This is a genomic window from Catenulispora yoronensis, assembly GCF_039531695.1.
Taxonomy (GTDB): Bacteria; Actinomycetota; Actinomycetes; order Streptomycetales; family Catenulisporaceae; genus Catenulispora; species Catenulispora yoronensis.
Genome location: NZ_BAAAQN010000070.1, coordinates 1 through 57,671 on the forward strand (window position 1 = coordinate 1; position 57,671 = coordinate 57,671).

The 57,671-nt window shown below is 70.7% G+C and carries 46 protein-coding genes and 2 pseudogenes (1 of these 48 running past the window's edge); 30 read left to right on the top strand and 18 right to left on the bottom strand.

The window, feature by feature from the left end:
- Nucleotides 1-335: 335 nt before the first annotated feature.
- The 3 genes from ABD481_RS39000 to ABD481_RS39010 all read right to left on the bottom strand — a co-directional run bounded on the left by ABD481_RS39000 (nucleotide 336) and on the right by ABD481_RS39010 (nucleotide 4,669).
- On the bottom strand, nucleotides 336-2,051 hold the full coding sequence (locus tag ABD481_RS39000) for a phospho-sugar mutase (RefSeq protein WP_344670916.1): 1,716 nt from the start codon (nucleotides 2,049-2,051) through the stop codon (nucleotides 336-338).
- A gap of 125 nt (nucleotides 2,052-2,176) precedes the next feature.
- Nucleotides 2,177-2,977 carry a purine-nucleoside phosphorylase gene (locus ABD481_RS39005; RefSeq protein WP_344670917.1) on the bottom strand — a complete coding sequence of 267 codons (801 nt, stop codon included), beginning with the start codon at nucleotides 2,975-2,977 and terminating at the stop codon, nucleotides 2,177-2,179.
- A gap of 219 nt (nucleotides 2,978-3,196) precedes the next feature.
- Nucleotides 3,197-4,669 (bottom strand): MFS transporter, encoded by a 1,473-nt coding sequence (locus ABD481_RS39010; protein ID WP_344670918.1) that lies wholly within the window; start codon nucleotides 4,667-4,669, stop codon nucleotides 3,197-3,199.
- Between the two features lie 79 nt (nucleotides 4,670-4,748).
- Here ABD481_RS39010 and ABD481_RS39015 point away from each other — a divergent pair, with 79 nt between their 5' ends.
- Entirely contained in the window at nucleotides 4,749-6,164 is a 1,416-nt protein-coding gene (locus ABD481_RS39015) for an NAD(P)H-quinone dehydrogenase (RefSeq protein ID WP_344670919.1), read from the top strand.
- 98 nt (nucleotides 6,165-6,262) lie between these two features.
- Nucleotides 6,263-6,835 (top strand): DUF6215 domain-containing protein, encoded by a 573-nt coding sequence (locus ABD481_RS39020; protein ID WP_344670920.1) that lies wholly within the window; start codon nucleotides 6,263-6,265, stop codon nucleotides 6,833-6,835.
- Between the two features lie 94 nt (nucleotides 6,836-6,929).
- Here the strand turns inward: ABD481_RS39020 and ABD481_RS39025 are convergent, their stop codons facing one another.
- Both ABD481_RS39025 and ABD481_RS39030 read right to left on the bottom strand, forming a co-directional pair.
- Entirely contained in the window at nucleotides 6,930-8,378 is a 1,449-nt protein-coding gene (locus tag ABD481_RS39025; RefSeq protein WP_344670921.1) for a hypothetical protein, read from the bottom strand.
- 147 nt (nucleotides 8,379-8,525) lie between these two features.
- Nucleotides 8,526-10,295: an acetyl/propionyl/methylcrotonyl-CoA carboxylase subunit alpha gene (locus tag ABD481_RS39030; protein ID WP_344670922.1), complete on the bottom strand. Its 1,770-nt coding sequence runs from the start codon at nucleotides 10,293-10,295 to the stop codon at nucleotides 8,526-8,528.
- Between the two features lie 234 nt (nucleotides 10,296-10,529).
- Between ABD481_RS39030 and ABD481_RS39035 the strand changes: the two genes are divergently transcribed.
- Together ABD481_RS39035 and ABD481_RS39040 are read left to right on the top strand one after the other, a co-directional pair.
- Complete coding sequence (locus ABD481_RS39035; RefSeq protein WP_344670923.1) at nucleotides 10,530-11,327, top strand: rhomboid family intramembrane serine protease; 798 nt, start codon at nucleotides 10,530-10,532, stop codon at nucleotides 11,325-11,327.
- 27 nt (nucleotides 11,328-11,354) lie between these two features.
- A complete protein-coding gene (locus ABD481_RS39040; RefSeq protein WP_344670924.1) occupies nucleotides 11,355-12,653 on the top strand; it encodes a hypothetical protein in 1,299 nt (432 codons plus the stop codon).
- A 66-nt stretch (nucleotides 12,654-12,719) separates the two neighbouring features.
- Here ABD481_RS39040 and ABD481_RS39045 read toward each other — a convergent pair whose 3' ends face one another.
- Both ABD481_RS39045 and ABD481_RS39050 read right to left on the bottom strand, forming a co-directional pair.
- Nucleotides 12,720-13,274 (bottom strand): isochorismatase family protein, encoded by a 555-nt coding sequence (locus ABD481_RS39045; RefSeq protein WP_344670925.1) that lies wholly within the window; start codon nucleotides 13,272-13,274, stop codon nucleotides 12,720-12,722.
- Nucleotides 13,275-13,315: 41 nt separating this feature from the next.
- The gene (locus tag ABD481_RS39050; RefSeq protein WP_344670926.1) at nucleotides 13,316-14,623 is read right to left on the bottom strand and encodes a cytochrome P450; all 1,308 of its coding nucleotides are present in this window, start codon (nucleotides 14,621-14,623) and stop codon (nucleotides 13,316-13,318) included.
- A 27-nt stretch (nucleotides 14,624-14,650) separates the two neighbouring features.
- Between ABD481_RS39050 and ABD481_RS39055 the strand changes: the two genes are divergently transcribed.
- Nucleotides 14,651-15,838, top strand: coding sequence for a winged helix DNA-binding domain-containing protein (locus ABD481_RS39055; RefSeq protein ID WP_344670927.1), 1,188 nt, complete (start codon nucleotides 14,651-14,653; stop codon nucleotides 15,836-15,838).
- Nucleotides 15,839-15,853: 15 nt separating this feature from the next.
- On the opposite strand, the gene ABD481_RS39060 is transcribed toward ABD481_RS39055, so the two are convergent.
- Both ABD481_RS39060 and ABD481_RS39065 read right to left on the bottom strand, forming a co-directional pair.
- On the bottom strand, nucleotides 15,854-17,038 hold the full coding sequence (locus ABD481_RS39060; RefSeq protein ID WP_425559391.1) for a YncE family protein: 1,185 nt from the start codon (nucleotides 17,036-17,038) through the stop codon (nucleotides 15,854-15,856).
- Between the two features lie 227 nt (nucleotides 17,039-17,265).
- Nucleotides 17,266-18,141, bottom strand: a complete 876-nt coding sequence (locus tag ABD481_RS39065) for a polysaccharide deacetylase family protein (RefSeq protein ID WP_344670929.1) — start codon at nucleotides 18,139-18,141, stop codon at nucleotides 17,266-17,268.
- Between the two features lie 171 nt (nucleotides 18,142-18,312).
- Between ABD481_RS39065 and ABD481_RS39070 the strand changes: the two genes are divergently transcribed.
- Nucleotides 18,313-18,777 carry a hypothetical protein gene (locus tag ABD481_RS39070; RefSeq protein ID WP_344670930.1) on the top strand — a complete coding sequence of 155 codons (465 nt, stop codon included), beginning with the start codon at nucleotides 18,313-18,315 and terminating at the stop codon, nucleotides 18,775-18,777.
- Between the two features lie 34 nt (nucleotides 18,778-18,811).
- Complete coding sequence (locus tag ABD481_RS39075; RefSeq protein ID WP_344670931.1) at nucleotides 18,812-19,459, top strand: Maf family protein; 648 nt, start codon at nucleotides 18,812-18,814, stop codon at nucleotides 19,457-19,459.
- 95 nt (nucleotides 19,460-19,554) lie between these two features.
- Here ABD481_RS39075 and ABD481_RS39080 read toward each other — a convergent pair whose 3' ends face one another.
- The 3 genes from ABD481_RS39080 to ABD481_RS39090 form a co-directional block, all read right to left on the bottom strand.
- On the bottom strand, nucleotides 19,555-20,622 hold the full coding sequence (locus tag ABD481_RS39080) for a hypothetical protein (protein ID WP_344670932.1): 1,068 nt from the start codon (nucleotides 20,620-20,622) through the stop codon (nucleotides 19,555-19,557).
- A 213-nt stretch (nucleotides 20,623-20,835) separates the two neighbouring features.
- On the bottom strand, nucleotides 20,836-21,066 hold the full coding sequence (locus ABD481_RS39085) for an acyl-CoA carboxylase epsilon subunit (protein WP_344670961.1): 231 nt from the start codon (nucleotides 21,064-21,066) through the stop codon (nucleotides 20,836-20,838).
- 47 nt (nucleotides 21,067-21,113) lie between these two features.
- Entirely contained in the window at nucleotides 21,114-22,724 is a 1,611-nt protein-coding gene (locus ABD481_RS39090) for an acyl-CoA carboxylase subunit beta (RefSeq protein ID WP_344670933.1), read from the bottom strand.
- Between the two features lie 40 nt (nucleotides 22,725-22,764).
- Between ABD481_RS39090 and ABD481_RS39095 the strand changes: the two genes are divergently transcribed.
- From ABD481_RS39095 to ABD481_RS39110, 4 genes are all read left to right on the top strand, one after another.
- Nucleotides 22,765-23,655: a biotin--[acetyl-CoA-carboxylase] ligase gene (locus ABD481_RS39095; RefSeq protein WP_344670934.1), complete on the top strand. Its 891-nt coding sequence runs from the start codon at nucleotides 22,765-22,767 to the stop codon at nucleotides 23,653-23,655.
- Nucleotides 23,656-23,764: 109 nt separating this feature from the next.
- A complete protein-coding gene (locus ABD481_RS39100) occupies nucleotides 23,765-24,307 on the top strand; it encodes a PH domain-containing protein (protein ID WP_344670935.1) in 543 nt (180 codons plus the stop codon).
- 45 nt (nucleotides 24,308-24,352) lie between these two features.
- On the top strand, nucleotides 24,353-25,552 hold the full coding sequence (locus ABD481_RS39105) for an adenylate/guanylate cyclase domain-containing protein (RefSeq protein ID WP_344670936.1): 1,200 nt from the start codon (nucleotides 24,353-24,355) through the stop codon (nucleotides 25,550-25,552).
- Between the two features lie 141 nt (nucleotides 25,553-25,693).
- Entirely contained in the window at nucleotides 25,694-26,608 is a 915-nt protein-coding gene (locus ABD481_RS39110) for a hydroxymethylglutaryl-CoA lyase (RefSeq protein WP_344670937.1), read from the top strand.
- 11 nt (nucleotides 26,609-26,619) lie between these two features.
- Here ABD481_RS39110 and ABD481_RS39115 read toward each other — a convergent pair whose 3' ends face one another.
- The gene (locus ABD481_RS39115) at nucleotides 26,620-26,892 is read right to left on the bottom strand and encodes a hypothetical protein (RefSeq protein ID WP_344670938.1); all 273 of its coding nucleotides are present in this window, start codon (nucleotides 26,890-26,892) and stop codon (nucleotides 26,620-26,622) included.
- A 121-nt stretch (nucleotides 26,893-27,013) separates the two neighbouring features.
- Here ABD481_RS39115 and ABD481_RS39120 point away from each other — a divergent pair, with 121 nt between their 5' ends.
- A complete protein-coding gene (locus ABD481_RS39120; protein WP_344670939.1) occupies nucleotides 27,014-28,123 on the top strand; it encodes a GGDEF domain-containing protein in 1,110 nt (369 codons plus the stop codon).
- 70 nt (nucleotides 28,124-28,193) lie between these two features.
- Here ABD481_RS39120 and fdhD read toward each other — a convergent pair whose 3' ends face one another.
- A complete protein-coding gene (gene fdhD / locus ABD481_RS39125; RefSeq protein ID WP_344670940.1) occupies nucleotides 28,194-29,078 on the bottom strand; it encodes a formate dehydrogenase accessory sulfurtransferase FdhD in 885 nt (294 codons plus the stop codon).
- Between the two features lie 196 nt (nucleotides 29,079-29,274).
- On the opposite strand from fdhD, the gene ABD481_RS39130 reads away from it, so the two are divergent.
- The 3 genes from ABD481_RS39130 (at nucleotide 29,275) to ABD481_RS39140 (ending at nucleotide 34,150) form a co-directional block, all read left to right on the top strand.
- Complete coding sequence (locus ABD481_RS39130; RefSeq protein WP_344670941.1) at nucleotides 29,275-31,140, top strand: ABC transporter ATP-binding protein; 1,866 nt, start codon at nucleotides 29,275-29,277, stop codon at nucleotides 31,138-31,140.
- Entirely contained in the window at nucleotides 31,137-33,008 is a 1,872-nt protein-coding gene (locus ABD481_RS39135; protein WP_344670942.1) for an ABC transporter ATP-binding protein, read from the top strand. The genes ABD481_RS39130 and ABD481_RS39135 overlap by 4 nt, the downstream gene beginning before the upstream one ends.
- Nucleotides 33,009-33,337: 329 nt before the next feature.
- The gene (locus ABD481_RS39140) at nucleotides 33,338-34,150 is read left to right on the top strand and encodes an aggregation-promoting factor C-terminal-like domain-containing protein (RefSeq protein WP_344670943.1); all 813 of its coding nucleotides are present in this window, start codon (nucleotides 33,338-33,340) and stop codon (nucleotides 34,148-34,150) included.
- Nucleotides 34,151-34,841: 691 nt separating this feature from the next.
- On the opposite strand, the gene ABD481_RS39145 is transcribed toward ABD481_RS39140, so the two are convergent.
- The gene (locus tag ABD481_RS39145) at nucleotides 34,842-35,756 is read right to left on the bottom strand and encodes a 2-dehydropantoate 2-reductase (protein WP_344670944.1); all 915 of its coding nucleotides are present in this window, start codon (nucleotides 35,754-35,756) and stop codon (nucleotides 34,842-34,844) included.
- A 301-nt stretch (nucleotides 35,757-36,057) separates the two neighbouring features.
- Nucleotides 36,058-37,572 (bottom strand): peptide MFS transporter, encoded by a 1,515-nt coding sequence (locus tag ABD481_RS39150; RefSeq protein ID WP_344670945.1) that lies wholly within the window; start codon nucleotides 37,570-37,572, stop codon nucleotides 36,058-36,060.
- 93 nt (nucleotides 37,573-37,665) lie between these two features.
- Between ABD481_RS39150 and ABD481_RS39155 the strand changes: the two genes are divergently transcribed.
- Together ABD481_RS39155 and ABD481_RS39160 are read left to right on the top strand one after the other, a co-directional pair.
- Nucleotides 37,666-38,334: a response regulator transcription factor gene (locus tag ABD481_RS39155; RefSeq protein WP_012785064.1), complete on the top strand. Its 669-nt coding sequence runs from the start codon at nucleotides 37,666-37,668 to the stop codon at nucleotides 38,332-38,334.
- A 15-nt stretch (nucleotides 38,335-38,349) separates the two neighbouring features.
- Entirely contained in the window at nucleotides 38,350-39,654 is a 1,305-nt protein-coding gene (locus ABD481_RS39160; protein ID WP_344670946.1) for a sensor histidine kinase, read from the top strand.
- 194 nt (nucleotides 39,655-39,848) lie between these two features.
- Here the strand turns inward: ABD481_RS39160 and ABD481_RS39165 are convergent, their stop codons facing one another.
- Nucleotides 39,849-40,382, bottom strand: a complete 534-nt coding sequence (locus ABD481_RS39165) for a GtrA family protein (protein WP_344670947.1) — start codon at nucleotides 40,380-40,382, stop codon at nucleotides 39,849-39,851.
- 57 nt (nucleotides 40,383-40,439) lie between these two features.
- Nucleotides 40,440-41,018, bottom strand: coding sequence for a GtrA family protein (locus ABD481_RS39170; RefSeq protein ID WP_344670948.1), 579 nt, complete (start codon nucleotides 41,016-41,018; stop codon nucleotides 40,440-40,442).
- 175 nt (nucleotides 41,019-41,193) lie between these two features.
- Between ABD481_RS39170 and ABD481_RS39175 the strand changes: the two genes are divergently transcribed.
- The 13 genes and pseudogenes from ABD481_RS39175 to ABD481_RS39235 form a co-directional block, all read left to right on the top strand.
- Nucleotides 41,194-42,342: a 5-(carboxyamino)imidazole ribonucleotide synthase gene (locus tag ABD481_RS39175; protein WP_344670949.1), complete on the top strand. Its 1,149-nt coding sequence runs from the start codon at nucleotides 41,194-41,196 to the stop codon at nucleotides 42,340-42,342.
- Nucleotides 42,335-42,847: a 5-(carboxyamino)imidazole ribonucleotide mutase gene (purE, locus tag ABD481_RS39180; protein ID WP_344670950.1), complete on the top strand. Its 513-nt coding sequence runs from the start codon at nucleotides 42,335-42,337 to the stop codon at nucleotides 42,845-42,847. The genes ABD481_RS39175 and purE overlap by 8 nt, the downstream gene beginning before the upstream one ends.
- 93 nt (nucleotides 42,848-42,940) lie before the next feature.
- Nucleotides 42,941-47,008 carry a protein kinase domain-containing protein gene (locus tag ABD481_RS39185; protein WP_344670951.1) on the top strand — a complete coding sequence of 1,356 codons (4,068 nt, stop codon included), beginning with the start codon at nucleotides 42,941-42,943 and terminating at the stop codon, nucleotides 47,006-47,008.
- A gap of 110 nt (nucleotides 47,009-47,118) precedes the next feature.
- Nucleotides 47,119-47,547, top strand: coding sequence for an NADH-quinone oxidoreductase subunit A (locus tag ABD481_RS39190; protein ID WP_344670952.1), 429 nt, complete (start codon nucleotides 47,119-47,121; stop codon nucleotides 47,545-47,547).
- Nucleotides 47,538-48,080: pseudogene (locus ABD481_RS39195) on the top strand (NADH-quinone oxidoreductase subunit B); the annotation flags it as partial. The gene ABD481_RS39190 and the pseudogene ABD481_RS39195, both read left to right, overlap by 10 nt.
- 292 nt (nucleotides 48,081-48,372) lie before the next feature.
- Nucleotides 48,373-49,170 (top strand): NADH-quinone oxidoreductase subunit C, encoded by a 798-nt coding sequence (locus ABD481_RS39200; protein WP_344670953.1) that lies wholly within the window; start codon nucleotides 48,373-48,375, stop codon nucleotides 49,168-49,170.
- On the top strand, nucleotides 49,167-50,135 hold the full coding sequence (locus ABD481_RS39205; RefSeq protein WP_344670954.1) for a complex I subunit 1/NuoH family protein: 969 nt from the start codon (nucleotides 49,167-49,169) through the stop codon (nucleotides 50,133-50,135). Before ABD481_RS39200 ends, ABD481_RS39205 begins: the two co-directional genes overlap by 4 nt.
- Nucleotides 50,135-50,785: pseudogene (locus ABD481_RS39210) on the top strand (NuoI/complex I 23 kDa subunit family protein); the annotation flags it as partial. The gene ABD481_RS39205 and the pseudogene ABD481_RS39210, both read left to right, overlap by 1 nt.
- A 914-nt stretch (nucleotides 50,786-51,699) precedes the next feature.
- The gene (locus tag ABD481_RS39215; protein WP_344670955.1) at nucleotides 51,700-52,317 is read left to right on the top strand and encodes an NADH-quinone oxidoreductase subunit J family protein; all 618 of its coding nucleotides are present in this window, start codon (nucleotides 51,700-51,702) and stop codon (nucleotides 52,315-52,317) included.
- Nucleotide 52,318: 1 nt separating this feature from the next.
- Entirely contained in the window at nucleotides 52,319-52,702 is a 384-nt protein-coding gene (nuoK, locus tag ABD481_RS39220; RefSeq protein WP_344670956.1) for an NADH-quinone oxidoreductase subunit NuoK, read from the top strand.
- Nucleotides 52,699-54,894 (top strand): NADH-quinone oxidoreductase subunit 5 family protein, encoded by a 2,196-nt coding sequence (locus ABD481_RS39225; protein ID WP_344670957.1) that lies wholly within the window; start codon nucleotides 52,699-52,701, stop codon nucleotides 54,892-54,894. The genes nuoK and ABD481_RS39225 overlap by 4 nt, the downstream gene beginning before the upstream one ends.
- 7 nt (nucleotides 54,895-54,901) lie before the next feature.
- Nucleotides 54,902-56,512 carry a complex I subunit 4 family protein gene (locus ABD481_RS39230; RefSeq protein WP_344670958.1) on the top strand — a complete coding sequence of 537 codons (1,611 nt, stop codon included), beginning with the start codon at nucleotides 54,902-54,904 and terminating at the stop codon, nucleotides 56,510-56,512.
- A gap of 1 nt (nucleotide 56,513) precedes the next feature.
- A protein-coding gene (locus tag ABD481_RS39235; protein WP_344670959.1) for an NADH-quinone oxidoreductase subunit N crosses the window boundary here: on the top strand, nucleotides 56,514-57,671 show its 5' portion. It continues 423 nt past the right edge of the window; only the first 1,158 of its 1,581 coding nucleotides appear in the window; its start codon is at nucleotides 56,514-56,516; the stop codon falls past the right edge of the window.

Below are 57,671 nucleotides of genomic sequence, written 5' to 3' on the forward strand. Positions count from 1 at the left end.
CTCCCTGGGTTTTTGGTTTGTTCTCCTCGGTCACGTCGGCAGGGCTTTGCCTACAGTACCGTCGACCAGGTGTCAAGTTCATGCACACCCAACCGCAGCCCAACAACCATCACCGCAGCGGCATGGACTTGATACCTGGGCGGCGGTGCTGTACCCGTAGGGCTGCCGACGTGAGCGAGGAGAACAAACCCCCACCCCACCAACCGCCAGCGCAGAGACTAACCAGACCCCCCTATGGAGCAGCGCCAGTTCTCCGAGGGATCAGAGGCCCTCGCCGGAGGCGCCTGCCTTACCCAGCTCTTGACTTTGACTTTCGACCTTCACCCGGCAGCCCCCTAAGCGAACTGCCCAAACCACTCCTCCAACCCACCCCGCACCGCACCAATCCGATCCACCACCACCGACCGATCCACCGCCCCCCGATCCCCCAGCTCGATATAGCACTTCAACTTCGGCTCAGTCCCCGACGGCCGAACCGCAACCCACCCATCATGCTGTCCCAACTCCCGCTCCCGCCCCAACCCCAACCACAACCCCTGCTCAACCGGCAGCGTCCGCCCACCCGCCGTCAAATCCCCAACCGCGTTGACCACCACCCCACCCAACCTCTCAGGCGGCTCCCGACGCAGCACCCGCATCATCGTCTGGATCTGCTCAGGATCATCACTGCGGACCGACACCTGCGCGGTCACCAGGTTCCCGGTCACCCGGTCCACATCCGCCAGTGCGTCGAGCAGCGTCCTGCCCTCGGCCTTCAGCTTTGCCGCGAACTCGGCGGTGATCAGTGCGGCGGTGATCCCGTCCTTGTCGTTGACGTGACGCGGATCGACGCAGTAGCCGATCGCCTCCTCGTACCCGTACGCCAGGTCCGGCACCTTGCTGATCCACTTGAACCCGGTCAGCGTCCGCGCGTAGCCGACCTTCGCCTCCGCCGCGATCGCGGCCAGGCCCTCCGATGACACGATCGAGGTGCCGAAGGTCCCGCGCCGTCCCGCGTTGGCCAAGTAGTGTCCAAGCAGCATCCCCACGTCGTCCCCTGACAGCCGCCGCCAGCCGCCCGGCGTGGACGGGTCCGGGACGGCCAGCGCCATCCGATCCGCGTCGGGGTCGTTGGCGATGATGACGTCCGCACCCTGCTCCCGCGCCAGCGCGAACGCCAGGTCCAGCGCACCGGGCTCCTCCGGGTTCGGGAACGCGACCGTCGGGAAGTCCGGATCCGGCTGCTGCTGCTCCGCCACGCTGATCGGCTCCGCGAACCCGGCGCTGGTCACCACCCGGCGGAACAGCTCGAACCCGACCCCGTGCATCGCGGTGTAGACGAACCGCAGGTCCCGGTGCTCGGACTCGGCGACCAGCTCCCGCGCCCGCGCGGCGTAGGCCTCGATCACGTCCTCCGGCACCGCCTCGACGTCGTCGATGGCACCGCGCGGTACGTCCGCCAGCGCCCCCACGGCGTCGATGCACGCCGCGATCAGCGCGTCGTTCGGCGTGTTGATCTGCGAACCGTCGCCGAGGTAGACCTTGTAGCCGTTGTCCCGCGCCGGATTGTGGCTCGCCGTCACCATCACACCCGCCGCCGCGCCCAGCCGCAGGACACTGAACGCCAGCATCGGCGTCGGCAGCTCACGCGGCATCAGGAACGGCCGGTGCCCCGCGCCGAGCATCACCTCGGCGGTGTCCTCGGCGAACCGCCGCGAGTTGTGCCGGGCGTCATAGCCGACAGCCACGACCTGGCCCGGACCGTGCTGCGCGGTGAGGAACGCGGCCAGGCCGGCAGCCGCGCGCAGCACGGTCACCCGGTTCATCCGGTTCGGCCCGGCGCCGAGCTCACCGCGCAGACCCGCCGTCCCGAACTGGAGACGGCCGTCGAAGCGATCCTCCAGATAGCCATAGGCCACCGCGTCGCCCGACTCCGCAGCCTCCAGCAGCTCACTCAGCTCGGCACGGGTGACCGGATCCGGATCCTCGGCCAGCCAAGCGCGCGCCGCACCGAACAGCGCACCACTGATGGCAGCACTCGCAGTACCCCGCCGCTCAATGCTCTGTGTCATCGCGTTCCCTTCCGGGTCTTCGGGCCTCGGGCCTCGGGCCTCGGGCTTCGAACCTCGGACTCCAGCCCTCTGACCCCGGCCCTCGGACCACTCTCACCGCTGCTTCAGATCATCCCGCCAACCGGTCAGAGCTTCTCGACGATCCCCCGGAGCAACGTCCCCAGAGACCCCGCCGACGCCGCCCCCGTCTCCATCACCTCAGTGTGGGACAGCGGCTCACCGGTCATCCCGGCGGCGAGGTTCGTCACCAGAGAGATACCCATCACCTCGGCCCCAGCCTCCCGGGCCGCGATCGCCTCCAGCGCGGTGGACATGCCGACCAGGTCCGCGCCCCAGGCCCGGAACATCCGGATCTCGGCCGGCGTCTCGTAGTGCGGACCGCGCAGCGCCAGGTAGACGCCCTCGGCCAGATCCGGGTCGACAGTCCGGGCCACCGCCCGCAGCCGCTCGGAGTACAGGTCGGTGAGGTCCACGAACCGCGCACCGACGATCGGCGACTCCACCTGCAGATTCAGATGGTCGGCAATCAGCACCGGCTGCCCGGCCCGCAGGTCCGCGCGCAACCCGCCGCAGCCGTTGGTGAGCACGACGGTCCGCACCCCGTTGGCAACCGCCGTGCGCACCCCGTGCACCACCGACGCCACGCCGCGGCCCTCGTAGTAATGAGTGCGCCCCAGGAAAGCCAGCACCTTGTTCCCGCCGACAGTGATCGAGCGCACCTTGCCCGCATGCCCGGCCACCGCCGCGGCGCTGAACCCGGGCAGGGCGTCGACCGGCGACTCCCAATCAGGGGCGCCGAGGGCGTCGGCGGCCTCGGCCCAGCCGGAGCCCATGACGACGGCGACGTCGTGCGATCCGGCCAGGTCGGTGAGCCGGGCGGCGGCGGTCTCGGCGAGCTGGTAAGGGTCCTCAGCGGTGTTCGTCACCCGGTGAGCGTACAGCGGGGCACCGCCGGGAGGACGGGAACGGGTGCGGCGGCGGCCGCATGTTCGCAGGTGCGCCCCGGTTCCAGCGCCAGCCCGCTGCACGGCCTGGCACAGCCTCGCTGCACGGCCTGGCACAGCCTCCATACAGCACCGCTCAGCAGCACCGCTCAGCAGCACCGCTTAGCAGCACCGCTTAGCAGCACCGCTTAGCAGCGCCGCTCAGCAGGCCGCAACGCCCGAGATCTGCTCCCCGACGACCGCCCCCGGCGCACCATGAGCCGCCGCCCCGATCCCAGCCCCAGCCCCGCCACCGACCCCAGCGCCGACCCCAGCCCCGCCACCGCTCCCGACCCCACCCCCCACAACACCACTAGGCACATCATCCGCCCGCAGCGTCCGCACCTGCCGTGACATGAACGTCAACCCCGTAGCCCCGATCATCAGCACCCCGGCCCCGACCTGCACCGCCCGCGTCCCCACCGCGTTCGCGGTCGGCCCGGCCACAAGCGACCCGAGCGGCGACGCGCTCAGCGACCCGAGCGCGTCGTACGAGTACACCCGCGCCAGCTTGTCCTGCGGGATGTGCCGGTTCAGCGCCACCATCCACAGGATCATGAAGTACTCGCCGGAGAACCCGGCCAGCGCCGTCGACACCGCGATCGCCCACACCGGGCCGCCCAGGCCCATCACGATCGGCGGGAGGGCGAAGGTGAAGGTCAGGATCGTGCCGACGAACATCGGCCGCTTCACCTGGTACACCAGCCCCGCGACCCCGCCGAGCAGCACGCCCAGCCCGTCGCAGGAGATGATCGCCGCCCACGCCGCGGCCCCGCCGAGGTGGGCCTTGGCCACCTCCGGGCCGATCACCATGAAGCCGCCGAACCAGCCGGCCAGTACCACGGCGTAGCAGAGGATGACCGCCCACAGCCAGGTGCGCCCGCGCACCTCGACCCAGCCCTCGCGCAGCTCGTGCAGCATCCCCGGCGCCTTCTCGGCCGCCCGCTCCAGCGCCGCGACGGTGATCCGCAGCATCGGCAGCGTGCCGAGCAGCAGCAGCACCGCGTCCAGCCCCATCGCCCAGCCCGGCCCGAAGACCGTGACCAGGACGCCGCCGACCGCCGAGCCCAGCATCAGCATCGAGGACTGCGCCAGCCGCGACAGCGACGAGGCGGCCTGCATCCGGTCGGCCGGCACCAGGCGCGGCGTCAGCGACTGCGAGGCCGGATAGAACAGCGCGCCGCCGGTGCCCATCAGGATCGCGGCGAGCAGCAGGTTCCAGGTGTGCGCGGAGTGCGTGAGCACGAGCAGCGCGGCCAAACCCTCGCCGGCGGCCGCGCTGAAGTTGGCGGCCATCATCACCCGCTGCGCCCGGAAGCGGTCCGCGAGGACGCCGCCGACCAGGGTGAAGACCAGCATCGGGGCCAGCTGCGCGGCCAGCACGAACGCGACCGCGGCGGCGTCGCCGTCCGGGTGCGCGGCGGACCTGGTCACGGCCAGCACCGCGAAGGACAGCGCCACCGACGAGATACCGGTCGCGGAAGTGGACAGCAGGCGTTCGAGCAGGATCAGCCGGAACTGGCCGATCCGCAGAACGGTGAGCGATTCGCGGAATGTCGCTTTCAGTGACGACGAATTCGCGGTGTGCTCCAACGAGGGCGCGGCCGCCACGGTGTCATTGGCGGTGTTGCTCACGGTTATCTACCTGATTTCCATCTAGTCGCGGCGCCCTCAAGGCTATCCGGTGCGACCAACACCTTTTCCGTGAGCGACAATGGAACATGTGACTCGGATCGTGATCATCGGCGGTGGACCTGGCGGCTACGAGGCGGCCCTGGTGGCCTCCCGGCTCGGCGCGGAAGTCGTGCTGGTCGAGGCCGAAGGCGTGGGTGGAGCGTCGGTGCTGACCGACTGCGTACCGTCCAAGACCCTGATCGCGACCGCGGACGTCATGTCGTCCTTCGAGTCGGCCGACGAGATGGGCATCCGCATCGGCGGCGTGTCGGCCGGCGGCAGCTGCGTGACCGGCGTGAACCTGGACAAGGTCAACCGCCGGGTGAAGGACCTGGCCTCGGCGCAGTCGGTGGACATCGGCGAGGCGCTGACCAAGGCCGGGGTGCAGGTCGTCCGGGGCCGCGGCCGGCTGACGCCGGAGCGCAAGGTCGAGGTCGACCTGCCGGACGGCACCGTCGCCCTCTACCACGCCGACGTGATCCTGCTGGCCACCGGCGTGCGCCCGCGCGAAGTGCCGGAGGCCATGCCGGACGGCGAGCGCATCCTCACCTGGAAGCAGGTCTACAACCTCAAGGAGCTCCCGCCGGAGCTGATCGTGGTCGGCTCCGGCGTCACCGGCGCCGAGTTCGCCGGCGCCTACCAGGCCCTGGGCTCGACGGTGACCCTGGTGTCCTCCCGCGACCGGGTGCTGCCCGGCGAGGACGCCGACGCCGCCGAGGTCCTGGAGAGCGTCTTCCGCCGCCGGGGCATGCGGGTGCTGTCCCGCTCCCGCGCCGCCTCCGCCGTCCGCAAGGGCGACCGCGTGGTGGTGACCCTGGAGGACGGCCGCACCGTCGAGGGCTCGCACGTGCTGATGGCCGTCGGCTCCCTGCCCAACACCGAGGGCATGGGCCTGGAGGAGGCCGGCGTGGAGCTGACCCGGAGCGGCCACATCGAGGTGGACCGGGTCTCCCGCACCTCGGCGCCCGGCGTGTACGCGGCCGGCGACGTCACCGGCGTGCTGCTGCTGGCCTCGGTGGCCGCGATGCAGGGCCGGATCGCGATGTACCACGCGCTGGGCGAGGCGGTGTGGCCGATCAACCTCAAGCGGGTGTCGTCCAACATCTTCACCAGCCCCGAGGTGGCCACCGTCGGCCAGACCAACGTCAACTCGCACCACGACTCCCCGGGCTTCAACGAGTACAAGCTGGCCCTGGACTCCAACCCGCGGGCGAAGATGCTGGGCTTCAAGGACGGCTTCGTGAAGCTGTTCTCCCGCAAGGGCTCGGACACCGTGGTCGGCGGCGTCGTGGTGGCGCCGCGCGCCAGCGAGCTGATCCACCCCATCACCATGGCGGTGGACCTGCACCTGACCGTGGACCAGGTGGCCTCGGTGTTCACCGTCTACCCGTCGCTGTCCGGCTCCATCGCCGAGGCGGCGCGCCGCCTGCACGCCGACGTCAAGGACGAGGACTGACCCGACCCGCCCGCGCCGGGGGCTTGTTCCGGCGCTGAGAACACGCCAGGATGGCCGTTCCAGAGCTTGTTACTGGTCGGTATCTTGGGGGGCGGCACGTGAATTTCTCGCATAGCAGCGCGCGGATCCAGATCCTCGCCGCACTGGTGATCGGCGGCATCGGGGTCGGCGCGGTGGTCTACTGGAGCAACTCCAGCACCACCGGCACCGAGGTGAAGCCCTGCAAACCGGCGTCGCAGTCCGCCGTCGACGTCAGCGCCTCCACGCTGTGCACCGCCCTGCAGAAGGCGGACCTGCCCACCCTGCTCGGCATCCCCAAGGCCCCGTCCGAGTTCGGCGGCGCGATGTCCCAGCCGGTCGAGGGCGGCGACCCCAGCGTCCGCGTCCTGTACGCGGTGGGCCCCTACTCGGTGATCCTCTCCACCCACAAGCCGGGCAAGGTGAAGGAGACCGAGAAAGTCGCCGGCCACCCCGCCGCCCTCGTGACCGGCACCGCGGGCGGCCGCCAGCTCTACAACCTGGCCGTCGACTACGACTCCGCCGGCACCGGCTACTACGCGCTGGACGTGATGATGACCGACGGCACCCCGATCACCCAGGACACCGCCGGCAAGCTGGAGCGCGCCGTGGCGGAGAAGGTGCTGCCGACGCTGCCGGAGTGGCGCAGCTAGGACCGGTTGCGCGACGGGTCACCAGTCCCCGCCAGCAACCCCAGCCTCCGCCACGACCAAGGTGGCGGAGCTGTAGCTGTCAGCGCGCGACGGGTCACCAGTCCCCGCCGCCGCCCCAATCCCCACCACCGCCAGAGTCGCCGCCGCCCCAGTCGGAGCCGCCGCCGAAGTCGCCCCAGCCCCCACCGTCGCCGCCGGAAGCCCCGCCGTCTCCACCGGAGCCGCCGTCGCCCCAGCCGCCGCCGTCCGGACCGTTGCCGCCGCCGTCGCCGTAATAGTTGTTCTCGACATAGGTGTCGTGGCCGCCGAAGCCGCCGAACACCGAGCCCATCAGCGTCCCGACCATGACCGCCGACAGCACGTCGCCGCCGAAGTACCCGCCGGCCCAGGGCCCGTACGCCGGCCCGGCGTTGTAGTACGGCTGCGGGCCGTACGCGGTGTCGACCTGCCGCACCTGCGGCTGGAGCCCCTCGCCCACCCGCGTCATGTCCATCGCGCAGGCCGGCACCGAGCGCGACGCCCCGCCGGGCGGCGCCCACGTCACCTCGCCCACCGACGGCCCGTGGCGCGGGTCGAAGAAGCACGGCGGCCGGCGCTCCGGCAGCGCCGTGCCCTTGCGGCGCGCGTCGAGCGTGGCCAGCGCGAAGCGGCCCTCGTCCAGCGCCTCGGTGACGTTCTTCATGTCGCCGGGCTTCTTCGCCGCCGCAGCCGCGGCCTTCGCGGCCTCGTACTGATCCAGGGCCTTGCTGTAGTCGCGCCGCATGTCGTCAGTGGCCTGCGGGTCGCCGGGCGTGAAGTCCAGCCCGTCCAGCACCTCGCCGTAGGCGGTGATGTCCTCGTCCACGGCCTTCTTCAGGCCCGCCAGCTCGGCGTCCCGCTTCGCCTGCGCGCGCTTCTTCTTCCGGCTGTTCACCGCCAGATACGCGCCGCCGCCGGCGACCGCCAGCACACCGACGCCGATCAGCACGCCGCCCGCGCCGCCGCCGTTCGACTTCGACTTCGAGCCCGAGCCCGAAGAGGGCTTCACTCCGCCATTGGCGATGATCGCGGCATCAGTGGAGGAGACGAACGCCGAGGTGATCGTCGCCAGGTCGGTGCCGCCCTGAGCTGCGGCGATCGCGAGATTGTTGGCCTGCCCGGTGCGCAGCCTGCCGGAGAAGTCCAGCGCGTGGAAGCTCCGGCCGATGTTCGCGGCATAGACGCCGTTCTTCCCGACCTTGTTGTACAGCTGCTGGAGCAGCGTCGGCTGGCTGCTGAAGGTGGCGGTGTCCGGCAGGATCGCCACGAACACCGGCACCCCGGAGCGCATGCCCTTGATCTGCGCGACCAGCGCGTCAGCCTGCGACGACGTCATGGTCGGCGAGGCGTCGGGCGCGACATAGACCGGACTCTCGCGCAGCGCGGCGGCGACGGTGTCGAGCGTCTCGTCGGCGTGCGCGGGCCGGACGCCATAGGTAAGAGCGGACAGGAGGAAAGCGACACCCGCAAGCAGAACGGCGAACGTCCTGCTTCCCCGGCGTGTGATCGCCACAGCTGGATCCATGTCCCGAGGCTAACCGATACCCCCTGCGAAGGCCCGCCCCCGAGGACTCGGGCGGCGGGCCTACGAGCGTCCCGACAAGCTGTTCAACGGATCAGTACTTGATCTCCATGCCCTGTTCGATCAGCTTGAGGCGTTGATCTTCGATGGCTACTTGATCTCGCAGAGCACCGTGCCGGCCGTGACGGTGGCACCGACCTCGGCGGCGACAGCCGTCACCGTGCCCGCCTTGTGGGCGTTGATCGGCTGCTCCATCTTCATCGCCTCCAGCACCACGACGAGGTCCCCGGCCGCCACCTCCTGGCCGTCCTCCACCGCGACCTTCACGATCGTGCCCTGCATCGGCGCGGTCAGCGAGTCGCCGGACGCCGCGGCCCCGCCGCCGCCCTTCTTCGCGCCCCGCTTCGGCGCCGCCTTCGCGCCACCGCGCGCCGCGCCGCCCCCGGCAGACACGCCCAGCTCGGCCGGCAGCGTCACCTCCAGGCGCTTCCCGCCGACCTCCACGGTGACCGTCGTCCGCTCCCCGGCCCCGGCGCCCTCGCCGGCCTCCCCGGCGTACGGCGGAATCTGGTTGTCGAACTCGGTCTCGATCCACCGCGTGTGCACCTGGAACGGCTGCGCCGGGTCGGCCGGCGTGAACGCCGGGTCGCTCATCACCGCGACATGGAACGTCAGCGCGGTCGGCATGCCGTCGATCTCGAACTCGGCCAGCGCCCGGCGGGCCCGTTCCACCGCCTGCTGCCGGTCCCGGCCGCTGACGATCAGCTTGGCGAGCAGCGAGTCGAAGTTCTGCCCGATCTCGGCGCCCTGCTCGATCCCGGAGTCCAGCCGCACACCCGGGCCGGACGGCGGCCGCCAGGTGGTGACCACGCCCGGCGCGGGCAGGAAGCCGCGGCCCGGGTCCTCCCCGTTGATCCGGAACTCGAAGGAGTGCCCGCGGATCTCCGGGTCGCCGTAGCCCAGCTCCTCGCCGTCGGCGATCCGGAACATCTCCCGGACCAGGTCGATGCCGGTGACCTCCTCGGTGACCGGGTGCTCGACCTGCAGCCGGGTGTTCACCTCCAGGAAGGAGATGGTGCCGTCCTGCCCGACCAGGAACTCGCAGGTCCCGGCGCCGACGTAGCCGGCCTCCGTCAGGATCGCCTTGGAGGCCCGGCGCAGCTCGGCCACCTGCTCCTCGGACAGGAACGGCGCCGGGGCCTCCTCGACCAGCTTCTGGTGCCGCCGCTGGAGCGAGCAGTCGCGGGTGGACACCACGACGACGTTTCCGTGCTGGTCGGCCAGGCACTGGGTCTCCACGTGCCGCGGCCGGTCCAGGTACCGCTCGACGAAGCACTCGCCGCGGCCGAAGGCCGTGACGGCCTCGCGCACCGCGGACTCGTACAGCTCGGGGATCTCCTCCAGCGTCCGCGCGACCTTCAGCCCGCGCCCGCCGCCGCCGAAGGCGGCCTTGATGGCCACCGGCAGCCCGGCCTCCCGGGCGAACGCGACGACCTCGTCGGCGCCGGACACCGGGTCCGCCGTCCCGGCCACCAGCGGCGCGCCCGCCCGCTGGGCGATGTGGCGGGCCGCGACCTTGTCGCCCAGGGCGGTGATGGCGTCGGGGGAGGGGCCGATCCAGGTCAGGCCGGCGTCCAGCACGGCCTGCGCGAACTGCGCGTTCTCGGCCAGGAAACCGTAGCCCGGGTGCACCGCGTCGGCGCCGGAGTCGGCGGCGGCCTTGAGGAGCTTGTCGATGACCAGGTAGGAGTCGCCGGGGGTGGTCCCGCCGAGGGCGTAGGCCTCATCGGCCACCCGGACGTGGAGCGCGTCCCGGTCGGGGTCGGCATAGACCGCGACCGAGCCGATGCCGGCGTCCTTGCACGCGCGGGCGATCCGGACGGCGATCTCGCCACGGTTGGCGATCAGTACCTTGCGCACGGCGGCATTCCCTTCCCAGTGGGTGACGACTCGCAGTTTAGAGCCGGGGAAGGCAGGGAGCTGCATGGTTGGGACGTGGTGCGCGCCACTTGTGGGCCGGCCGGGGTTCGGCCGCGGTTCGTCCGGGAACCCTGAGGACCATCGCGTTTCTCCCTCTCAAGGTGGATGCGTCCGGCATTCCCGCCAGCTACGCTTTCCCCAGAACGCGATACAACGCGAGACTTGGGGGATCCGATGAGCGGCGAAGGCTCCTGGGACGGCCGCAGTGCCGAGGAAGTGCTGTACGAGGCGCGTAAAGCGCTCTACGTGATGGTCGGCTTCATCGCCGTCATCTGGGCGGCGCAGGTGGTGAACAGCGCGCTGTCCTACCGCCTGTCGAACCACTTCGGCATCGTCCCGCGCGACGTGGGCCACCTCGGCGACATCTTCTCCGCCCCGTTCCTGCACTACAGCTGGCAGCACATCGAGAGCAACAGCGGGCCGCTGTTCGTCTTCGGGTTCCTGGCCGCCTATCGCGGCGTCCGCAAATTCCTGATGGTCACGCTGGTCATCGTGTGCAGCAGCGGGCTGATGGTGTGGTTCGCCCAGGGCAACTCGAACACTGTCGGCGCCTCCGGCCTGGTCTACGGCTACTTCGCCTACGTCGTGGTCAAGGGCTTGTTCGACCGGCACCTGGTGGACGTGCTCATCGGCTGTGTGATGGCGCTGTCCTACGCCTACCTGCTGACCGCGGCGCTGCCCGGCGTGCCGCACGTGTCGTGGCTCGGGCACCTCGGCGGCGCCATCGGCGGCGTGCTCGCCGGGTGGCTGCTGCGCGAGCGCGGAGCGGCGGCGCTCGGCGCGCGCGAGGACCGGGAACTCGCCGGTGTCGGCGGCGGCGGAGCCGGCGGGGGCGCCGAGAAGGCGCTCGGGGACACCGCGGTCCTCCCCACTCCCAAGGGTGACGGTGGCCGGAAATCAGCCAAGAGCGGTAGTCTCCCGGGCAGCCCGCGCTCCGATCTCTTCAAGGAATTGGACGACCTCGGGCTGTAGGTTCCCGAGAAGCTGGGTGGGGTGGGGATGCGGCGCGGAGCACGGTCGATCGTCGGGGGTGTCGCCGGGGCCTGCGCCGTCGGCCTGGTGCTGGGCGTGGCCGCCGCGACCCCGGCCCAGGCGGCGCGCGGATCCGGTTCGGTGTCGCTGTCGCCGAACCACGGCAGCGCGCAGTCGGTGTTCACCGCCACCTTCCACCTGAACGGCAACGCCGCTCCGGGCGCCTGTCTGGGCGCGGTGGTGCAGTTCGCGTTCGACAACCAGCCGGTGGGCTCCGCGCCCCTGGACGGGTCGTGCTCGGCCTCCTCGTCGATGCAGGTGCCGCTGGGCGCCAGTCCCGGCGCGCACAAGGTGCGCGGTACGGCCAGCGGCGCGACCTCGGCGACGGCGACCGCCAACTTCACCGTGGACCCGGCGCCCGGCAGCTCCACGAGCCCGCCGTCGAGCCCCAGCACCTCGACCCGGCAGGCGCCGCCGTCGTGGTCGAACTCCACCACGCCGGTCACGCCGTGGACGGCGCCGCCGTTCGCCGCCCAGGCGATACCCACCTCGACCGGACCCTGCGACACCTCCGGCCCGCACGCCCCGGCCCCGGACAAGGGGTTCCTGATGATCCCGGCGTACAGCGCCGGGGCGCATCCCAAGGTCCCGGGGTCGACGCTGATCACCGAGCCGGCCAGCGGCGCCCTGCCGATCGTCACGGTCGGCCCGGCGGGCATGGTCCCGCCGCTGCTCGGCGACGGCCGCCACCCGTATCAGTACCTGGAGCTGCTGGAGCCGCTCGACGACAACGTCTCGCCCAAGCTGCGGCTGGCGGCGGCGGCCGGCGAGCCCTTCGGCTGCCTGCACGTGGAGTCGTTCGGCGGGGCGGGCAGCGGCTACGGCTACCTGTCCTACGCGCTCAAGGACGCGCTGGTGATCAGCGTGCAGGACGCCAACGCGGACGGCACGCCGTTCCAGACCGCCACCCCGACCGCGGCGCCCTCGACGCCGGTGCCCGCCGCGACGTCGTCGGTCAAGGGCAAGGCGCCGGAGCCGGCGAAGTCCTCGGCGACCGGGCCGAAGGCCAAGTTCGAGAAGGTCGTGCTCGGCTACACCTCGCTGACCTGGGAGTACCAGGAGCCTTCGGGGGCGCAGGCGCCGGTGCACCGGGGGGCCGGGACCATCCAGCCGCCGGCGCCCGCGCCGCCGCTGTCCTACTCCAACCTGGTCTTCGCGTTCGGCGGCCTGGTCGCGGCGACCGTGGCACTGATGTTCGCCTACCACTCGCGGCGTCGTGACCTGGCGCGGCGCGCCCGGCGGCAGCGGGCCTCGCACGCCTCGTAGCGTCCGGCGGACCGGGCGGACCGGGCGGACCGGGCGGATCGAGCGCGCCGGGCGGCCGGAGCGCGCTCAGCCGAAGCTGACGTCCTCGGTCTTCACGATTCCGGCGGTCCGGCCCGGGGCCTCGTGGTACTGCCAGTACAGGTTCGTGTGCGCGATGACCAGGTCCGGAGACGGCGCGCCGTAGGAGGTGTTGTCCTCGGTCGTGTGCGCGTCGCTGACCAGCTGGGCGTCGTAGCCGCGGACCAGCGCGCCGTGCAGCGTGGAGCGGACGCAGACGTCGGTCTGCGCGCCGGTCACCACCACCTTGCCGACGCCGAGCCCGGCCAGCACCTTCTCCAGGTCCGTGTCCTCGAACGAGTCCGGGTACGCCTTCTGCACGTTCGCCTCGTCGATCCGCGGGTCCAGCTCCGGGACGATCTTCCACGGCTCCTCGCCGGCGACCAGGTTGCCCGGCTCGTTGTGCTGGATCCAGACCACCGGCACGCCGGCCTGCCGGGCCTTGCCGACCACGGTGCCGATGTTCGCGACGACCTCGTCCCGCTGGTGGCCGGTGGCCACGACGCCGTTCTGCACGTCGATGACCAGCACCGCGGTTCCGGGACGGTTTTCGAGAGTAGTCATCTCATCAACGTAACAGCGGGGTCCGACACGCGCGCCCGCAGTCACAGCGCATAGCGCAGGCGTTTGATCCCATTGATGAAGCTGGAGGTCAGCCGGTCCGGCTCGCCCACGCTGCGGATCCCGGGGGCCCGCGCGAACAGCTCCCGGAACAAGGCCGTCATCTCGGTGCGGGCGAGGTGCGCCCCGAGGCAGAAATGCGGACCCGGGCCCCCGAAGCTGAGGTGCGGGTTGGGGGAGCGGGTGATGTCGAACCGGTCCGGATCCTCGAACACCGCCGGATCGCGGTTGGCGGCGTTGTAGAACAGCAGAACCTTGTCGCCCTTCCTCAGCGGCTGGCCATTGAGCTCATAGTCCTGCGTCAGTGTGCGGCGGAACTGCGTCACCGGGGTGCAGCAGCGCAGGATCTCGTCCAGGGCCCCGACGATGTGATTGTCGAAGTCGCCCAGCAGCAGCTCCAGCTGGTCCGGGTGGTCGGTGAGCAGCTTCAGCCCGTGCGACAGCGCGGTGCGGGTGGTCTCGTTGCCGGCCACCACCAGCAGGATGAAGAAGGACCCGAATTCCTGGTCGGTCAGCGCCTCGCCGTCCACGTCGGCGCCGACCAGCTTCGAGGTGAGGTCGCCGGTGGGCCGCCGGCGCCGTTCCCGGCCCAGGTCGGCGGCCAGGCGGTGCAGGCTGCGCCCGGCGCCGACCAGCCGGAGCATCGCCACCGGGCCGACGAGCTTGGTGCGCAGCCACCCGGCGTCCTCCGGGACCCCGGTGTACTCCGGGTCGCCGCCGGCCAGGATCCGGTTGGTGTGGGCCAGCACCATGGCGTGCCGGTCCTCGGGGATCCCCATCATGGTGCAGATGACCTGGATCGGGAGCCGCGCGGCGGCCTCGGCGACGAAGTCGCCGGTCCGGTTGGCCAGCAGCGTGTCGACGATGCGGGCCGACGCGGCCTCGATGTCCGCCTTCAGGCCGGTGACCAGCTTCGGCGTGAAGGCGCGCGAGACGATGCGGCGCAGCCGGGCGTGTCGCGGATCGTCCATGTTGATCATCGAGCCGAAATACGTGGCCAGATACCGCGGCATGTCCGGGATGCTGTTCGACGCCGGCTCGCTGCTGAACACCGCCGGGTACCGGCTCGCCTCGACGACGTCGGCGTGCCGGGTCAGCGCGTAGTACCCGGCACCGGCCTTGATCAGCGGGAACCGCGGTTCGGCGAACAGCGTGGCGGCGGGCCGGGCGCGGAGCTCGGCGAAGGCGGCCATCCGCTGGTCGTAGGGCAGCGACCAGAAGCGCAGGTCGGACAGGTCGATGTCGACTCCCATGCTGGTCATGTTGACGCGGAGCGCCGATATGTCAAGCATGTCGGTCCCCGCGGGCATCATGAGGGGATGACCGGGATCGGCGTGACGTGGGATCAGGCCAGTGCGCGACGGCTGCTGCGGGCCGGCCTCGCGGTGCCGTTGAGTGGCGAGGCGGCGACTGGCGAGGCGACAGCCCGCGAGGCGGCGACCGACGCCGTGACGGCGACCGTCGGCGCGATGGCCGGCGCGCACGCGCAGGTGATGTCGGCGGCCGAGGTCTCGGTGGCGATCCGGACCGACGGCGCGGTGGGCGCCGACGTCCGGGCCGCGCTGTGGGAGACCCGGAGCCTGGTGAAGACCTACGGACCGCGCGGCACCGTCCACCTGCTGCCGACCGCCGACCTCCCGGCGTGGCTCGGCGCCCTGTCGGCGCTGCCGGGCAACCCGAATCGGCACGCGGACGGCGTCCGGCTCAGCACGGAGCAGGAGACGGCGGTCGTCGACGCTGTGGGCGCGGCGCTCGCGGACGGCGACACCCTCACCGCCGAGGAACTCGACCTGGCCGTCACCGAACGCTGCGGGGCCTGGGCGGCGGACCTGGTGATGCCGGCGTTCCAGGGCTTCTGGCCGAGATGGCGCCAGGCGATCTCGGTGGCGGCGCACCGCGGCGCGCTGAGCTTCGGCCCGAACCGGGGCCGCAAGACCACCTATACGAGCCCTGGCGTGACGCCCCTGGCGGCGGAGGCCGGGCTCGCCTTCGTCGTGCGGTCGTATCTGACCGCTTATGGACCCGCGACGCCTGCCCACTTCGCGAAATGGCTCGGCGGAACGGCCACCTGGGCCGCGAAAGTGTTCGACGACCTCGGCGACGCGGTGACCCCGGTGACCTTCGAAGGCGCACCGGCCTATGTCGCCGCGGGCGACACCGAGTTCCCGGACGCATCTCCGCGCGGCGTGCGGCTGCTGCCGTACTTCGACGCCTACGGAGTCGCCGGACAGCCCCGCGACCTGCTGTTCCCGGGCCGCGCCGCGGAGCGCGCGCTGAACCGGGGCCAGGCCGGCAACTTCCCGCTCCTGCTGGTCGACGGCGTCGTCGCCGGCGTCTGGCACCAGAAGAAAAGCGGCCGCAAGACCGCGGTCACCGTCGAGACCCTCGCCGACCTCGGCGACGACCAGCTCACCGAGCTCTACGCCCAGGTCGACCGCATCGGCGAGATCGTCGACGCGCGACCGGCGCTGACCGTGGGCCCGGTCACGGCCGGACCGCATGCGTGACGGAGCCCGGCCGCCCTACCGGAAAATGCCGGTGTGCCCCAGCGAGTACCGGCCCGGCTGCGGATACACCGCCAGGCCGTGCGGGCCCCGCCCGACCGGGATCCGGGCCAGCAGCTTGCCGTCCGTCGTCGAGATCGCGTAGACCTCGGCGTTGTAGCGGCCCGACAGCCACAGCACCTTGCCGTCGGCCGAGACCCCGCCCATGTCCGGGGACCCGCCGCTCGGCAGCTCCCACTTGGCGCGCGGCTTGCCGCTGGCGAAGTCGAACAGCGTGATGGTGCCCTCGCCGCGGTTCGAGACGTACATCGTCTTCGAATCGCGCGAGACGTACAGGCCGTGCGTGCCCCGGCCGGTCGGGATCAGGCCGGTCACCTTGAAGGCGTCGCCGTCGACCGTCCACAGGCCGTTGGCCACCATGTCCGCGACGTAGAACACCTTGCCGTCCGGGGAGATCTTCACGTCCTGCGGCATCGCGCCCCGCTGCGGCAGGCTCACCACGCCGAGCAGCGAGCGGTTCTTCGTGTCCACCTTCAGCAGCTGGCCGGAGAACTCGCAGGACACGATGAAGTAGGAGCCGTCGGGCGAGAAGTCCGCGTGGTTCACCCCCGAGCAGGGCACCGGCAGCGTCTTCTGCACCGCCATCGTGTGCGGATCCCGGAAGACCAGCTGCATGTCCTTGCTCGCCATGACCACCGCCGAAGCGCCGTCCGGCGTGAAGTACAGGTTGTACGGGTCGTGGACCGCGACCGGCGTGCCCTGCTTGCCGGTGAACGGGTCGATCGGCGTCAGAGTGTTGCCGAGGTCGTTGTTCACCCACAGCGTCTTCAGATCCCACGACGGCACCACGTGCTGCGGCTGGCGGCCCACGTTCAGCGTCTCGACGACGTGGAACGTCGCCGGGTCGATCACCGTCACCGTGTCGCTCTCGGTGTTCGGGACGTACACCCGGGCCAGCGCGGACGCGATGACCGGCGAGACCATGCCCGGCCGGTCGAAGGAATACAGGTCCGCCGGGTCGTAGTCGGGCATGCCGGGCAGCGCGGCGTGCCGGAGCGTGCCCGGCGCGGGCAGCGCCGCGGCGTTCGGGACCGAGTCCGGCGCCGGGTTCCGGCGCAGCGCGCCGTTGTCGCGGGCCTGGCCGCCCAGGCCGTTCGGACCGGCGCCCCCGCTCATACCGTTCATACCGCTCATGCCGTTCATCCCGGCCGGGTCGCCGTCCGACGCGTGCCGGGCCGACCCGGAGCCGCTGGCCGCCGGCGAGGCGTCGTCGTGCCAGACACTCCGGTCGGTGGCCAGCCAGCCACCGGCGCCGACGACCCCGGTCGCGAGCACGGTGACCACGATCCGGCGCATCCGGCGCGGCTGCGCCGCCCGGCGGTTGCGCGGCGGGCGCGGGGCCGAGGGCGTCTCGTCGTCAGGAGTGGGCGTCACGAAAACAGCTCCGATGCGGTGACGGCGGCCAGGCCGCGGGACTTCAAGCCGGCCAGGACCGCGGGCAGGGCGTCCACGGTGTCGCGGTGCCCCAGGTGCAGCGACACGACCGCGCCGGGGCGCACCGCGTGCAGCAGCCGGTCGGCGATCGCGGCACTCGGCGGGTCCTGATAATCCAGGGGGTCGACGTCGTACGACAGCACCGTGCGGTACCCGGCCCGGCGCGCCTGCTCGACCAGCATCGGATCGGCGTGCTGGGTCTGCGAGGGCCGGAACCAGACGCCGGGGGAGCCGGTCAGCTTCGTCAGCCGGGCGGCGCAGGCCGCGATCTCGGCGTACGCGGCGGCCGGGGCCAGCCGGGTGATGTCGACGTGGTTCTCGGTGTGGTTGCCCAGCTCGTGGCCGCCGTCCAGGATCCGGCGGGCCAGCTCCGGATGCTCGCCGAGCCAGCGGCCGACGGCCAGGACCGTGAGCTGCGCGCCGCCCGCCTCGGCCGTCTTCAGCAGGGCCTCGGTCAGCTGGGGATCGCCGTCGCCGTGGAAGGTCAGGGCGACCTGCGGCCGGCCGGAGGACGCATGGTCCACCTCGTCGGCGGGGGCGGCAGTGCCCGGATTCGCGTTGGCGCGGGAGCCGGGCGGGGCGGGGGTCGGAGTGCCCGCAGGGGTGGCGGCCCTCGCCGGGCTTGCAGCGCTCGTGGCGCTCGGCGTACCTGCCGCACCCGCAGCGCCTGCCGCTCCCGCAGTGCTCGCCGCACCCCCGGTGCTCGCGGGCTTGTCAGCATCCGCGCACGCGGCCAGCCCCGCCGACGCGGCGGCCGTCCCGAGCGCGGCCAGCCCTGCCCGCAGCGCTGTGCGTCGGTCCGGTGCGGTCACGGGCCACGATCCTAGGTCGGGCATCATCCGTTTTCCGCTGATTGGTCCACGTGCCGCCATAAGTGCGATCGCCGTTTCACCCGATCGGGAGCACCAGGACTCTTGTAGCGGCCTGCTACTGGCCGGTAGGTTTTTTTGACACTCCGTCCAATGACGCCGTCGGGAGCTGCCGTGGGACGCAAGACGTTGATTCTCGCCGGGGCGCTGGGACTGGCCGCCGAGGCGTTCGGCTCACTGGTCGTGGCGGCCGGCTTCTTCGGCTTCCTGCGCTTCGGCAACGGCGTGCAGTTCGGCCCGGCCTCCCCGGGGCTGCTCCAGATCGGCGTGCTGCTGCTGTGCCTCGGTGCGGGCGCCGCGTTGCTGGTCGGGGCGGTGATTTTGGTGCTGGCCGCGGTCGGCGTGGTGCTGAACAACCTCATGCAGGGCGTGATGATGGCGATCGCCGCCTTGCAGCTGTTCGTCACCATCGTGGTCACCGGCCTGACCGGCTGGACCCAGCTGTTCCTGCTCGGCGGCGTGTTCGCGCTGCTGTCCGCCGCCCTGGCGGTGGCGATGGTGACGCCGAACCCGCCGAAGCCGGAGCCGGGCCCGGTCGAGCCCGCGCCGCCGGGCAGCGGGACGCCGAAGCCGGCCTGACCGCCGCGGTCCGCGACCCGGTTAGAGTCGGGTCATGCCCACGACCCCGCCTCCCCTCGTCCTGGCCTCCGCCTCCCCGGCCCGCCTCGCCCTGCTGCGCGCCTCCGGCTTCGACCCCCGCGTCCTGGTCAGCGGCGTCGACGAGGACGCGATCGAGGCCGCCCTCGGTCCGGACGCCGCCCCCTCCGACGTCGCGCTGGAACTGGCCCGCGCCAAGGCCCAGGCGGTCGCCGCGCTCCCGGACACCGACGGCGCACTGGTCGTCGGCTGCGACTCGATCCTGGAGTTCGAGGGTCAGGCCCTGGGCAAGCCGGACGACGCCGAGGATGCCGTGGCGCGCTGGTACGCGATGCGCGGCAAGTCCGGGCGCCTGGTCACCGGGCACTGGCTCGTGGACCGGAGCGCGGCCGGCGCGGGCGGGGAGGCCGCCGAGGTCGGCGCGGTCGCCACCACTGTGGTGCACTTCGGCGAGCCCAGCGACGAGGAGATCCTGGCCTACGTCGCCACCGGCGAGCCGCTGCGGGTGGCCGGCGCCTTCACCATCGACGGCCTCGGCGGTGCTTTCGTCGACCGGCTGGAAGGTGATCATTCCAATGTGATCGGCTTGTCGAAGCCTTTGCTGCGAAAGCTGATGGCCGAGTTGGGCGTGAATTACACCGCTTACTGGGACCCGGCCGGATAGCCGAAGAACGGGAGCCCTTAAGAGGGCTCCCGCTCTTTTGTTCGGCCGGGTGTCAAAGCCCGGTCAATCGGGCCCTGATTTCTTGATCAAGGAGTTCAGCTGCCGGTGCCCAGCGAGGACAGCAGCTTCTGCACGTCGATGTTGGTCACCCCGTCGGGCGCGCTGACCTTGGCGGCGTCCTGGCTGAATTTCGCGTCCACCGGCAGGTGCCCGCCGCCGGTCTGGTCCTTCGGCAGGAACTGCGCCAGGTCCAGCTGCAGCTCGCTGATCTGGTTGTTCTTCAGCCAGACGTCGAAGGTCACCACTTCGCTGTCCGGGACGTTGTTCAGGCCCTCGCGGTACTTGTCCAGGTCCGCCTTGGACGAGGAGCTGCCGGGCACCGCGCTCAGCGCCGGGCCGACGGCTTGCAGGATGTCCTGGCCGATGACCTTGACCTTGCCGGTCACCTCGAGCTTGCCGTTGCCCTTGTCGGTGACGGTGGCGTCCTGGGTCAGGGCCTTCATCAGCGAGGTCTCGATACCGGCCAGCATCGCGGTGTTCGGCGAGGCCGTGCTGGTCGAGCCCAGGTCGCCGCCGCCGAGGCTGCCGGCCATCTGCTCCAGGCCCTTGAGGTCCTGGGCGCTCACGCCGACCCACTTGCCGCCGACCAGGGCCTGCACCGCGGACTGGAAGTCCGGCGGGATCTCGCCCAGCGCCGAGTTCAGGTCGCTGGTGGACTTGCCGGAGAGCTGGACGAGCTGCGGGACGTTCGCCTTCAGGTACAGGGCGCCGCCGACGCTGCGGACGTCGAAGTAGTCGGTGCCGCCGGCGGTCACGCCGAGCTCGACGTTCGGGCTCTCGCCCGGCTTGAGGTCCTTCAGCGCCTTGTCCGAGCTGACGGTGAACTTCACGACGACGCCGCCGTTGCCCAGCAGCGCCTTGGCGATGGCGGCGTCCTGCTTGGTGGAGTCCTTGTTCATCGCCGCGATCATGGCGTCGTCGGGCTTGAGCGAGAGCTGGAAGGCCTCGGCCTTCCCGCTGGAGATGTTGTGCACCGCGGCCGCGAGGGCCTCGGTCGGCGTCTTGCCGCCGCTGTTCCCGCCGCTGCCGCCGCTGCCGGTGTTGCCGGAGGACGAGCAGGCGGTCAGCGCCAGACCCGAGACGGCGCCGACGGCAATCGTCAACGTCAGTGCACGGACCGAACGCTTACCGGGTATCGAAGTCGTCTGTACGGGCATTGCTGGTAACCCCCCTGAAGCGGAGCCTTAACTTTTCCTGGATCGGTGTCAACTGTACTCGCAGGCTACGTCGCACCGGATACGACTTTGGAGGGAATCTGTGAATCCCCCTACAGTCGATGTGATCATGAAGGTGTAGTTCCTGCGGCGTATGCGCGCCTAGCGGGCGGCCGGAAATGCTGAAGCGCGCCAGCCGCCTGGGCCGGAGCGTAGCGCAGGGCGTACGCACCGGTCACGGGCGGTCCAGCCGCCGGGGGCCGCACCCCGTCGCTGATCGTTATTCGATCGTGACGGCGTGGCGGCAACGGAAACCGCCGCGAGGACGGCGACCACCGCGGCGAGCTCCTCGGGGGACGGATCGCCGTGCACCACGCGGATCTGCGGGGCCATGTTTTCCCTGCTCTCGGTCGTGGTCGGCGCGCTCTGCGGCCCGGTGCTCACAGCGGGATGTTCCCGTGCTTCTTGGGCGGCAGCGTCTCGCGCTTGGAGCGCAGCGCGCGCAGCGCCTTGACCACGTAGGTGCGGGTCTGCGAGGGCTCGATCACCGAGTCGACGTAGCCGCGCTCGGAGGCCTGGTAAGGGTTCAGCAGTTCGTCCTCGTACTCCTGGATGAGCCGCGCGCGCTCGGCCGCCGGATCCTCGGCGGCCGCCAGCTCCTTGCGGTACAGGACGTTCACCGCGCCCTGCGCGCCCATGACCGCGATCTGGGCCGTGGGCCAGGCGACGTTCAGGTCGGCGCCGAGGTGCTTGGAGCCCATGACGTCGTAGGCGCCGCCGAAGGCCTTGCGCGTGATGATGGTCAGCAGCGGCACGGTGGCCTCGGCATAGGCGTAGATCAGCTTCGCGCCGCGCCGGATGATGCCGTTCCACTCCTGGTCGGCGCCGGGCAGGAAGCCGGGGACGTCGACGAAGGTGAGGACCGGGATGTTGAAGGCGTCGCAGGTGCGGACGAAGCGCGCGGCCTTCTCCGAGGCGTCGATGTCCAGGCAGCCGGCCAGCTGCATCGGCTGGTTGGCGACGACGCCGACGCTGCGGCCCTCGACCCGGCCGAAGCCGACGACGATGTTCGGCGCGAACAGCGGCTGCACTTCCAGGAAGTCCGCCTCGTCCACCACGTGCTCGATGACCGTGTGGATGTCATAGGGCTGGCTGGCCGAGTCCGGCACCAGCGTGTCCAGCTCCAGGTCCTCCGCGCTCACGTCGAGCTTGGCCGCGGTGCCCTGCTCCCAGGCGTCGTAGACCGGCGCCTCGTCCAGGTTGTTGCTCGGCAGGAAGGACAGCAGCGTCTTGACGTAGTCGATCGCGTCCTTCTCGTCGGCACCCATGTAATGCGCGTTGCCGGACTTGGTGTTGTGCGTCCGCGCCCCGCCGAGGTCCTCCATCGAGACGTCCTCGCCGGTGACGGTCTTGATGACGTCCGGCCCGGTGATGAACATCTGCGAGGTCTGATCGACCATCACCACGAAGTCGGTCAACGCCGGCGAGTAGACGTGGCCGCCGGCCGCCGGGCCCATGATCAGCGAGATCTGCGGAATCACGCCGGAGGCGAGCACGTTCCGCCGGAAGATCTCGCCGTACAGCCCCAGCGAGACCACGCCCTCCTGGATCCGCGCCCCGCCGCCCTCGTTGACGCCGACGATCGGACAGCCGAGCTTCAGCGCCAGATCCAGCACCTTGACGATCTTCTCGCCGTACACCTCCCCGAGCGCGCCGCCGAAGATGGTGACGTCCTGCGAGAAGACGCAGACCTGCCGCCCGTCCACGGTCCCGAACCCGGTGACCACGCCGTCGGTGTAGGGCCGGTTCCGCTCGATCCCGAACCGTCCCGACCGGTGCCGCGCCAGCTCGTCCAACTCCATGAACGAACCGTCGTCGAGCAGATACTCGATCCGCTCCCGCGCGGTCATCTTTCCCTTGGCGTGCTGCTTCTCCACGGCACGCTCATTACCGGCGTGGATCGCTTCGTCCACCCGGCCACGGAGCTCGGCGAGCTTGCCGGCCGTGGTGTGCGGGGCGTGGGGCTCGGAGGGGGCTGCGGCGTCGGTCACGGGGTCACTTTAATGCGTGATGGGGGAATAGCCTCGGGGGATGACTAGTGACTCGCCTTACACCGATCTGGACCGGCCACCCCTTCGTGAGCTGGCCGTCAACAAGGCGGTCGTACGCCCCGGCGGACTGTGGCGGCGGGTCGACATCGTCGCCGAGACCGGCTCCACCAACGCCGACCTCGCCGACGCCGCGCGGCGGGGCGAGGCCGAGGGCCTGGTGCTCGTGGCCGAGGCGCAGAGCGCGGGGCGGGGGCGGCTCGGGCGGACCTGGGTCGCGCCGGCGCGCTCCGGGTTGTTCCTGTCTGTACTGCTCCGGCCGGGTGATGTGGCGCCGGCGCGGTGGGGGTGGCTGCCGCTGCTGGCCGGGACCGCGGTGCGGACCGCGGTGGACTCCGTCACCGGGGTGCCGGTGCGGCTGAAGTGGCCCAACGACCTGATCGTCGTGGACGACGCCGTGCCGGACGAGACCATGGGCGAGGGCCCGGAGGCCGGGTCGTACGGGGCGGCGCGCAAGCTCGGCGGGATCCTCGTCGAGCGGGTGGAGACGCCCACCGGTCCGGCGGCGGTGGTGGGCCTGGGGCTCAACGTCTCGCTGCGCGTCGACGAGCTGCCCGCGCCGCACGCCACCTCGCTGGTCCTGGAGCGGGCGAAGGCCGCCGACCGGGACACCGTGCTGCGCGCCGTGCTGCGGGAGCTGGGCCGCTGGTACACGGACTGGACCGCCGTCTCGGGTGATCCCATGGCGTCCGGACTGGCCAGTGCGTACGCCGCCTCGTGTGCCACCCTCGGGCGGCGGGTACGAGTGGAGGTGCCGGGCGGGGCGGCGGTCGAGGGCGAGGCGGTGGGCCTGGACGGGGACGGGCGGCTGCTGGTGCGGGACGCCGGCGGGGAGCGGGCGTTCGGGGCGGGCGATGTAGTCCATCTCAGATGACAAGTCCCTGTCACTGCACACCGTCACCGATGTCTGCCAATATGCGTGGCGACAAAGACCTTCGCTTCCTCACAGGGGGGAGGCGCGGAGCTGAGGGAGTTGTGACGAAATGGGTTACCCCAAGCACCTGCTGGCGCCCGGCGAGCAGATAGACCTCGCCATGCGTCCGCACTGGAAGGCCCTGATCCTTCCGGTGCTGAACCTGATCGTCGCGGTAGCCGCGTTCGGTGCCGCGGTCGGGTTCTCCACCGGTGACGCGCGCAAGTACTTGGCGATCGGGGTCGGCGCGCTCGCGCTGATCGACATCGTCATCTTCACACTGCGCCCGTGGATCATCTGGCTGAACAAGAACTACGTCGTGACCAACAAGCGGCTCATCATCCGCGAGGGCTTCATACACCGGCACGGCCGGGACATGCCGCTGGTCAAGATCAACGACGTGTCCTTCGAGCACAACGGCCTGCTGGACCGGATCCTGGGCTGTGGCACCCTGGTGGTGGAGTCGGCCGGCGAGCACGGTCAGGAGCAGCTTCAGGACATTCCGCACGTGGAGGCCACGCAGCGGGAGCTGACCAACCTGATCAGCAACGTCGGCAGCGCCGGCGCGGTCGAGGAGGCCGAGGCCGACTCCGAGGAGCGCCACCGCCGGTAGGCGGCGCGGATTTCGACGACGACCAGGGCTGGAGTACGGAGCACGATGGCGCGCAGGGGGCCGGCGGACGGCGGCGAGGCGGCGGCGGAAGGGACGGTCCCCACGACCGTCCCCGCCGCCGCGCCCGGCGGCGACCCCGCCCCCGCGCGCCCGCGCGCCTTCGGGTCCGGGCCGGGGCTGGGGCCGGCGGCGGTTTCCGTCGCCGCCACGCCCACCACGCCCACCGCCCCCGTCGCTCCCGGCTCCACCACCGCCCCCGGCCTCACCCCCGGCACCATCCGCAGACGCCAGGCCGGCGGCGACGACCTGGAGTCCCTGCTGCTCGGCGGCGTGCCCCGCCACACCGCCTACGAGGTCTGCAAGGCCGCGGGCATCCCCTACGACGAGGCCCGCCGCTACTGGCGCGCCATGGGCTTCGCCGACGTCGGCCAGGCCCGCGCCTTCACCGACGCCGACGTCGACGCCCTGCTCCGCCTGGGCGGCCTGTCCCGCAGCGGCCTGTTCACCGAGGAGTTCGCCACCCTGGTGGCCCGCTCCATGGGCCAGACCACGGCCCGCCTGGCCGAATGGCAGGTCGACGCGCTGTTCGACGCCTTCGACACGGCCGGCGTCGGCCCGAACGAGATGGCCGAGACCGGCTACCGCATCGGCCGCCGGGTCCTGCCCGAGCTGGAGGAGCTGCTGGTCTACGTCTGGCGCCGCCAGCTGGCCGCGGCCGCCGGCCGGGTCCGCCAGCAGTTGCAGGAGCACGCCGAGGGCCTGCAGGCCGTCGGCTTCGCCGACCTGGTCTCCTTCACCCGCCTGTCCCGGCAGCTGTCCGAGGAGGAGCTGGCCCACCTGGTGTCGGTGTTCGAGGCCAACGCCGCCGACACCGTGGCCTACGGCGGCGGCCGGCTGATCAAGACCCTCGGTGACGAGATCATGTTCGCCGCCGACTCCCCGGCCCGCGCCGCCCGCATCGCGCTGGACCTGCTGGCCTCCATGCGCCGCACCGAGGCGGTCCCGGAGCTGCGGATCGGTGTCGCGTACGGGCACGTCGTGCAGCGCAACGGCGACATCTACGGCACCACGGTGAACCTGGCCGCGCGCCTGACCTCGATGGCCGAGCCGGACCAGATCGTGATCGACCCGGAGCTGGCCGCGGCGCTGGTCACCGACGCCGCGTTCGCGATGCAGCCGATCGGCGTGCGCATGGTGCGGGGGATCGGCGAGGTCGAGCCGTCGGTCCTGACCGCGGCCGACTGACAGGCCTCACTCCGCATAAATCACCGCAGCTCAAGCACCGTGGCTGTATTCACGCCCCCCCGTCGCCCGCCACCGCCCCGAATCTGAGGGTCTGGCGGCCCGCTGTCCTTATTGTGAGACACCGCTGTTAGCGTCATTACCATGACCGATCTGCCGACAGCGCTGTCGCTCCGTGAAGTCGGACCCCGCGACGGCCTCCAGAACGAGGACCCCGTCTCCACCGAGGCCAAGATCGAGCTGATCGACCGCTTGTCCGGTACCGGTGTGTCGCGCATCGAGGCGGTGTCCTTCGTCCACCCCCGCGCGATCCCGCAGATGGCCGACGCCGCCGAGGTCGCCGACCGGATGACCCGGGCCTCCGGCGTCCGCTACTCGGCGCTGGTCCCGAACCTGAAGGGCGCCGAACGGGCCCTGGACGCGGGCTTCAGCGAGATCGAGGTCGTGGTCTCGGCCTCGGACACCCACAACAAGAAGAACCTGAACCGCGGCACCGCCGAGTCCCTCGACGACATCGCCGCCATCATCGACCTGGCGCACGGCCGCGGCGCCACCGTCCAGGTGATCGTCTCCACCGCCTGGGGCTGCCCCTACGAGGGCGAGGTCCCCACCGAGCGCGTGCTCTGGGTGGCCGGCACCGCCGCCGCCCACGGCGCCGACTCCCTGTCCTACGGCGACACCACCGGCATGGCCACCCCCACCCGCGTCACCCGGCTGATCGGCGAGACCCGCTCGGCCCACCCCGACAAGCCCCTCAACCTGCACTTCCACAACACCCGCGGCACCGGCCTGGCGAACGTCCTGGCCGCCCTGCAACTCGGCGTCACCGACTTCGACGCCTCCGTCGGCGGCCTCGGCGGCTGCCCCTACGCCCCCGGCGCCTCCGGCAACATCGCCACCGAGGAGCTGGTCCACATGGTCGAGGACATGGGCATCGACACCGGTGTCGACCTCGAAGCCCTGCTCGAGACCGCCGCCTACGCCGAACGCGCCGTCGGCCGCACCCTGCCTTCGCAGGTGCTGCGGGCCGGACCGCGGACCCGGCTGGCGCGGGCGTAGCGGGGGAGGGGCTACCCGGACCGCGGTCCGGGTCCCTCTCCCGTCTCCTCCCTGGCCTGCGCCAAGGCGCGCTCCCACGCCTCCTCGCTCCGAGCGCGCCACAGCGCCTCGCGCACGTATTCGGAAACCGACACCCCGGCCTCGGCGGCCCGGGCACGGACGTCGGCCAGACCGTCCATCGGGCCGTCCTTCGGGCCGTCCGCCGGGTCGTCGCCGGCCGGGTGCTGGGGGTGCGGCGCGGGGTGCGTGGCTGGGTGCGGGGCTGGGTGCGGGGCTCCGGTCACGTCGGGCCACGGTACCGACCCCGGCCGGGGAAGCGGCGGACCATCGCCCGGACGGGTGAAGTGGCACAGCCCCGGGAGATCACTTAGCGTGGTCCCGTGATGGCGAACGGGGCAGGTGGAAATGGCTGATCAAACGTCGATCCGCCTCCGAGCGCTCACCGACCTGGCCCGCGCGCTGGCGCGGGTGCACGGCTTCTCCGAAGTGATCACCGTCGCGGCCGAGGAGTCGCGCCAGGCGCTCGAAGCGCGGGTGGTGTCGCTGTCGGAGTTCGTGCGGGCCACCGGCCAGCTGCGGGTGCTGATCAACCACGGCGACCTGCGGCCCTTCGAGGAGCGCTACCCGGAGGAGGAGTGGTACGCGCCCTCGGACTTCCCGCGGATCGTCTCCGAGGAGTACCCCCGGCCGTGGACGCTCCAGAGCGACGACGCCGAGGCCGACCCCCGCCGCACCGCCTCGCTCCAGCTCCGCAAGCGGCACAGCGCCCTGATAGCGCCGATATTCTTCGCCGGGCAGGTGTGGGGCGAGCTGTACGCGGCGCGCACCGCCGACCAGGCCCCCTACACCGACGACGACCTGGACTTCGCCGCCACGCTGGCGGCCCTGGTCAGCGCCGGGCTGGCACAGGCCGACCGGCAGGAGTACCTGGAGCGCCTGGCCTACACCGACGAGCTCACCGGGCTGGCCAACCGCCGCGCCATCGAGGTCGGCCTGGACGAGGCGATGGAGCTGCACCGCCTCACCGGCCTGCCGGTCGGCCTGATCGTCTGCGACGTCAACGGCCTCAAGCAGGTCAACGACACCGCCGGGCACGACACCGGCGACGCGGTCCTGGAGCAGCTGGCGGGCCACCTGTCCGCGGTGGCCGGCTCGGTGAGCGGGGCCCTGGCCGCCCGGATCGGCGGCGACGAGTTCAGCATCCTGGTGGTGGGCCAGCCCTCGGCCACCGTCGACCGGCTGGCCGAGGAGCTCGCGTCCCGCGCCGCCAAGATGGACGGCATCGACGGCGCCGCGGTCGGCTACGCCGCCACCGACGGTCCGGCCGGCCCGGTCGCCAACCGCGACATGCTCTTTCGCCTCGCCGACGCCGCCCAGTACGAGGCCAAGCGCGAAGGACTCCAGCAGCCGGTCGCCGCCGGGGCCCGGCACCTGCTGCGGATCCAGGCCACGTCGGTAGCGGCGCCGACCGCCGCTTCGCGGGACCGGCGGCGAATACGCCGTGGCGGACGCTGATTCGAACCGGGCTGCCGGATCGACCGCCGGAGCCACGGTCCGCGGCGCTGAATGAGGCAAAGCGTCAACGCTAAGCGATGACCCGCTCGGCCCCGCTGTACACATTCGCCGTCCGCCCCCGCAGGAACCCGACCAGCGTCACTCCCGAATCCGCCGCCAGCGTCACCGCCAGCGACGACGGCGCCGAGACCGCCGCCAGCACCGGGATCCCTCCGGCCACCGCCTTCTGCACCAGCTCGAACGACGCCCGCCCGCTCACCGCCAGCACGTGGCCGCGCAACGGCAGCCGGTCCGCGCGCAGCGCCCAGCCCAGCACCTTGTCGACGGCGTTGTGCCGGCCCACGTCCTCGCGCAGGCACAGCAGCTCGCCCTCGGCGTCGAACAGCGCCGCCGCGTGCAGCCCGCCGGTCTTCGCGAACACCTTCTGCGCCGCGCGCATCCGGTCCGGAAGCGCGAACAGCGTCTCCGCCGACACCTTCACGTCGTCGTCCTCGACCGGCCAGCGCACCGTGGCGCGCACCGCGTCGATCGACGTCTTCCCGCAGACTCCGCAGGCGCTGCTGATGTAGGACGACCGCCGCAGCCGCTCCTCCGGCAGCTCCACCCCGGGGGCGAGGGTCACGTCCACGATGTTCAGCGGATCCCCGTCGGCGAACGCCAGCGAGGCCTCGCCGTCCGTGTACGCGGTGGAGGAACAGCCGTTGTCGGCCGAGCAGAACTTCATGCGGACCACGTCCGCCGGGGCGCCCAGCACCCCCTCGGCCACCAGGTGTCCGGCCACCAGGTCGAAGTCGTCGCCCGGGGTCCGCATGGTCACCGTGAACGGCTGCCCGCCGATCCGGAGCTCCAGGGGTTCCTCGGCGGCCAGGTGCTCCTCGCCGCCGCGCCGGGCCGCGGCACCGTCGCCGGTCCCGTCCAGCCGTACCACGCGCCGCCGTGCCGTGACCCTGCTCATTCCGTGACCCTGCTCATCGAAGCCCGTCGTCGCCCGCCGTCCCTTTGAGACCGTCGCGAAAAGGCTCTCATCACAGATGTCCCCTAGCTTCAGCATCCCAGGTTCCCCCGGTAATGGGCAAGCGATTTTCCACCACTGACATTCCCGCCTAAAAACCAGGTGAGAAGTGTCATAGGCATTCTCTACCATCCAAGCCATGGAGTCGACGCCAGCTGAACAGGTCCCCGGTAAACCCAAGATCCCCGATGAACCCGGGCGCGGCGCGTTCCGCTCGCTGCGCCGCCTGACACCGTTCATCCGCCCCTACCGCGGGCAGATGATCCTGATGGCACTGGCGGCACTGGGCGCGACCCTCGTCGGCGTCGCCGTGCCGCTGCTCACCAAGAACCTGATCGACGGGCCGATCGCCCACCACGACAAGGCCGCGCTGTGGCCGCTCGGCGGTCTGGTGCTGCTGTTCGGCCTGGCCGAGGCCGCCTTGTTCTGGCTGCGGCGCTGGTTCCTGCAACGCGCCGCGCTCGGCATCGAGACCGACATCCGGAACGCCTTCTACCGCCACCTGCAGAAGCTGCCGGTGGCCTTCCACGACTCCTGGCAGTCCGGGCAGCTGGTCTCGCGGGTGTCCGGCGACATCAGCAGCATCCGCCGGTTCTTCGGCTTCGCGCTGATCTTCCTGGTCGTCAACAGCGCCACCTTCCTGCTGGTCGGCGGGGCGCTGGTGGTCATCCACCCGGTGATGGGCCTGATCATCTACGCCGCGTCGATCCCGCTGATCGCCTACGGCCGGGTCGTCGACCGCCGCTACCACCGGCAGTCCCGCGCCGCCCAGGACCAGGCCGGCGACGTCGCCACCCTGGTCGAGGAGTCCGCGCTGGGCATCCGGGCGATCAAGGCCTTCGGCCGCCAGGGCCTGCTGTTCGGGCAGTTCGACGCCCGGGCCCGGCAGCTGCGCCGGCTGGAGCTGCAGAAGATCAGGACCCTGTCGGAGCTGTGGGCGGTGTTCGTCTTCCAGCCGCAGGCCGTGCTCTCGCTGTGCGTGCTGATCGGCGCCTACGCGGTGTCCTCCGGCGTGCTGTCCCTGGGCACCCTGGTCGCCTTCATCTCCCTGTACCTGACGCTGCTGTGGCCGATCGAGTCGATGGCCTGGCTGATGGCGCAGAGCCAGGAGGCGAACTCGGCCGCCGAGCGGATCTGGGAGGTGCTGGACACCGTCCCGGCGATCGCCGACGCCGAGACCACCCGCCGCGCCGACGGCGGCCACGGCGGCGAGCTGGTCTTCGAGGACGTCAGCTTCCACTACCCCAACTCCTCCAAGCCCATCGTCAGCGGCTTCGATCTGCGCGTCGCCCCCGGGGAGACGGTCGCGCTGGTCGGACCCACTGGTTGTGGGAAGACCACCCTGACCGCGCTGGTGCCGCGTCTGTACGACCCGACCGGCGGCCGGGTGCTGGTCGACGGCGTCGACGTCCGCGACCTGCCGCTGGCCGAACTGCGCCGCACCGTGGCGTGCGCCTTCGAGGACCCGACGCTGTTCTCCGCCTCGGTGCGCGAGAACCTCACGATGGGCGTCCCGGACGCCACCGACGAGCAGCTCGACGAGGCGCTGGCGGTGGCCCAGGCGGAGTTCGTCCACGACCTGCCCTGGGGCCTGGACACCCGGGTGGGGGAGCAGGGCCTGACCCTGTCCGGCGGCCAGCGGCAGCGCGTGGCCCTGGCCCGCGCGGTGCTCGGCCGCCCGTCCGTCCTGGTGCTGGACGACCCGCTCTCGGCCCTGGACATCCATACCGAGGGCAAGGTGGAACAGGCCCTGCACAGCGTGCTGCGCGCCACCACCGGCCTGGTGGTGGCGCACCGGCCGTCCACGGTGCTGCTCGCCGACCGGGTGGTGCTGCTGTCCCCGGCCGGCGCGCAGGGCTCCACCATCGCGGCCGTCGGGACCCACCAGGAACTGCTGCGCAGCTGCCCCGCGTACCGGGACATCCTGTCGCAGACCTCTGACCTGGTCGACGCCGCCGACGAGCTCGGGGCGAGCGAGGGCGAACTGCTGGAGGCGACCCGGTGACGACGACCACGACCGACTGGCGCGGCGTGGCCGCGGAGAAACCGGACGACCTGCCGAACCAGGCGGGCCTGCGCCTGCGCGCCCGCAGCCGCCGGCTGCTGGGCGAGCTCGTCCGCCCCCATCGCAGAGAACTGATCTTCTGCACCGGCATGGTCCTGGTGCAGACCGTGTTCAACATGGCCGGCCCCTACCTGGTCGCGGTCGGCATCGACCGCGGCATCCCGGCGCTGCGCACCGGCGACTGGGGCCCGATCATCGCGGTCTTCGTGGGCATGGTGGTCTCCGCCGTCATCGCCTCCGGCCTGCGCGCGGTGTTCCTCAACAAGGTGGGGCGCATCGGCCAGACCATGCTGCTGAACCTGCGCCGCATGGTCTTCGGCAAGTTCCAGGCCCTGCCGGTGGCCTTCCACGAGAACTACACCTCCGGCCGCGTCATCAGCCGCCTGACCTCCGACCCGGACGCCCTGAACGACCTGATCGACAACGGCCTGGACGGCCTGCTCGACGCGCTGCTGACGGTGTCCGCGATCGGCGTCATGATGGCGGTGCTGGACGTGCCGCTGACCTTCGTCGTGGTGCTCGCGCTGCCCCTGATGCTGCTCCTGATGCGCTGGTTCTCCCGGCACTCCGCGGTCGCCTACCGCCGCACCCGGGAGACCATCGCGGCGCTGATCGTGCACTTCGTGGAGACCTGCAACGGCATCCGCGCGGTGAAGGCCTTCCGCCGCGAGCCCCGCAACGAGGAGATCTTCGGGCAGCTCAACGACGACTACCGGGCGGCCAACGCCCGGGCCATGAACCTGCTGGCCATCTTCATCCCCGGCATGAAGACCATCGCCGCGGTCACCACCGCCGCCGTCGTGGTCTACGGCGGCCTGCGCGTGATGGACGGGGACATGCAGATCGGCGTCCTGGTCGGCTTCGTGCTCTACCTCCGGCGCTTCTTCCACCCGCTGGAGGACATCGCCATGTTCTACAACTCCTTCCAGAGCGGCACCGCGGCCCTGGAGAAGCTGTCCGGGATCCTCGCGGAGGCCAACGAACTGCCGGAGCCCGCGAACCCGAAGCAGCTGCCCTCACCCGTCCTGGGTGCCGTCTCCTTCGACAGCGTCCGCTTCGCCTATCCCAAGCGCGAGTCCGACGAGAGCCCCGAAGCCGAGGACATCAGCACCAGCGGCAAGGTGATCCTGCCCCTGCTGGACCTCGAAGTCCCGGCCGGACAGACCGTGGCCCTGGTCGGCGCGACCGGAGCGGGCAAGTCCACCCTGGCCCGCCTCCTGTGCCGCTTCTACGACCCGCAGACCGGCGCCGTGCGCGTCGACGGCGTGGACGTCCGCGACCTGTCCGACACCGACCTGCGCCGCGCCGTGGTGATGGTGACGCAGGAGAACTTCCTGTTCACCGGCTCCGTCGCCGACAACATCGCCTTCGGCAAACCGGACGCCACCCGCGACGAAGTAGTGGCCGCGGCCCAGGCCATCGGCGCCCACGAATTCATCAGCGCCCTGCCGGACGGCTACGACACCGACGTCAAGAAGCGCGGCGGCCGCCTGTCCGCCGGCCAGCGCCAACTGGTCGCCTTCGCCCGCGCCTTCATCGCCGACCCGGCGGTCCTGGTCCTGGACGAGGCCACGAGCTCCCTGGACGTCCCCAGCGAACGCATGGTCCAGCGGGCCCTGCGCACCATCCTGGCCGATCGCACGGCCCTGATCATCGCCCACCGCCTGTCCACCGTCGAGATCGCCGACCGCGTCCTGGTGATGGAAGAAGGCCGCATCATCGAGGACGGCGACCCGACCGCCCTCCTGGCCGCCGGCTCCGGCCACTTCGCCGACCTCCACCAAGCCTGGCGCGAATCACTGGTCTGATCCAGTGCAAAAAATCACGGCCCGGCGTCTCCCGCCGGGCCGTGACGTTCGTCGCACCCCCCGTCCTCCCGTGCCGCCGCCCCCGCCGCCTGCACGTGCAGTCGATCTACCAACCCCCCTGGCCGCACGCCCTATAACCCTTTAGCCGTAACCATTCCACCGCGCACCGTAACGCCAAGACTTCGCAAAACCCGGGTCATCTTCGGTCCGTCCACCTTGAGCAGCCGCCCCACGCTCCGGCAGGGTTCATTCCCGACAGGCCTCGCGCGGGCGTTCGAACCGAACACCCACCCCGCGCCCAGGAGGCGCAGCACGGCGGAAGGCCCCCTTTGTCCGGCATATCCGGCTCCGGCAGACACGTCGCCAGCCACGCCAAGCCCGGCAAGATCAACAACGCCAAGGGCAAAGTCCGCACCGCAGCCGCGGTCGGCAGCGTCCTGGCCGTCAGCGGCGGCGTAGCCACCGGCCTCCACCTGCACCAAGACGCCCTCCGCAACAGCACCGAATCAGCCGCCCAGGACCCCAACCAGGCAGCCGCCGCCGGCCTCCTGGCAGCCCGCACCACCAACCCCCCGGCAGCCGACCGCGACCTCCAACGCGCGGACCTCACCACGCCGCCCACCACCCCCTCCACAGCGGCCCCCACCACACCCCCCACCACCCCGCCGCCGAGCACCCCGACCCCGACGTCGGACACCAGCTCCGCCGCACCCACCACCCACCCCACAACGTCGACCACCACCCGACCCTCGACGTCCACCACCAGCAAGCCCACAGCACCAAAAACCACCACCACCCCCACCACGACGAGCACCACCACCTCGTCCACCACCGACCTGGGCATCAACGCCACCCCGGCCCAAGCCCAAGCCATAGCCAAACAACTGGTCCCCTCCGGCCAATACGCCTGCTTCGCCAACATCATCAACCGCGAATCCAGCTGGAACATCCACGCCACCAACCCCAGCTCCGGCGCCTACGGCCTCCCCCAAGCCCTCCCAGGCAGCAAAATGGCCGAATACGGCTCCGACTGGCGCAACAGCGCAACAATCCAAATCAAATGGGCCCTCGCCTACATGACAGGCCGCTACGGCTCCCCCTGCGCCGCGTGGACCTTCTGGCAGAACCACAGCTGGTACTAGAACCCCGGGCCCGGCACCAAACCCTGCCGCAACCCCAAACCCGGTCGGCACACCTTCCGCGAGAGCTTTCAGCCCGCAGCAGCCGACCGGGTTACTGTTTGCGCGATCGCCGCCCCCTGATAGCGGCACCGCCAGCGGCCAGCCAGACCAATTGGCATCGCGACTGGTCGCCTCACCAGCATCGCGACCGGTGGCGGCCAGCAGGACCGGTAATCATCACAACCGGCTGCCCCGCTTTTGACTTTTGGTTTGACCAAGAGTTAGGTCTTCGGTTCCGGTCTTTCCGTCGCGTCGGCGGGCGTAGCCAATCGCGCCGCCCAGGCGGTGTCAAGGCTCGCATGAGCCGGGGTACAAGCCTGAAGGGTCGCCTTGATACCGCCTGGGCGGTGTGATTCCTTTAGGCGACGATGCGACGGAAAGGCCGGGACCGAAACCGGAACCACAGCGCTAAGGCAAGGTAACCGCCTGGCCCACTCTTTCCAGAGCGAGGCCCTCCCCGGAGGGGCCGCCGGAGGCGCAGTTGACCTTGACTGGCCTTTGATCTGGCCTTTGATCTGGCCTTTCCCCACCCCCGCAACAGTTCTCGGAGACCGACCGCACCCCACCCAACGACCGCCACCGACCAGTCAGCACCATGGCCGAAGGTCGTCAAAAAAGCCTTAAAACCCACCCCCACCCAACAGCACCCGCCCTACTCCTCCCCACCCCCCACCTCAACCCCCGAAGCCGCCGCCAACACCGGCACCAAAACATCCGACACCGGCGTCCCAATCCCATGCCTCCGCCCCAACCTCCGCACCACCCCGTTCCTCGCGTCCCACTCCAACTCCCGCCCCGCCAACCGATCAAACAAAATCGACGACCCGATCTCCGGATCCATCCGCTCGAAGATCCCCACCAACGCCTCCGCCTCCTCCTCCGCCAGCGCCGCCCCCTCCGCCCGCGCCACCGCCAGCGTCTCGCGCGCCAACCCCAGCGCCAGCTCCCGCACATCCTCCCGCTGATACACCGCCGCCCGCCGCCCCGTCGCGGCCATGATCCCGGCGATCGCGTTCGTCGTCAGCTTCCGCCACGCCGCCGTCGTGAAGTCCGAGACCAGCTCCACCTCCACCGCCGGCGCACCCTCCAGCAGCCGTGCGAACTCCTCGCCCTCCGGCCCCGCCGGCACCTGCAACAGCGACGAGATGTTGTTCCGCACCGTCACCTCGCTCGGCCCGGTCGGTTCGGCGCTGATCCACACGATCGCCGGCAGCACCCTGGCATCGTTCGCGTGCGGCGCCACCCGCGCCACGTGCTCCACACCGTTCTGCAACGCGACCACCGTCGTCGCCGGCGTGCACAGCGCGTTCAAATACCCCGCCGCGCCGTCCGTCTGATGCGCCTTCACCGCCAGCAGCACCCACTCCACCGGACCCGTCACCCCGTCCGGGGACGTCAGCACCGGCATCGTCAGCTCGGTGACCTCCCCCGAGACGTCGTCGACCACTCGGAGCGCCCCCGGGTCCCGCCGCGCGCAGAGGGTGACGTTGTGCCGCCCCGCCTGCTGCGCGGCCAGCGCCGCGACCGAACCGATAGCGCCAGGCCCCACCACCGCTATGTCCGCCATGGCCGTCAAGCGTATGTGCGAATCTGGAATAGCGCCTAACCAGCAAGTGGTTGCCACAAACATGACCGTCGAGTTCACCGCGCTGCGCCAGGCCCGCCGTCCGCAGGGCCGCAGGGTCGACCCGCTCCCGAGGACTTCCGGTTCTACTCAGGCCCCACCGCACACCCTCACCGCACACCCTCACCCTCACCGCACACCCCCACCCTCACCGCACACCCTCACCGCACACCCTCACCGCACACCCTCACCCTCACCGCACACCCCCACCGCACGCCGTCATCCCCACCGCACACCCCCCTCCTCACCGCACATCCCCCATCAACCGATTCACCAACGGCGCCGTCAAAAACGCCACCACCCCAATCCCCACCGCAACACACCCAATAGACAAAAAGTACGCAAAATCACTCATCACCGTACTCAACTTCGTCACATAAACATTCAACGCATTCCCCACCGCCGTAGCCAAAAACCACAACCCCAGCATCTGCCCCGCATACCGCGCCGGCGCCAACTGCGTAGTCACCGACAACCCCACCGGCGACAAACACAACTCCCCAAACGTCTGCAACAAATACGTCACCGCCAAGAACGCGATCGACACCTTATGCGTCGGCGTCGCGTTCTTCCCCGCCAGACTCATGACAAAGAACGACAGCCCGATGAAAACCAACGCGATCGCGAACTTCACCGACGTCCGCGGCGCCCGATCCCCCAACCGCTCCCACATCCACGCGAACACCGGCGCGAACACCATGATGTAGAACGGATTCGCCGACTGGAGCCACACCGCGGGCATCTGCCACCCGAAGATCGACAAGTTCGTCTTGTCCGCCGCGAACAGGTTCAGCTGACTCCCCGACTGGTCGTAGATCATCCAGAACACCGTGGCCCCGATGAAGAACGCCACGAACGCCGCCAGCTTCGGCGCCTCCCCGCTCGACAGCCCCCCGCGCCCGAACATGAACCCGAAGTACACGATCGGCGAGACGATGATCGGCGCCGCCAGCGCGTCCGAGAACGCCGCCACGCTCCACTGCGTGAAAGCCATCCACCCCAGCACGATCGCCAACACCACCACGACCACCAACGCCGCCAACCGCAGCGCCCGCCGCAACTCCGGCCCGGCGATCGGCTTCGGCGGCCACAACCCGATCGTCCCCAGGTACTTCCCCTGCGCCACATAGAAGATCACTGCGAACGTCATACCGAGCGCCGCGCACCCGAACCCCAAGTGGTAGTTGATGTGCTGCCCGACCCACCCCGCGGTCAACGGCGCCAGGAACCCACCCATGTTGATCGCCATATAGAACACCGTGAAACCGGCGTCCCGCCGCCTGTCGTGCTCGTGATACAGATCGCCGACCTGAGCCGAGATATTGGGTTTCAACAGACCGGTGCCTAGGACGATCAATCCCAGCCCGATGAACGTCGTCGGCTCGCTCGGCACCGCCATCACGTAGTGCCCCACCGCGATGATGACGCCGCCCCACAGCACCGACCGTCTGGCACCCCAGATCCGGTCGGCGATCCACCCGCCCGGCAGCGCCATCAAATAGACCAGGCTGTTGTAGATGCCCAGGAAGCTGTTCCCGGTCTCCGTGGAGAACCCCAGCCCGCCGTTGGCCACGGTGTCCGTCAGGAACAGCACCAGCAGCCCGCGCATGCCGTAGAAGCTGTAGCGCTCCCAGAACTCCGTCGCGAACAGGGTCCGCAGCCCCTTGGGCTGACCGAAGAACGCCTTGTCGTCCTCCGGCGGCGCCTCGCCGTGCGGCGGTTCGCCACCGGCTGGATACGGAGCGTCGATGGTCGTCATGCGATCCCCCATCCCCGCGGGGGCTCTCCGCATTACCGACAATGCTCCGGATGGGGGAGCGACACTCGGGCGACCCCGATTACCATCACACTTATGACCCGTGTACTGCTCGCCGAGGACGACGCCGCCATCTCCGAACCGCTGGCGCGTGCGCTCCGCCGTGAGGGCTACGAGGTCACCGTCCGCGCCGACGGCCCGGGGGCCCTGCTGGCCGGCCAGAGCGGCGTCGACCTGGTGGTCCTGGACCTGGGCCTGCCCGGGATGGACGGCCTGGAGGTCTGCCGCCGGCTGCGCGCCGACGGCCACACCTTCCCGGTGCTGGTGCTGACCGCCCGCGCCGACGAGGTGGACACCGTCGTCGGCCTGGACGCCGGCGCCGACGACTACGTCACCAAGCCGTTCCGGCTGGCCGAGCTGCTGGCCCGGGTGCGGGCCCTGCTCCGGCGCGGCACCCCGGACCTGGGCAACGGCGTGCACGGCGTGCGGATAGACATCGAGTCGCACCGCGCCTACCTCGGCGACCAGGAGCTGAACCTGACCGCCAAGGAGTTCGACCTGCTCCGGGTGCTGGTCCGCGAGGTCGGCCGGGTGGTCACCCGGGACCAGCTGATGCGCGAGGTCTGGGACACCACCTGGTGGTCCTCCACCAAGACCCTGGACATGCACATCTCGTGGCTGCGCAAGAAGCTCGGCGACGAGGCGTCGCGGCCGCGGTTCATCACCACGGTGCGCGGCGTCGGCTTCCGCTTCGAGCGCGGCTGAGCCCGGGGCCCCGCGGTGCGCCGTCGCCTGGTCTCCTCCACCTTCCTGGTGGTGATGATGGTGGTCATCCTGCTCGGCGTCCCGCTGGCGGTGCTGGAGGTGCGCTCGGTCGACAGCAGCACCAAGACGGTGATCGTCACCGAGGCGCAGATGCTCGGCGAGACGATGTCGATGCAGGTCAGCAAGGCCAGCCCGAACGGCGTCAACGCCGTCCCGCTGGCCGACTACGGGCCCAACGTGGAGCGGATGGTCGCCCCCGACCACGTCGTCACCGTGATCGTCGACGGCAAGCTGCCGCTGCGGGTCCACTCGCTGCCGGCCGGCGCCCAGGCGTTCACCGCCAGCTACACCGTCAACCACGTGCTGAACAACGTCAGCGTGCACGTCATCGTGCAAGCCCCGCGGGCTCCCGCCGACCGCCAGATCCGCAGCTCGATGTACCTGATCGGGGGCGTGGCGCTGGCCGTGCTGGTCGCCGCCACCGGCCTGACCTACCTGCAGGCCCGCCGGCTCACCAAGCCGCTGGAGGAGCTGGCCGCCACCGCCGAGCGCCTCGGCTCCGGCGACCCGCGGCCGCGGCACCGCCGCTACGGCATCAGCGAGCTGGACCGGGTCGCCGAGGTGATCGACAGCTCCGCGGACCGGATCTCCACCATGCTGGGCGCCGAGCGCCGGCTGGCCGCCGAGGCCTCGCACGAGCTGCGCACCCCGCTGGCCGCGCTGTCGATGCGGCTGGAGGAGATCATCGCGCTGGCCGACGACCCGCAGACCGTCCGGGACGAGGCCGAGGTGGCGCTGTCCCAGGTGGAGCGCCTCACCGACGTGGTGCAGCGGCTACTGACCACGGCCCGCACCCACCGGCGCTCGGACCTGGCGGTGCCGATCGAGGTCGACACCGTGATCCGGCAGCAGGTGCACGAGTGGCGCCCGGCGTACCAGTCGATGCGGCGCGGGATCGTGGTCTCCGGCGAGCGGCGCCTGATGGCGATGGCCACCCCCGGCGCCTTCTCGCAGATCCTGTCCACGCTGCTGGAGAACTCGCTGATCCACGGCGCCGGCACGGTCACCGTGCACACCCGGGCCACCGGCGGCTCGGTCGTGGTGGAGGTCGGCGACGAGGGCGAGGGCATAGCGCCGGACCTGGAGGTCAAACTCTTCGAGCGCGGGGCGTCCTCGCGCGGCTCGACCGGCCTGGGGCTGGCCGTGGCGCGGGAGCTGGCCGAGGCCGACGGCGGGCGGCTGAACCTGGTGTTGCAGCGGCCGGCGGTGTTCGCGGTGTTCCTCACCGAGCATTCGCCGCTGTCGGTGATTGCGCGCTGATCCTCGGGGGCGCTTGGGCTCGCCTTCGGGGGTCAGCTCCTGCCGCTGGGTCAGGCAGGGCTACCCCGGAAAGTGCTCACGAGTGGCGACTCGACCTGGCTGGGCAATTTGGTCCCGGTAAGGCTGATCGGAAATTTCGAGCAGGGGTCAACCGGCTGCCCAGCCTCGGCCTTAACTGGCTTGCGGCTTAGGCCTCAACCGGCCGCTGCCCCCGCAGCCCGATCCCCGTTGTGCGAACCCGCCCCCTCCGAGCTCTCCACCGCGCCCTCGGCCCCGCTCCCAGCGTCAGCATCCGCCTGCGACTCCGGAAACACCAGCAAATGCGAGCTCGTGAACCGGAACACCCCAGCCACCGGCAGCCCGAAGATGAACTTCGCGACATTGGCCGCGGCGATGCTGTGGAAGCCCAGTACCTGGTCGGCAACGAACACGAAGCTGTTCTCAATGATCAGCCCGATCAAGCTGATCAGCGCGAACAGCGCCATCTCCCGCCGGCGGGCGTCCGCAGGCCGGTCCCGGAACACCCAGTACCGATTGCCTATATAGGCGGTCACCGTGGCGACCATCGTCCCGCCGACCGAGGCCACGGTGTGGCCCAGCCCGGTGAGCTGCCAGAGCAGGTTGGAGCTGGAGACGTCAGCGAGGACTCCGACCGCTCCGACCACGCCGAACTTGAGCATTTCGGCGTACAGCTTGCGAACGGTCGAGAAGGCTTTGGCGACGAGCACGGCGGGGTCTTCTGGTTCGGTCGAGACGGCTGGGGCGGCTGGCTGGACGGGCCGGCGTCAGTGCGACGCGGTCTCGGCGACCGGCTGCTGCCGGTGGCCGTGCGGGACGTGCAGCGGGTGGCCGGCCGGGTAGAGCGGCGTGTGCGCGGTGGCCGGGACCACGACGTCGTCGTCCAGGGTGGAGCCCTCGGGGAAGACGAACGTCCGGTAGCAGTACAGGCGGAACAGCATTCCGACCGGCATGCCGAACGCGAACTTCGCGATGTTGACCGCCAGCGGGCCGTCCTGGCCCAGGCCGTACTTGGCGATGAAGACGAACATCACCTCGATGACCGCGGCCACGCCGTTGATCAGGAAGAAGAGGAACATCTCCCGGCGGCGGTCGATCTTGTCGCGGTCCTTGTAGGTCCAGTAGCGGTTGCCCACATAGGCGACACAGGTCGCGACCACGGTCGAGGCGACCGTCGCGTAGATCTGCTTGTCCTTGACGGCCAGCAGCATCGCGTTGAGCACGGAGATGTTGACGACCAGCGCGACAGCGCCGACGATCCCGAACTTCGACAGCTCGTGGACGAGGTGCTCGAACCGGTTGTACAGCGAACGCACGACCGTCACCGCGGGCCACCTGTCTTCCATCGGGTTTTCTCCTAGCGCACCGAGGGTACCGTCCCCTTCTCAGAAGGATCGACGGGCGGACGCCAAACCTGCGTTAAATCTACTCACTGCTACGTAGCTGTGACGATGCCGTCCACCCATTCGTGGTGGTTCGTCCTGCTATGGAGCCCCTCAACTGTCCAGATATTCTTAGGCAGTGAACTTCCCCGTTGTAGGCGTAGTAGGCGGCGGTCAGCTGGCCCGCATGATGCAGCAAGCGGCCATCGGCCTGGGCGTCAACCTCCGCGTCCTGGCCCAGCGCCCCGACGATCCGGCCGCCCTGGTGATGCCCGGCACCATGATCGGCGACCACGACGACCTCGACGTGCTGAGGAAGTTCGCCGACGGCTGCGACGTGCTGACCTTCGACCACGAGCACGTCCCCACCGACTACCTGCACGAGCTGGAGGCCGCCGGCGTGGCCGTCCGCCCCGGCCCCGACGCCCTCGTCCACGCGCAGGACAAGGGCAAGATGCGGCAGAAGCTCACCGAGCTCGGCCTGCCCTGCCCGGCCTGGGCCCTGGTCGCGACCAGGGACGACCTCGCCGACTTCGGCGCGGCCGTCGGCTTCCCCTACGTGCTGAAGGCCACGCGCGGCGGCTACGACGGCCGCGGCGTCTGGGTCGTCGACGACCTCGCCGAGGCCGAGGACGTGCTGGCCGGCGCCGCCGAGCGCGGCGTGACGCTGCTGGCCGAGGCCAAGGTGCCGTTCGTGCGGGAGCTGTCCGCGCAGGTCGCCCGCTCCCCGCACGGGCAGGCCGCGGCCTACCCGGTGGTGGAGTCGCTCCAGATCGACGGGATCTGCCGCGAGGTCTACGTCCCGGCGCCCGGGCTGCCGGAGTCCGCCGCGCTGGAGGCACAGCGGGTCGCGCTGACCATCGCCAAGGAGCTCGGGGTGACCGGGATGCTGGCGGTGGAGATGTTCCAGACGCCGGACGGCGAGGTGCTGATCAACGAGCTGGCGATGCGGCCGCACAACTCCGGGCACTGGAGCATGGACGGCGCCGTTACCGGGCAGTTCGAGCAGCACCTGCGGGCCGTGCTGGACCTGCCGCTGGGCGAGGTCCGGCCGGTGGCGCCGGTGGTGGTGATGGCGAACGTGCTGGGGCTGGACCTGCCCGAGGTCTACCCCGCCTACAAGCACGTGATGGCCCACGACCCCGGGGTCAAGGTCCACATGTACGGCAAGGGCGTCAAGCCCGGCCGGAAGATCGGGCATGTCAACGTCCTGGGCACCACGGTCGGCGACGCCGTCGAACGGGCCCGGCACGCCGCCGCGTACCTGCGAGGAGAGATCGATGAGTGAGCCGGGCGCCGCGCCCCTGGTCGGGATCGTCATGGGGTCGGACTCCGACTGGCCGGTGATGCGGCTGGCGGCCGAGGCACTGGACGAGTTCGGCGTCGCCCACGAGGTCGACGTGGTCTCCGCGCACCGGATGCCGCGCGAGATGATCGCCTACGGCGAGAACGCCGCCGGGCGCGGCCTGAAGGTGATCATCGCCGGCGCCGGCGGCGCCGCGCACCTGCCGGGCATGCTGGCCTCGGTGACGCCGCTGCCGGTGATCGGCGTCCCGGTGCCGCTGAAGTACCTGGACGGCATGGACTCGCTGCTGTCGATCGTGCAGATGCCGGCCGGGGTGCCGGTGGCCACGGTGTCGGTCGGCGGGGCGCGCAACGCCGGCCTGCTGGCCGCCCGGATCCTGGCCGCGCACGATCTGGAGCTGCTCGGGGCGATGCGCGCGTTCCAGGACGATCTGAACGCCCAGGCCACGGCCAAGGGTGCGGCGCTGCGCGCGCTTAGGGCAGAGTAGGCGGGCGGCAGGGGGTATTTCCCAACGGGGCGGGCCGCCGGACGCATCACAGTCGGCGGTCCTGCGCCCGCGACGACGAGGGGGAGCAGTTCAGTGGACGCCAACCGGCCGGGCCCGGGACCCGGTGGAGCTGGAGCGCCGGGAGCCCCCGGAGGACTCGGAGCATCAGGAGCACCCGGAGCCCCCGGAGCAGCCGGAGCCCCCGGCGGCACCTTCGGGGGCCTGGGCGCGGGCAGCATCGTCTCCCGCAACATCCAGCCGCTGCTCGACGCCGACCCCCGCGAGATCGGCCCGTACCTGGTCCGCGGCCGGCTGGGCCAGGGCGCCATGGGACACGTCTTCCTGGCCTTCGCCCCCTCCGGCCCGGCCTACGCGCTGAAGGTGCTGCGCCCGGACTTCGCCACCGACAGCGACTTCCGCCGCCGCTTCACCCGCGAGATAGCGGCGGCCCGCGCGGTCCACTCCCCGTTCGTGAACGCGGTCACCGACGCCGACCCCACCGCCGCCACCCCGTGGCTGGCCTCCTACTTCATCCCCGGCCCGCCGCTCAGCTCCGCCGTCCAGCTCGCCGGCCCCTTCGCCCCCCGCTCGGTGGCCCACCTCGGCGTCGGCATCGGCCTGGCGCTGCAAGCCATCCACACCGCGGGCATCGTCCACCGCGACCTGAAGCCGGCCAACGTCCTGGTCGCCTCCGACGGGCCCCGCGTCATCGACTTCGGCATCGCCCGCGCCGTCGACGCCAGCATGCTCACCAGCACCGGCATGCGCCTGGGCACCCCCAGCTTCATGGCCCCGGAGCAGGTGGCCGGCGCCGACGTCGGCGCCCCCGCCGACGTCTGGGCGGTCGGCGGCATGCTGGTCTACGCGGCCACCGGCCGCACCGCCTTCGGCGACGGCAACGCGATGAGCATCCTCTACCGCGTCGAGCACCACGCCCCCAACCTCGAAGGCCTGGAACCGGCCCTGGCCCACATCGCCCGCGCCTGCCTCACCAAGGACCCGGCCGCCCGCCCCACCCCCTCCCAACTGGTCGACATGTGCCGCGCCGCCCTCGACGGAGGCGGCCAGGGCATCCCACCCCTGCCCGGCACCGACGTGACCGGCTGGCTGCCGCCGGCGATATCCCGCGACCTGGCCTCCCGCCAGGTGGAGCTGGCTTCGGTCCGGCAGACGCTGATGCCGCCGGCGGCGCCAGCGGGCGGGACGGCGGCTGGGGGGAGCGGGAGCGGGAGCAAGAGCGGCGGGGGGCTGGGCGGATTTTTGCGGCGGAAGGGTGGGGCTGGGGTCGGGGCTGGAGCTGGAGCTGGGGCGCAGGGTCCGGCTTCCGGGCCGGGCCAGTACGGGCCGGGGAACACCGGCGGCCAGGCTGGTCCTGACGGGACCGGCGGCGGTTGGGGCACTGGCGGTGGCCAGGCTCCCGCGGCTGGTCAGCCTGGGCCTGGCGGTACGAACAGTGGTCAGCCTGCTTGGGGTGCTGCTGGTCAGAACCCTCCTCCCGGTGCTCAGCCGGTGTGGGGGACTGCTGGTGGTCCTGGTCCGGCTCCTGCGCCGAGTCAGCCCGGATCTGATGGAACCAGTGGTGGCCAGCCTGCTTGGGGGACTGCTGGTGGCGCGGCTCCTGCGCCGGGTCAGCCCGGGTCTGATGGCCAGCCCGCCTGGGGCACTGCTGGTCAGAACCCTCCTCCCGGTGCGCAACCGGTGTGGGGTACTGCTGGTGGTCCGGCTCCCGCGCCGAGCCAGCCTGCGCCTGATGGCCAGCCCGCCTGGGGCGCCGCAGGCCAGAGCCCTCCCTCCGGCGCCCAACCGGTCTGGGGAACCGCCGGCCCCCAGCCGACCGGTCCTGCCTGGGGCCCGTCCGGTCCGTCCGGCAGCGACATGCCGACCATCGTCAGCCCGCCCGGCGCCGCGAACCCGTCCGGCCCCGCCGACCCGCAGACGCCTGCCTGGGTCGCCGCTTCGGCCGCCAACGCCGCCGCGTCGCCGCAGGCCGAGGCCGAGCAGCCCGCCGCCTCTCCCTGGGACGACGAGCCGCAGACCCCGGTCATCCCGGGCCTGCCGCCGGGCTTCCGGCCGATCGGCGAGGAGGCGAAGAAGCTCTCCGAGTCGGCCGAGCTGACCATCGAGGCCACCGCGCTCGAGGCCGAAGCTCCAGCCCCAGCCGGCGCCCCCGCCGACGGCCCCGGCATCCCCTTGATCGCGCCGCCGACCTTCGCAACGGAGTTCAACATCCCCGCCGCCGGCCCGACCGATCCCGATCCCGAAGAGAAGCCGTCGGTCGGCATCCCGTCGATCGCCCCGCCGACCTTCGCGACAGAGTTCAACATCCCGGCGGTGACCCCGACCAGTTCGGACTCCGAGCCCGAGGAGAAGCCCGCCAGCTCGGCCTCGGTCGGCATCCCCTCGATCGCGCCCCCGACCTTCGCGACCGAGTTCAACATCCCAGCGGTCACTCCGACCAGCTCGGACTCCGAGCCCGAAAACGAGCCTGCGAGCTCGGCCTCCATCAACATCCCGTTGATCGCGCCGCCGACGTTCGCGACTGAGTTCAACATCCCAGCGGTCACTCCGACCAGCTCGGACTCCGAGCCCGAAGACGAGCCCGCGAGCTCGGCTTCCATCAACATTCCGTCGATCGCCCCGCCGACGTTCGCCACCGAGTTCAACATCCCGGCGGTGACCCCGACCAGTTCGGACTCCGAGCCCGAGGAGAAGCCCGCCAGCTCGGCCTCGGTCGGCATCCCTTCGATCGCGCCCCCGACCTTCGCGACCGAGTTCAACATCCCAGCGGTCACCCCCACCGACCGCGATCCCGACCGCGATCCCGACCTCGACGACACAGCCTCGACCACCACACCGACCACCACCCCGAGCGCCCCGCCGTCGGTCAGCATCCCCTCGATCGCCGAACCCGCGTTCGCCACCGGCTTCGGCTTCCCTGCCCCCGCGCCGCCGTCCGACGCTCCCGCGCCCGAGGAAGCCCCGCCGACCGCCAAGAGCGACTTCAATCCGGACCTCGACGCCACCGCACGCACCGACGTCCCGAGCACCACCTGGTCCCCGGCCACCCAGATCCACCACGCCCCGCCCATCCCGCCCCACCTCCAGCAGCCGATGACGCCGCCCAAGGGCTTCACCGCTCCCGCCGGCGCCCCGGCCCACCAGCCTCCGCCGCCTGCCCCGGCCGCCCCGCCGTACTCCGCCCAGCCGCAGCAGCCGTTCCCGCAACAACCTCAGCAGCCGTTCGCGCAACAACCCCAGCCGCCGTTCGGACAGCAACCTCCTCAGCCATTCGCACAGCAGCCCCCTCAGCAATTCGGACAGCAGCCCCAGCAGCCCCCGCACCAGTACTCGCCACACAACTCACCGCAGAACCCACCACACAACTCACCGCAGAACGCACAGCAGAACCCACTCAGCCACATGACCGTGGTCCCCCTCCCACCGTCCATGGCCTCCCCCTACGGCGCGCCCGAGCAGCAGCGCCCCCCGCTCTCGCCCGACCGCGCCTACCCGGCGGGCCCGAAGCCGACGCTGCACGACAGCGACACCCCCGGCGGCTGGTCCCGCAACAAGCGCATCGGCGTCATCGCCGGCGCCGCGGTGCTGGTCGTGGCCGGTGTCGGCGGCACGGTCCTGGCCCTCTCCGGCGGTGGCGGCACGCCGAGCCCCGCCGCCTCCACCACCGCCGTCGCACCCCCGGCCGACGGCGCCTCCACCTCCGCCGGCACCCCGGCCGCCTCCACCCCCGTGTCGCAGCCCTCGACGTCGTCGGCGGCCGGCGCGATCGGCGGAGCTCAGGGCGAGGCGGGCGCCAAGGACGTGGTCCTGCGCGGCCTCTACGGCGCCGCCGCGGACCGCGACTTCAAGACGGTCTGCACCTCCCAGACCACCTCCGCGCAGAAGGGTGCGGCCAAGAAGGCGGGCTGGGACGGCAGCGGCGACCCGCTGGCGATGTGTGAGAAGTACTTCAAGGACAACTGGTCCACGATCGACGCCGCCTATCTGCGCGGCCGCAAGGTGACGGCGACGAAGCCGGGCACGAACGCCACCACCATGCTGGTGACCGTCGACGACCCGCCGCCCACCGGCAACGCCAGCACGCGGACGTTCTCGGTGGTCTGGAGCAACAACCACTGGCTGCTGGAGGCGGCAAAGGCCTGACGTCGAGCAGGCCGGGACGATCGGTCCCGGCCCGCCCGGAGGTCCGCTCACCCGTCCACTGGACGGTGCCGTGCTCAACGCGGCCCGCCCGGACCACTAACCTGTCACCTATGACAGGGCATGGACCGGCGGTCACAGCGGCCGGAAACGCGGCGAGCGCGGGGAGTGACGGCAGCTATTTCAGCGCCTATTCCGTGGTCGGCATCCTCCTGCTCCTGGGTGTGGCCTTCGTGGCGGTCGCCTTCGGTGCGAACCGCCTGCTCCGGCCTTATGCGCCGAGCCCCGAGAAGCTCCTCACCTACGAATGCGGCGTCGACCCGGTCGGCGAGGGATGGGCGCACACTCAAGTCCGGTACTACGTATACGCATTCCTCTATGCGATTTTTGCCGTGGATGCCGTATACCTGTTCCCCTGGGCGACCATCTTCGCCGCTCCCGGCTTCAAGGGCACGACGCTCGCGGAGATGTTCGTCTTCCTCGGCTTCCTCGCGGTCGGCTTGCTCTACGCCTACAAGAAGGGTGTGCTGGAATGGCTGTAGACCTCCCGACTCCCAGCGTAGGTGCTCCGCAGAGCAGTGGAAGCGGCGCCGCCTTAGGGCTCCTCAACAGTGCCGCGCCGCAGCCCATGCGCGTGGTTCTCAACTGGGGACGCCGCTACTCCCTCTGGGTCTTCAACTTCGGCCTGGCCTGTTGCGCGATCGAGTTCATCGCCACCTCCATGGCGCGCCACGACTTCATCCGCCTCGGCGTCATCCCCTTTGCGCCGGGCCCGCGCCAGGCCGACCTCATGGTCGTGTCCGGAACGGTCTCGGACAAGATGGCCCCGGCAGTGAAGCGCTTGTACGACCAGATGCCCGAGCCCAAGTACGTGATCTCCTTCGGCTCCTGCTCCAACTGCGGCGGGCCCTACTGGGATTCGTACTGTGTGACTAAGGGCGTGGACCAGCTCATCCCGGTGGACGTCTATGTACCGGGCTGCCCGCCCCGCCCCGAGGCGCTTCTCCAGGGCATCATCAAGCTTCAGGAGAAGATCGCGGGGGAAGACCTCGCCGCGCGCTATAGCGGTCGCGACCCGCGCAAGGCGCCGCGCCTTCCCTTTACGCGCCGCAATACTAAAGAGCTCCCCAAGGGAACTACAGAGACTGCCGACGCTAAGGCATCCTCTAAGACGATCGCGGACATCATCGCCACGGCACAGGCTCCGGTGTCCTTGCTCCCACCGCGCGAAGACGCCCCGACGGTGATGCTCCCCATCGTGGAGAAGCCGAAGCCGCCGAAGCTTTTCTACCGGCGCTATCCCAAGGAGCTGAGGCGCTCCCGCGACATCGGCCTTAACATCCTCAACCAGAAGCCGGACCCCGACGATGACTGAGCACGAGGCCGAGACCTGGAGCGATGTCCAGGAGACCTTCGGCGAGCGCACCGTCACCGTCGCGCCCGAGGACTGGCTGGCGGCGCTTGAGCGCGCGCGCGACTACGGCTATACGTTCTTCGACTGGCTGTCCGCCGTCGACGAGCAGGACGCCGGGTTCGACGTGTTCGCGCACGTCGCCAAGATCGAGGGCGACGAGAAGGCGACGCGGCTGCTCATCCGGACCCGCATCCCGCAGGACAAGGCGGTGCTGCCGTCGGCGGTCGGGGTCTACCGGGGCGCGAACTGGCACGAGCGGGAGACCGCCGAGATGTTCGGGGTCGCGTTCACCGGGCACCCGAACCTGATCCCGCTGCTGCTGCCCGACGGGTTCGACGGGCATCCGCTGCGGAAGGACTTCGTGCTGGCGGCGCGGGTCGCCAAGGAGTGGCCGGGGGTCAAGGAGCCGGGTGAGGGCGGTGGTGGCGGTTCGCACGGCGCTGCTGCTGCCACGGCTACGGCTACCGGCGCCGGCGCCGGTGCCGGCGCGGCCCGCGGTGCCGCTGCTCGCGGCGCTGCCGGCGGTGCTGCTGCTGGCCGGGCCGGTGGCAAGCCCGCCGCGACTCGCCGCCGCATGGTGCCGCCCGGCGTCCCGGACGGCTGGCTGAAGCCGCTGCCGGAGGCTCCGCAGGCGTCCTCCGACGCGCGGGCCGGCGGCGGTTCCGAAGGGCGTCCCGAAGGCCGCCCCGAAACCCGTCCCGAAACCGGTCCCGAAGACGACTCCGCCGCACGACAGGAAGGCGGAGCATGACCGTCACGGACGCCGTCGTCCGCCTGGCCATCATCCTGGGCTTCTTCCTGGTCGTGCCGCTGCTAGTGGGCCAGATGGAACACAAGGCGATGGCGCACATGCAGTCCCGCGTGGGGCCCATGTACGCCGGCGCCTTCCACGGCTGGGCGCAGCTCGTCGCCGACGGCGTGAAGTTCGCGCAGAAGGAGAGCGTGGTCCCGGCCGCCGCCGACCGCCGCGTGTTCCAGCTGGCGCCGGCCGTCGCTCTGATCCCGTACCTCGTGGTGCTGGTGACGATCCCGATCGGGCCCGGCACGCAGGTCGGGCGGAACCTGGACGCGGGCCTGTTCTTCGTGCTCGCGGTGATGGGCGTCGGGGTGCTGGGCTCGCTGATGGCCGGCTGGGCCAGCGCGAACAAGTACTCGCTGCTCGGCGGCATCCGCAGCGCGGCCCAGCTGATGGCGTACGAGCTGCCGATGATCCTGGCCGCCGCCTCGGTCGCGATGGCCGCCGGGACGCTGTCCCTGACCGGCATCGCCGCGGCCTGGCACTGGTACTGGCTGCCGTGGCAGGTGATGGGCCTGTTCGTGTTCTTCGTCTCCGGGCTGGCCGAGCTGCAACGCCCGCCGTTCGACATGCCGGTCGCCGACTCCGAGATCATCTTCGGCGCGTACACCGAGTACACCGGCATCCGCTTCGCCCTATTCCTGCTGGCCGAGTACGCCGGCATCGTGGTCCTGGCGCTGCTCACCACCGTCCTTTTTCTCGGCGGCTGGCGCGGCCCCTTCTACCTCGGGCTCGGAGCCGCGGGCTTCGGCTGGTTCTGGACCCTGGCCAAGACCCTGCTGCTGGCCTTCCTGGTGATCTGGCTGCGGGTCAGCTACCCGCGCCTGCGCGAGGACCAGTTGCAGAAACTGGCGTGGACGACGCTCATCCCGCTGGCGTTGGCGCAGATCGCGCTGACCGGAATCCTGAAGGTGGTCTGATGGGCGAGGGCAAGAGCGCCGACAAGCCCGACAAGCGCGGCCTGCCGGGCGCGGGCCTGGCCAAGGGCCTGGCCACGACGCTGAAGACGATGACCCACCGCTCGGTGACGGCGCAGTACCCGGACGTGAAACCGGACCTGCCGCCCCGCAGCCGCGGCGTCATCGCCCTGCTGGAGGAGAACTGCACCTCCTGCATGCTGTGCGCCCGCGAATGCCCCGACTGGTGCATCTACATCGACAGCCACAAAGAAGTAGTCCCCGCCGCCGAACCGGGCCAGCGCGACCGCACCCGCAACGTCCTGGACCGCTTCGCGATCGACTACAGCCTCTGCATGTACTGCGGCATCTGCATCGAGGCCTGCCCCTTCGACGCCCTGTTCTGGTCCCCGGAGTTCGAGTACGCCGAATTCGACATCGTCGACCTCCTCCACGAGAAGGACCGCCTCCGCGACTGGATGTGGACCGTCCCGGTCCCGCCACCCCACGCGGAGAACGCAGAACCCGCGAAGGAAGTGACCGCGGCCCGCAAAACAGTCGAGAAGCAAGCCGCCGCCGAAGCGAAGGCAGCCGCCGACCGCGCCGCCGCAGCCGCCCTAGCGCCCAGCCCCGAAGGCGGCACCCCGGCCACACCGCGCCCGCCCGAGGCAGACACAGCGGAAATCCCGAAGATCCGCCCGGACGACATCAACGACACCGCCGAGATCCCGAAGATCACGGTCGAGGCCCCGACCCAGCCGCTGCCGGGTAAGGAATTGTCGGCGGCGCTGAAGGACGAAATCGCGGCTGCGGCTGCCGCTGCGGCGGTGACGCAGCCGATCGATGCTGGGGCTGTTGCGGAGGCTGCGGCGGCTGCGAGCGCGGCTGAAGCTGTTGCTGCTGAGCCGAGCGCCGAAGTGGTCGAGTCGCCTGCTGGTGCTTCGGCTGAGCCAGTTGCCGCCAGCGAGCTGGTCGAGGTTGAGCCGGAGGCTGTGAGCGAAGAAGCTGCGGCTGATGTTGTTGCCGCTGAGCTGAGCACCGAAGTGGTCGAGTCGCCTGCTGGTTCGGAGCCGGAAGCTGCGAGCGTGGCTGAAGCTGTTGCCGCTGAGCCGAGCGCCGAAGCAGTCGAGTCGGCTGAGTCGGTTGCTGTCAGCGAGCTGGTCGAGGTTGAGCCGGAGGCTGTGAGCGAAGAGTCTGTCGCTGAAGCTGCTGCGGCTGAGTCGCTTGCTGATTCAGAGGCTTCGGTTGAGCCGGTCGCCACCAGCGACCAGCCGCCCACCGAGTCCACCGAATCCGCCGAGTCCACCGAATCCACCGAGCCGAAGCCGGCCGCCAAAAAAGCCGCCCGCCCCCGCAAGTCGGCCGCCTCCAAGAGCACCGCCGCCAAAACCACCAAATCCACCCCCCGCAAAGCCACCCCGACCCCCGACCTGACCCCCGACCCAGATCTCGCCCCCGCCCCCGCCTCCGGCGCCGATCCCCCCAAGCCGAAGCCCAAGCCCCGCCCGCGCAAAACCGCGGCCCCCTCCGAGCCCCCGGCGTCCCCCACGCCCGAGGACACTCCGGAGTCCACCCCGGAGGCCGGCGGATGACCACCACCCGGGCCCTCGGCTCCACCACCGGTGTGGAGATCACCTTCATCCTCGTCGGTCTCCTCACCTTCGGTGCCGCTGTGCTGACCGTCACCGTTCGCAATCTCGTGCACGCCGCGTTGTGGCTCGTCGTCGCGCTCGGTGGGCTGGCCGGGTGCTATCTCCTGCTTGCCGCCGAGTTCGTCGCGTGGGTGCAGGTGCTGATCTACGTCGGTGCGGTTGCGGTGCTGCTGTTGTTCGGGTTGATGCTGACCCGGGCGCCGATCGGGCGTACCACCGAGCTCGACTCCAACAACCGTTGGGCCGCGCTGGTTGTCGGGCTGGCCACGGCCGGGGTTCTGGTCACCGTCATCGCTGACGCGGTTCGCAGCACGTGGTTCGATCCGCGCGCGGTCGTCGCCGATGGGACGGCCAAGGCCGTCGGCTCCAGCCTGTTCCAGTACTGGGTGCTGCCGTTCGAAGTGTTGTCCGTGCTGCTGCTCGCGGCGCTCGTCGGCGCGATCGTCCTCTCCCGGCGCGATGTCTCGGACCAGGACCAGTACCAGGACCAGTACCAGGCCCCTGCGGCCCAGGCCCTCACGGAGCAGTCCCCCACCCCGGAGGCCGAGGTCTGACATGCACGCCGTCTCCCCCCTCACCCTCGCCGCGCTCCTGTTCGCCGTCGGCGTCTACGGCATGCTCGTCCGCCGCAACGCCGTCGCCGTGCTGATGGCCGTCGAGCTGCTGCTCAACGCCGTCAACCTGAACCTCGTCACCTTCTCCGCCCTGCTGCGCGACCGGCTGGGCATGGGCCAGGTGTTCACGATCTTCCTCATCACCGTCGCCGCCGCCGAGACCGGCTTGGGCCTGGCGATCGTGCTCATGCTGTACCGCAACCGCGGCACCGCCGCCATCGACGACGCCCGCGAGCTCGGCGAGGACGGCGCCCTGGGCCTCAAGCGCCTGCCGTCCCCGACGCCGCCGGCGGCCTCCGAGAACGACAAGGCGGTGGCCAAGTGAGCCAAGCGAGCACCGTGGCGCTCTGGATCCCCCTGCTCCCGCTGGCGTCCGCCGCCGCCCTCGCGGCCGTCTCGATCACCGAGCGCGGACGCAAGGCCGTGCCGGCGCTGGCCGTCGTCCCCACCGCCGCCGCGGCCGTCCTCACCTTCGTCGTCCTGTTCGGCCACGGCACCGGCGCCGCCACCGAGTCGCGCGTCCGCTACGCCGCCACCGGCGGGCCGGAGCTCTGGCTCGGCGCCCGCGTCGACGGCCTCGCCGCGCTGATCGCGGTCCTGGTCGGCGTCGTCGCCACCGCCGTCCAGCTCTACTCCGTGACCTATATGGCCCACGAGGAGCGCTACACCTCCTACACGGCCCTCATCTCGCTGTTCACCGCCGCGATGCTGGTCGTCGTCTACTCGACCGACCTCCTGCTGCTGCTGGTCGGCTGGGAGGTCATGGGCGCCTGCTCCTACTTCCTCATCGGCCATCACTGGGAGCGCCCCGAGGCCCGCAGCGCGAGCATCAAAGCGTTCCTGGTCACCAAGTTCGGCGACGTCCCGTTCCTGCTCGGCATCCTGTTCCTGGCCCACGGCGCCGGCAGCTTCCGCGTCGAGCCGATCGTCCAGCACGCGATCCACCAGGGCGGCCACGGCTACACCGCGGCCGGCGCGATCCTGCTGATCGGCGGTGTCATGGGCAAGAGCGCCCAGATCCCGCTCCAGACCTGGCTCCCGGACGCGATGGCCGGCCCCACGCCCATCAGCGCCCTGATCCACGCCGCCACCATGGTCGCGGCCGGCGTCTACGTCGTGGCCCGCCTCTACCCGGTGTTCCTGGTGACGCCCGCCGCCCTGTGGATCCTCGCGATCGCCGCCGCCCTGACCGCCGTCACCGCCGCGCTGTCCGCCTTCGCGCAGCGCGACCTCAAGCGGATCCTGGCCTACTCCACGGTCAGCCAGCTCGCCCTGATGGTCGCCGCGCTGGCGGCCGGCGGCCGCGACGCCGCGGTCTTCCACCTGATGTCGCACGGCGGCTTCAAGGCGCTGCTGTTCCTCGCCGCCGGCGTCGTTATCCACAAGGCCGGCACCGGCAACGTCGACGAGCTCAACGCCCACGGCCTGCGCCGCAAGCTCCCGGTCACGTTCGTCACGACGACGATCGGCCTGGCCGCGCTCGCCGGCCTCCCGCCGTTCTCGGGCTTCTTCTCCAAGGAGTCCATCGCCGGAGTGGCCTACGAGACGGCGACCCAGAGCGGTCCCGCCAAGTCGGTCCTGGGCACGCCGCCCAGCGGCATCGGCTGGCTGGTCCTGATCGCGACGTTGTTGACCGGCCTGCTCACCGCCGCCTACTGCCTGCGCACTTGGTGGATGCTTTTTGTGCCGCTGGACCGGGTCTGGCTGCGCCGGGATCGTAAGGCTGCTGAGACGCCTGCTGAAGCCGCAGCCGAGGTCGCCAAAACAATCGTTCCAGCCTCGGAAACCGGTGCGGCCGCTCTGGAAGCCCTGGTCGCCGCCTCCGAGGAGGCGAAGTCCGAACCGGGCGCGGTCGTGGGTGTGGGTGCTGGTGCGGGTACTGGTGTGGAGGAGGGCACGGGCGCAGGTGCCGCTGCGAGCGCGGGTGAGGGCGCGGGCAAACCCAGAACCGGCCCCGAAGCCCCCCTCGCCGAACTCGGCCCGCTCGTCGTCCTCGCCGCGATCACCACGGTCTTCGGCTTCGTCGGCCTCAACCACGGCTGGTTCGCCTCCTGGCTCGGCGACGCCGACGGCAACGCCTACCGCACCGCCGCCGCCGAGGCCGGCAAGCTGATCCAGCCCGCCGACGCCTACCGCCTCAGCCCGGCCCCGCTCTCCACGCTCCTCGCCGTCCTGGCCCTGCTGCTCGGCCTCGCGCTGGTCTTCAGCGCGCTGCGCGCCAAGCCCGGGACCGACCCGAACCGCGTCCTCGGCCTTCTCCGCCGGCCCGCCCGCGAGGGCTTCCACGCCGACGACCTCCAGGACGCCGTCGCCGTCCGCCCGGTCCAGCTCGCCGCCGACGCCGTCGTCTTCCTCGACGCCGAAGTCGTCGACGGCTACGTCCGCGGCAGCGGCACCGCCTCCCGCGCCCTCGGCGAGGGTCTGCGGCGGCTCCAGACCGGCAACGTCCAGCTCTACCTCACCGGGGTGCTGACCGGAGTCGTCGTCATCGCCGCCGCCCTCGGATTCGGAAGGTAGGGAAGCGATGAACGCCCTCTTGCTGGCGACACTGCTGGTCCCGCTCGCCGGGATCGTCGCGCTGTACGCGCTCCCGCGGGCCGTCGCCGAACGGCTCGCCACCCGCCTCGGGTTCTACACCGGCGCCGCCGTGCTGGTCCTGACGATCGTGCTGGCCTGCGTGTTCGACTACGCCAAGACCGGCTACCAGGGCCGCGTGGACTGGAACTGGATCCCGGCCCTGCACGTCAGGTTCCAGCTCGGCGTGGACGGGATCTCGCTCCCGCTGGTCCTGCTCACCGCGTTGTTGTCGGCGCTGTGCTTCTTCTACTCCATAAGGCACGTGCCGGACGGCGGGAGCCAGAGGTCTTATACGGCCCTGCTGCTCATGCTGGAGATCGGCGTGCTCGGCACTTTCCTGGCCGGCGACCTCATTCTGTTCTTCATCTTCTTCGAGATCGTGCTGCTCCCCATGTGGGCGCTGATCGCGAACTGGGGCAGCGAGGGCGCCAAGGCGGCGGCCACCAAGTTCATCCTCTACACCTTGCTCGGCTCGGCCGTCATGGTCGTCGGGTTCCTGGTGGTGTTCGCCTACGCCGACAGCTTCGACATCGCGTGGCTCACGGCGCATGCGCGTTCGGACGTGCCCAAGGGCGCGGCGCTGACCGCGTTCGCGTTGATCGCGCTGGGGTTCGCGGTGAAGACGCCGATGTTCCCGTTGCATACGTGGCTGCCTGACGCCCATACGGCGGCGCCGACCACCGGGTCGGTGCTGTTGGCCGGGGTGCTGCTGAAGATGGGTACTTACGGGTTCGTTCGGATCGCGGTGCCGATTCTGCCGCAGGCTGCTCCGACGTATGCTCCGGCGCTGGCCGCGTTCGGTGTTGTCGGGGTCATCTACGGGTCGTTGGCGTGTCTGTCGATCGTGCGCAAGCCGGATGGCGATCTGAAGCGGCTTATCGCGTACTCGTCGATCGGCCACATGGGCTTTGTGCTGCTGGGCATCGGGTCGTTGACGCCGGTCGGGATGAACGCGGCGCTGTTCGCTTCGGTGGCGCATGGGCTGATTACCGGGCTGCTGTTCTTCTTGGTCGGTGGTCTCAAGGTTCGTATGCACTCGGCGAAGCTTGATGATCTCGGGCGTGCGCTCTATCGGAGGGCGCCGAAGTACGGTGTGCTGCTTGCTTTTGCGGCTATGGCGTCGTTGGGGCTGCCTGGGCTGGCCGGGTTCTGGGGCGAGGTGCTGGCGTTGTTCTCGGCTACCAGGCCCGGGTCCGGGTTAAGGCAGGGGTCGTATATCGCTATGGCGGCGGTCGCGGGGTTGGGGTTGGTGCTGACCGCGACTTATTTGTTGGCCGTTGTGCGGCGGGTTTGCATGGGGCCGGCGGCGGTTGTGGGGGTTGGGTCGGGAGTCGGGTCGGGAGTCGGGTCGGGTACTGATTCGGATGCCGACGGGAGTTCGGCCGAGACAGCCGAGGCAGCCGAGGCAGCCGAGGCGCCTGAGATGACCGAGCTGACCGCCGTCGAGACCGTGACCTGGAGCCCGCTGGTCCTGTTGACGCTGGCCACCGGGCTGTGGCCGGCCATGCTGCTGGGCATCACCAATCCTGCTGTCCAAGTCCTGATGAAGGGAGTCTGACGTGGCGGTCGCCTCCCTCGTCCAGAACATCTCCTACGCGCAGATCGCCGCTCCGCTGGTGGTCGCCGCCGGCGCGGTGATGGTGCTGATCGCCGAGCTGTTCCTGGCTCCGCGCTTCAAGCACGTGGTGTCGTGGCTGTCGCTGGCCGTGCTGGCCGGGGCGGCGGCGCCGGATCTGGCGTTGTGGCCGGGACGGACGCATGGCACGTTCTGCATGCCGCAGAGCGCGATCGGGATGTATGCGTCCGGGCCGAAGACCATGGCGCTGATGCCGGAGACCTGTAGCTACATCGCCGACCGGTTCACGTTGATCTTCCAGTTCATCGCGTTGGCCGGGGCGTTCGTGGTGGTTCTGATGTCGGCTTCGTCGATGAGGCGGGATCGGATTCCGACCGGGGAGTACCACTTCTTGCTGCTGTCGTCGGTGGCCGGGGTGCTGGTGCTGGCCGGGTCGCGGGATCTGATCTCGCTGACGATCGCGTTGGAGACGGTGTCGCTGCCGGCGTTCGCTCTGGTGGGGTTGAAGCGGTGGAGCGGGCGGTCGTCCGAGGCGGCGTTGAAGTTCTTCTTGGTGTCGGTGGCGTCCACCGCTGTGATGCTGTTCGGGATCAGCCTGGTTTATGGGGTCACGGGGAACGTGCACTTCGGTCCGGTCGCGCTGCATCTGGCTGCGGTGCAGGGCGGACCGGTTCGGCATCTGGCGTATCTCGGTGTCGGGCTGACGTTGGTGGGCTTCGGGTTCAAGGTCTCCGCGGTGCCGTTCCACTTTTGGACGCCGGATACGTATGCCGGTGCGCCGGTGCCGATTGCGGCGTACTTGTCGGTGGTGTCGAAGGCGGCGGGGTTCGCGGGGTTGATTCTGCTTACTGGTACTGCTTTCAGTCCGTTGCTGCATAAGACGGGGCCGTTGTTGGCTGTGCTGGCCGCGTTGACGATGACGGTCGGCAACTTGGTGGCGTTGCGGCAGACGGATGCTGTGCGGTTGTTGGCGTGGTCGACGGTCGCGCAGGCTGGGTACATTTTGGTGCCGTTGGCGGCGCATGATCCGGTTTCTTATGTGAAGCATGTCAATGCTTCGATTGCTTACTTGATCATGTACTCGGCGATGAACTTGGGCGCTTTCGCAGTGGTTCATTCGGTGCGGGGTGGTACGGGGTTG

What these genes read in the sequence shown, in the direction of transcription:
- ABD481_RS39205 (WP_344670954.1), top strand. Translation starts at nt 49,167, where the DNA reads ATGACCGTCACGGACGCCGTCGTCCGCCTGGCCATCATCCTGGGCTTC.
- ABD481_RS39120 (WP_344670939.1), top strand. Translation starts at nt 27,014, where the DNA reads ATGGCTGATCAAACGTCGATCCGCCTCCGAGCGCTCACCGACCTGGCC.
- purE (WP_344670950.1), top strand. Translation starts at nt 42,335, where the DNA reads ATGAGTGAGCCGGGCGCCGCGCCCCTGGTCGGGATCGTCATGGGGTCG.
- ABD481_RS39035 (WP_344670923.1), top strand. Translation starts at nt 10,530, where the DNA reads ATGAGCGGCGAAGGCTCCTGGGACGGCCGCAGTGCCGAGGAAGTGCTG.
- ABD481_RS39055 (WP_344670927.1), top strand. Translation starts at nt 14,651, where the DNA reads ATGACCGGGATCGGCGTGACGTGGGATCAGGCCAGTGCGCGACGGCTG.
- ABD481_RS39040 (WP_344670924.1), top strand. Translation starts at nt 11,355, where the DNA reads ATGCGGCGCGGAGCACGGTCGATCGTCGGGGGTGTCGCCGGGGCCTGC.
- ABD481_RS39130 (WP_344670941.1), top strand. Translation starts at nt 29,275, where the DNA reads ATGGAGTCGACGCCAGCTGAACAGGTCCCCGGTAAACCCAAGATCCCC.
- ABD481_RS39060 (WP_425559391.1), bottom strand. Translation starts at nt 17,038, where the DNA reads ATGAACGGCATGAGCGGTATGAACGGTATGAGCGGGGGCGCCGGTCCG.
- ABD481_RS39075 (WP_344670931.1), top strand. Translation starts at nt 18,812, where the DNA reads ATGCCCACGACCCCGCCTCCCCTCGTCCTGGCCTCCGCCTCCCCGGCC.
- ABD481_RS39045 (WP_344670925.1), bottom strand. Translation starts at nt 13,274, where the DNA reads ATGACTACTCTCGAAAACCGTCCCGGAACCGCGGTGCTGGTCATCGAC.
- ABD481_RS39000 (WP_344670916.1), bottom strand. Translation starts at nt 2,051, where the DNA reads ATGACACAGAGCATTGAGCGGCGGGGTACTGCGAGTGCTGCCATCAGT.
- ABD481_RS39085 (WP_344670961.1), bottom strand. Translation starts at nt 21,066, where the DNA reads ATGGCCCCGCAGATCCGCGTGGTGCACGGCGATCCGTCCCCCGAGGAG.
- ABD481_RS39095 (WP_344670934.1), top strand. Translation starts at nt 22,765, where the DNA reads ATGACTAGTGACTCGCCTTACACCGATCTGGACCGGCCACCCCTTCGT.
- nuoK (WP_344670956.1), top strand. Translation starts at nt 52,319, where the DNA reads ATGCACGCCGTCTCCCCCCTCACCCTCGCCGCGCTCCTGTTCGCCGTC.
- ABD481_RS39110 (WP_344670937.1), top strand. Translation starts at nt 25,694, where the DNA reads ATGACCGATCTGCCGACAGCGCTGTCGCTCCGTGAAGTCGGACCCCGC.
- ABD481_RS39215 (WP_344670955.1), top strand. Translation starts at nt 51,700, where the DNA reads ATGACCACCACCCGGGCCCTCGGCTCCACCACCGGTGTGGAGATCACC.
- ABD481_RS39100 (WP_344670935.1), top strand. Translation starts at nt 23,765, where the DNA reads ATGGGTTACCCCAAGCACCTGCTGGCGCCCGGCGAGCAGATAGACCTC.
- ABD481_RS39170 (WP_344670948.1), bottom strand. Translation starts at nt 41,018, where the DNA reads ATGGAAGACAGGTGGCCCGCGGTGACGGTCGTGCGTTCGCTGTACAAC.
- ABD481_RS39025 (WP_344670921.1), bottom strand. Translation starts at nt 8,378, where the DNA reads ATGGATCCAGCTGTGGCGATCACACGCCGGGGAAGCAGGACGTTCGCC.
- ABD481_RS39105 (WP_344670936.1), top strand. Translation starts at nt 24,353, where the DNA reads ATGGCGCGCAGGGGGCCGGCGGACGGCGGCGAGGCGGCGGCGGAAGGG.
- ABD481_RS39230 (WP_344670958.1), top strand. Translation starts at nt 54,902, where the DNA reads ATGAACGCCCTCTTGCTGGCGACACTGCTGGTCCCGCTCGCCGGGATC.
- ABD481_RS39015 (WP_344670919.1), top strand. Translation starts at nt 4,749, where the DNA reads ATGGAACATGTGACTCGGATCGTGATCATCGGCGGTGGACCTGGCGGC.
- ABD481_RS39155 (WP_012785064.1), top strand. Translation starts at nt 37,666, where the DNA reads ATGACCCGTGTACTGCTCGCCGAGGACGACGCCGCCATCTCCGAACCG.
- ABD481_RS39050 (WP_344670926.1), bottom strand. Translation starts at nt 14,623, where the DNA reads ATGCTTGACATATCGGCGCTCCGCGTCAACATGACCAGCATGGGAGTC.
- fdhD (WP_344670940.1), bottom strand. Translation starts at nt 29,078, where the DNA reads ATGAGCAGGGTCACGGCACGGCGGCGCGTGGTACGGCTGGACGGGACC.
- ABD481_RS39150 (WP_344670945.1), bottom strand. Translation starts at nt 37,572, where the DNA reads ATGACGACCATCGACGCTCCGTATCCAGCCGGTGGCGAACCGCCGCAC.
- ABD481_RS39200 (WP_344670953.1), top strand. Translation starts at nt 48,373, where the DNA reads ATGACTGAGCACGAGGCCGAGACCTGGAGCGATGTCCAGGAGACCTTC.
- ABD481_RS39145 (WP_344670944.1), bottom strand. Translation starts at nt 35,756, where the DNA reads ATGGCGGACATAGCGGTGGTGGGGCCTGGCGCTATCGGTTCGGTCGCG.
- ABD481_RS39190 (WP_344670952.1), top strand. Translation starts at nt 47,119, where the DNA reads ATGACAGGGCATGGACCGGCGGTCACAGCGGCCGGAAACGCGGCGAGC.